The following is a 57671-nucleotide window of genomic DNA, read 5'->3' as shown; positions in this document are numbered from 1 at the left end:
GTTATCATTGCACCCTTATCACCAAGTTCACTATCTGCAAGCGCAAGCGGTTGCCCTGACGCAAGCGGATGTAAAAGCGGCTGATCACTAGCTGCCAGCACGCGCAAAATGGGTGTGTCGGCGATGGTAAAGGCTTCGATCAACACACGCACATGCCCGCCACAGCATTGCCCCATATCGGGGCCAAGGGCGATATCCATAACACGCCGATGCCACGCAACCTGACTTACATGGATCATGTCGATATCACTGCGCGCCTGCTGCATCACTTCAAATTCCAGCGCACCGCCACCAATCGTATCCCAGATATTGTCGGCTGTGATCAACATATTGGCACCGACGGCACGTGGCGCCGACCCGCGCACCTGAATGACGCTGGCATGGATCACCACGCTCACATCTTTGAGCATTTCAAGGGCCATACCCAGCCAGCCTGTATGCTCCTGACCGGGACTTTGCCCCTTGTCATAAGGCTCAGACACAAGGCCCCCCAAGCGCTATCGACCGCATCAGCAAACGTTCGCTGGTTGCTGGCGCATCTAGCGCGGGATATTCGCCGCTTTCACCTGCCGATTGCAACGCATGCGATAGTGCCATCAAAACACTAATGCCCAGCATTAGTGGCGGCTCGCCAACAGCTTTCGATTTGTGAATTGTATCCTCGCTATTCTCGCCTTCGGCAAACAGGTCTACACGAAAATCAACCGGTCTGTCTGAACAGGCGGGTATCTTATAGGTTGATGGTGCATGCGTCATCAACCGCCCCTGATCGTTCCATACCAACTCCTCGGTTGTCAGCCAGCCAGCCCCCTGCACAAAGCCGCCTTCAATCTGGCCAATATCAAGCGCCGGATTTAATGATTTACCCACATCATGCAGAATGTCAGTACGCAAAATCCGGTTCTCGCCAGTCAGTAGATCAACAACAACCTCGCTACAGGCGGCACCATAGGCAAAATAATAAAATGGCCGCCCGGTTAGCGTTTGTTTATTCCAATGTATTTTTGGCGTTGCATAAAAGCCTGTTGCTGAGAGTGAAATGCGACCCATATAGCAACGATGCGCCGCCTCGGCAAAGCTGCAATACTGGTCACCGACCATCACCTTGCCATCAATAAAATGAACGTCTTTCGGATCGATTTGCGATTGTTCGGCCAGAAAATCCTGCATTCGCTCCTTGATCGCGTTGGCGGCGCGCATTGCTGCCATACCATTAAGGTCACTGCCAGATGACGCCGCAGTCGCCGATGTATTTGGCACTTTACCAGTTGTTGTTGCGGTGATTTTTACCGTTTCAAACGGAACCGAAAACGCATGCGCAACAATCTGGGCAACCTTTGTATAAAGCCCCTGCCCCATTTCGGTGCCACCATGATTGAGATGCACGGAACCATCATTATAGACATGTACCAAAGCGCCTGCTTGATTCAGAAAACTGCTATTGAAAGAAATACCAAATTTAACTGGCGTCAAAGCGATACCACGTTTTACATATCGATTAGCTTTGTTAAAAATCTCAACTGCTTTTCGACGCTTTACATAGTCGCTAGTCTTTACAAGCGTATCAACAATATCCTGAATGACACAATCTTCAACCGGCTGCCCATAGGGGGTCATACCATAATCTGATGCCTGTTTATGCGGATAGAAGTTCCGTTGCCGGACAACCAGCGGATCAAGCCCCAAATGATGGGCAATAGCATCAATAACACGTTCGATGCCAACCATGCCCTGAGGTCCTCCAAAACCGCGAAAGGCTGTATTCGATTGGGTATTGGTACGGCACCGATGCGATATAATCCGCATATTTTTGATATGATAGGCATTATCAGCGTGACACATGGCACGCGCGGCAATTGACTCTGACAAATCCCACGACATACCACAGCGCAATGCCTGCTCGAACACAACCCCGCGAATTTTGCCGTCATTATCAAACCCGACACTATAATCAATCCGGACATCATGCCGTTTGCCAGTTAGCATAAAATCGTCATCACGATCATAAACCGTTTTGGCTGACCGCCCTGTCAATTTTGCGGCAAGTGCTGCCGTGATAGCCGGTAAATTACCCTGACTTTCCTTGCCACCAAAAGCACCGCCCATCCGCCGCGTTTCAACAGTGACGGCATGGTTGGCCAGCCCCAATGATGTGGCAACCTTATGCTGGATTTCGCTTGGATGCTGCGTGGAACAATGTAGCGTCATATCACCATCTTCACCCGGTATTGCCAGCGCGGCTTGGCCTTCAAGATAGAAATGCTCCTGCCCACCAATGACGATACGTCCATCAAGATGATGGGGCGCGGCAGCAATCGCCCCATCGGCATCACCAGTTGAAATAGTGGCTGCTGACCCTAAAAAGGCGCCAGCCTGCATCGCTTCGTCTATAGTCAAAATGGCAGGCAAGACTTCATATTTGATTTTGGCAAGATCAATCGCGGCGCGCGCCGAGGCCATATCAACCGCCGCAACGGCAAACACCGACTGGCCGACATAGGACACAACATCATCTGCAAAAATAGGATCATCACCAGCAACCGGACTACAGTCATTTACGCCAGGCACATTCTGCGCTGACATGACGGTGACAACCCCCGCGGCGCTGGCAACAGCGGATAAATCCATACTTATGATGCGGGCATGCGCATGTGGGCTTTGTGCAATCAGAACTTCCAATGTGCCCTGCGGCACTGGCAAATCGTCCGTGTAATGGGCACATCCGGAAACATGCTTATGCGCACTGTCATGCCGCACAGCTTTATGAATTGTTGTTTTGGTTCTTTTATCATCAAAGCGTGTCATCTAGTCAGCTAACAGCGCGGAAACGCCGCTCCCTGCAAGTTCGACATGCGACTGTCCGGTGATTTCAAGCCCGTATTTCAGCACTAGATTGCGTGCCGCCTGCATCCGGTAATCAGCACTACCCCGCATATCACTAAGCGGCGCAAAGTCATCGCCCAGTGTGGCGGCGGCGGCAACAAAGCTGGACTCGTTGAACGAACCACCTATCAAAACCGCTTCTGCCGCTTTGGCACGCAACGGTGTTCCAGCCATGCCGCCAAACGCAATCACAGCATCTGTGATCGTACCATTCTTTACCGTAACATTTGCCGCCATCATCACGGCTGAAATATCCTGATCAAACCGCTTAGACAGCTTGTAGCATCGTAAATATGGCGCTTTTATCTTTGGCACTATAATGGCCGAAACAAACTCATCCGATTTACGGTTCTGCGTACCATAGCTGATGAAAAAATCTTCAAGCTTTATAACACGGGTCTTGATACCCCGCTGTAGCTCTATCGTACTCCCAAGTGCCATTAAAAGTGGCGGCATATCTCCAATAGGTGACCCATTCGCAATATTACCACAAACCGTACCCGAACTTCGCACCTGTAAAGATCCAAAACGACGTAATAACGTTTTGGCAGCTGGCCATCTTTTGCCAAGCGTGTCCATGGCTGTCTGATGCGTAACAGCCGGTCGTATGACCAGGTCGGTTTTATTATCTTCAATAACATCAAATCCATCAACACGGCCTGTCCAAAGCATCCGTGATAGCTGGCGATGCTGTTTGGTTACCCATAGGCCTATATCGGTGGCACCCGAAACAATCGTCGCGCTAGAATTCTCTGCATAGATATTGGAAAAGTCAGTTTGTTTCAGCGGCGCGGCGAATGCTTTTTTCCCGTCTGAAATTTCGATCATTTCAGTATGCTGGATAGTCTTTAAGAGTGTTTTTTCTGCCTTTTGGCGTTGGGTTTCCCATATTGGCTTATGCATGCCTGCTAAAGACAAACCTGCATCGACAATGGGACGATAGCCAGTACAACGACATAGATTTCCTGCCAGCGTGTCATCAATCTGATTCGCCGCAAGCCCGGTACGGTTACACCAGGCTGCATACAACGATATAACAAATCCAGGCGTGCAAAACCCACATTGTGACCCGTGAAAATCGACTATTGCCTGCTGGCACGGATGCAATTCACCATCTGGCCCACTGATGCCCTCTACGGTTGTTACGGCACTCCCTTCAAGCATGCCCATGAACAGAATACACGCATTCACCGGCCGCCATGTAATCCGGCCTTTGCTATCGGGCCTTGCCACAACAACAGTACAGGCACCACAGTCGCCTTCGGCACATCCTTCCTTTGATCCTGTCAGCCTTCTTTCGCGACGTAGCCATGTCAATAACGTCATGTCGCCAGCAATGCCCGTTACCGTCTGTATGTCACCATTCAAAATAAAGGTTAGATAGTTACGCACGCAATCTCCATTAGCTACCGCGATAAGTGGAATAACCGTAAGCCGATAATAATAATGGGACGTGATAATGCTGATCATCACGATCTATACCAAAGGCAATGACAATATCATCTAGGAACGGAAATTCTGGCAAATCATCACCCATTTCACGCAAATATGATGCCGCATGAAAAACCAGTTTATAACGGCCACGCTCCAGTGCAGCATCTTCAAGAAGTGGCGCATCACATCGACCATCCGCATTTGTAACGACCGTCTTCAGAACCGTCTGCGTTCCACCGGTAATACGAATGAGGTCAATTTCAAGATTTGCAGCAGGTTTGCCACGTGCAGTATCTAGGACATGGGTGGTCAATCGACCCATTGTAATCTCCTGACAAATAGTGATGATTTGTACGAATTAGAATGACAATTTTTCATTGATTTAGCAAATTAATCTATACAATGGATGGTGATCATAAAATGTGGCGTCATGAAAGTATTTTGAACCGATGAACAAACTTGCCTTGCACAAATTATCTGACGGTCAATTACTTGCCTCTCTTGGCGGTATTTACGAACATTCAGCATGGGTTGCCGAAACCCTGTTGGCTAACGGCATCACCGAAGCAGATAATGACCCCAATCATCTGGCACAACGCATGAAGACGATTGTTGATGCAGCCAGTGACGATGCCAAATTAACATTGCTTCGCGCACATCCCGAACTGGCTGGCAAACTCGCAATAGCAGGCAACCTCACCGCTGAATCAACAGCTGAACAAGCAGGTGCTGGCCTTGATAAATGTTCGGTAGAGGAATTTGAACAATTCACCAGCCTAAACACCGATTATACAGCCAAATTTGGGCATCCCTTCATCATCGCCGTTCGCGGCCTGTCGCGTGGTGAAATTCTAGCGGCCTTTCATCAGCGTATCGGAAATGACCCAGCAACCGAATTTACGACCGCCCTTAACGAAGTTCATAAAATTGCTCAGCTTCGACTTTTTGCGTTGGCAACCTGACTGGACAGATTGAAATGAAAATTACAGAGCAGGACATAATACATAAATTCAGAGCTATTTGTGGGGAAACGCATGTCGAAACTGGCAATGATATTGATCCAAAATATCAGCGCGACTGGCTAGACATATACCCATCCACCCCATTTGTGGTTGTACGCCCTGATAGTACTGAAAAAGTTGCAGCCTTGATGAAAATATGCGCCGCAACCAAAACCGTGGTGATTCCGCTTGGCGGCAATTCAGGCTTAACGGGCGCGACTCAGGCACATCCAGATCAAAAAGCCGTGATTATGTCGCTGGAACGAATGAATGTAATCCGCGAAGTGAATGGTGATGGCCGTTATATGATTGCCGAGTCCGGTTGCATTGTTGAAAACTTACATAAGGCTGCCGATCAGGTTGGCTGGATGTTTCCATTGGTTTTTGGCGCAAAAGGCACCGCACATATTGGGGGTGCATTGGGGACAAATGCAGGGGGACTAAATGTCGTGCGCTATGGCAATGCCCGTGCACTATGTCTTGGCTTGGAGGTTGTCACGGCCTCCGGCGACATCATGAATTTACTGCCCGCCTTGAAAAAGGACAATACAGGCTATGATCTGGTCAATCTGATGATTGGGTCTGAAGGCACCCTAGGCATTATCACCGCGGCAACATTAACCTTGGTGCCAAAGCCAACCGCCTATGCAACAGCCATGGTAGTTGTGCCAGATATAGATGCCGCGCTAAAGCTTATGAATCTTATACAACAACAAACAGGGGGACGGTTAGAAGCATATGAATTGATGGACAAGGTGATTTATGATTTATGCGTCAAAAACCTTGATCATGTGACCGCACCTTTTAACTATAGTCCGGAATTGAGTATCCTGATGGAAATTGCCGCTGGCAGTCCAGAAGATGTAGAGGTTCAGCCGGATGGAAAGATGAATCTTGCTATCCAGCTCGAAACCATTCTGGCAACAGCCTTTGAACAAGGGCTTGCCGATGATGCCATTATCGCCAGTTCCGAAACCCAGCGCCAAAATCTATGGGCAATGCGCGAAGGTGCGCTCAATGCCATGCAAACACATGGCAACTGGGTGATGAGCGATGTCAGCTTTCAGGTTGCTGATTTGCCTGGTGCCATTGCCGACCTAAAAGCTGCGTTCGCGGCGGTCGCGCCAGGCCCATTCTGTGTTGCCTTTGGCCATATGGGTGATGGCAATCTTCATGCTTTTGCCCGCCCCTATGATGAAGATCCCAAAAACCATCCAGAAGAAGTTGCGGCGATCAAAGCGGCTTTGCGCGATACAGTTGTGAAATGGCGTGGGTCAATCAGCGCCGAACATGGTATCGGTCAGGACAAGCAAGCCGAAATGAAAAAACTTAAAGACCCAATTGCCTATGCAATGATGCAATCAATCAAGACAGCGCTTGATCCTGATAACATTCTCAACCCGGGGAAAGTTCTGCTATAGGCATGATACATAGTCATACCAACAGCAGAACAATTACAGTTTGTTATCGCTATTTGGTGTCACTGCCAGAATGGAAGTTAAAGACAGCGCCTTCTTTGATACCGCTTGGCCAGCGCGCGGTGACAGTTTTCAGCTTGGTGTAAAAACGAACACCTTCCATACCGTGAACAGCATGGTCACCAAACATAGATGCTTTCCAGCCACCAAAGCTATGATAGGCAACAGGGACCGGAATTGGCACATTCACGCCCACCATCCCAATATTAACATTGGCCGCAAAATCACGCGCAGCATCACCATCTCGGGTGAAAATAGCCGTGCCATTGCCATATTCATGATCAATCACCAGCTGGCGCGCATCCTCATAGGTTTTGGGGCGAAGAACTGACAGCACTGGTCCAAAAATCTCGTCACGATAGACCGACATATCCGGCGTTACCCTGTCAATCAAAGTGCCGCCAACAAAATATCCGTTTTCATAGCCTTGCAAGGATAAACCCCGACCATCAACAACGATTTCGGCACCTGCCGCTTCGCCTTGGCCAATATAATCTTCAACGCGTTTTTGCGACTCGGGGGTGATAACGGGGCCCATTTCAACACCAGGTTCATCATACTGACCAATTTTCAACGCACGTACTTTTGGTGCCAGCTGTGCAACAAACCTATCAGCAGTATCATCACCAACCGCCAGCACTGCTGAAATAGCCATGCAACGTTCACCCGCAGATCCATAGGCCGCCCCCATTGCAGCGTCCACAGCCTGATCCATATCGGCATCCGGCATAATCACCATGTGATTTTTTGCACCACAAAGAGCCTGCACCCGTTTGCCATTGTTGCATCCACGGCCATAAATATATTTGCCAATCGCTGTCGAACCAACAAAACTGATTGCCCCCACATCCGGATGATCAAGCAAAGCATCAACCGCTTCCTTGTCACCATTAACGACATTCAGGCAACCATCGGGGAGCCCTGCTTCGGTCAATAGACGTGCAAGCAAAAGTGGTGCCGCAGGATCGCGTTCGGATGGCTTTAGAATGAACGTATTACCACAAGCCAAAGCCATAGGGAACATCCACATTGGCACCATTGCCGGAAAATTAAACGGGGTAATACCCGCAACAACGCCAACCGGTTGACGCTGTGAATAGCTATCCACATTACCAGCTACCTGAGCTGAATAATCACCTTTCAGCAAATGGGGAATGCCACAGGCAAACTCAACAACTTCTATACCACGGGCGACTTCACCCTTGGCATCATCAAGCGTTTTACCGTGTTGCATTGAAATCGCCGTGGCAATTTCAGTGTGATGGCTTTTCAGCAAATCGCGAAAATTAAACATGACTTGTGCGCGCTTGGCAGGGGGCGTCGCTACCCATCCCGATAGTGCCGCTTTGGCCGAGGCAACAGCCTGATTCACTTCGTCTATACTAGCCAAAGGTACAGATCCAATAACCGCACCTGTTGCTGGGTTGTAAACATCTTGTTGTCTGCCGCTGGTTCCAGCAACTGCTGATCCGCTAATATAATGTGTATCTGTCATGATAAATCCGAACATGGCACTTATCGCGGTGCCGTTATAATGTTAATGATACCTATATCTTGCACAACCTAAATGCTGGTGCAATTCCGAACTGTAAATTTATTGATCTTATCGCTATGATCTTCGGTCAGTTTCTATATAACCGAATCATGGAATTATGGGTTTTATTAGCTATTTTGGCGGCAGCTACTCAAGCTTTGCGTACAGCTGTTCAAAAGAAAATGACGCCACAGCTTGGTAGTTATGGCGCAAGCTATATTCGTTTTTCCTATTCCTTTCCCTTTGCTTGGTTGATTGTGCTTGCTTATATGGCGCTGGTCAATGTTGGCATGCCCAGCCTGTCTCCAATGTTCTGGTTCTGGATCACCGTCGCCGCAGTAACGCAGATCGCCTTTACGATTCTGCTTATCATGCTGTTCTCGCATCGCTCTTTTGCTGCCGCTGTTGCCTTTTCCAAGACCGAAGTTTTGCAAGCGGCGTTGTTTGAAGCCATTATTCTTGGCGTTATTGCCAACCTGCAAACTGCTTTTGCCATCGCGCTTGGCGTTGTTGCTACGATCATGCTGTCACTTGCAAAAGCAAGCCTAGCAAGCCGTTCGGTTATGAGCACAATTTTCTCGAAACAGACTGGGTTTGGTCTTGGTGCTGGTGCTTTTCTTGGCTTCTGCACCGTTGCCTATGGCGCGGCCATCAAACATATACCGACTGATGACGTGATGCTGAATGCCGGATTAGCCGCCGCCATTGCCGTCACGATCCAAACTGTGGGCTTTGGCGCTTGGCTATATGCTATAAAACGCCATGAACTGATTGCTAGTCTTGTGCATTGGCGGGATGGCGCAATGGCGGGTTTTTGGGGCACGCTTTGTAGCCTGTTCTGGTTTGCCGCCTTTGCCATGCATGCTGTTGCCCCAGTCCGCGCTGTTGGGCAAATCGAACTTCTTATGAGCATTGGTTTTTCTTTCTTCTATTTCAAAGAAAAGATTAACCTGACTGAGCTTATCGCTATGGCGTTGCTGGCCATATCGATCATTTTGGTTTTGCTGGCCTAGCAACCCAAAGTCAATCTTGTAATTTTGCCACAGCCTGCTTTGCCATCTGCACAACAAGATGTGCCCTGAATTCGGCATTGGCATGCATGTCGGATAGCAACAAATCCGGATCTATTGACATAGCATCAAGCGCATCAGGGGCAAAATTTTCTGCCAACACAGCCTCAATCTCATCGGCCCTAAATACACCGTCCTGTCCAGCACCTGTTACAGCTACCTGCACATTCCCATCATGCCGCCTAGCAACACAAACACCCGCCAGCGCATAGCGCGATGCTGGATTGGGACATTTCACATAAGCACATTTCTGATCAATCGGAATATGTATTGCAGTGATAATTTCGTTGGTATCAAGTGCTGTTTCAAACATACCAACAAAGAAGTCTTTGGCCGCGAATATTTGCTGGTCGGTATGAATGCGCGCATTGGTAGCTAATAACGCCGCTGGATAACATGCTGCTGGATCATTATTGGCGACTGATCCCCCTACGGTACCGCGATTGCGCACATGCGGATCACCGATCTGTCCGGCCAGTGCTGCCACCCCGGGCAAATGCGTATGCACCAGTTCACTATCCGCCACAGCGGCATGCGTTGCCATCGCGCCAATTTGCAAATTGTTATCGCATAGCATAATGGTTTTGAAATCATCAACACCATCAAGATCAACAAGCATATCTGGCGCGGCTAAACGTTGTTTCAGCGTGGGAACAAGGGTCATGCCGCCTGCCAGTAATTTACCATCGTCTGCAGCCGCCAGTAGTTCACGCGCAGCATCACAACTTTTGGCTTTCTTGTAGGTCAGATCATACATAATCTGCCTCATCCGCTATTTCATCAGCACCCATCACGCGTGCTGCCTGCTGTATTGATTTGATGATATTGTTATAGCCGGTACAGCGGCAAATATTCCCTTCAAGAGCAGTGCTAATTTCATCTATATCTGTGGTCAGATTTTGCGCCAAAAAATCAACAGCGGTCATAATCATACCTGGTGTGCAATAGCCACATTGCAAACCATGATTGTCAATAAAAGCCTGTTGCACGGGATGCAATTTGTCACCGGCAGCCAGACCCTCAATCGTCGTGATTTGGGCACCATCTGCCTGCACCGCCAGCATGGTACATGCCTTTACCGCCATGTCATTAAAATGGATCACGCAGGCGCCGCACTGGCTTGTATCGCACCCAACATGCGTACCTGTCAGTTTCAGACTTTCGCGCAAAAAGACACCAAGTAACATCGTATCTTCAACATCCGCTGTTACCGGCGTCTCGTTCACAACAAGATTAACGACAGTCATTATTATGGCCTTTCATATCAGATACCATCGACCGAGCTTCATTTTGCCTGTTCATCCAACCCTCTGATCTATGGAAATATCCTTGCGCCAATTCGAGTCAAGGTCAATATTGCCAATCGGCATATATGGTATTTGTTACATAGATGACGTGGCATTTATATAATAGCTGCTGTTCGCCGTGTATCAGAGGGCGTTTCGCCAAAACTGGCCCGATAGCATGACGCGAATCCAGCCTGACTTGCAAATCCACTGGCTGTAGCTATTTCCACGATTGGTAAATGACTCTCGACAAGCTGGCGCCTTGCCGCATTCAAGCGAAGCGCAAGATAATAGCGTTTTGGCGATGCCCCCAGAACCGACGTAAACAACATATGCAGACGCCGCGTTGACATACCAGCCTGCGATGCCAGACACGAAATCGAAAGCGGTGTTTCAAGATTATTTTCCATATGCCGAAGTACAGTTGCAAGCCGCCGATCACCAGCGCGCATAAAACCTGGCATAGGAGATGCTGATACGTTATCAACATCACCTGCTGGCGTATAAATAAACTGCCGCGATACCGACATGGCAAACGCAAAACCCTGACGTGCTCGAATCAACTCAAGCATCATATCCAGAGTGGGTAACGATCCAGCTACTGTTATCCGATTTCCATCAATCACATGACGCTGACTCACAACTTCGAGAAGCGGATATCGGGCGGCTAGCGCATCAGCGTCTTCCCAATGCGCCGCGACCTTACGGTCATTCAACAATCCAGCCTCAGCCATCAGCCAGACACCGTTTTCGATACCAATAATGGCATCACGAAAGCGTCGTGCCTGTGATAGAGATTTCAACAGATTATCCGACAATGCTGTCAGCGGCATATAGCTAGCCACAACAAAAAGTGGAGCGACACGCGCTACCGGATCGAAAGCACTATCTGCTGGTATCGGTATCTTGCTGGTCGTCATGATCGGCGTGCCGTCATCTGTTGAAATATGCCAGCTATATAGTTCACGACCCGCCATCCGATTGGCCACACGCAACGGCTCAATTACCGAGGTAAGCTGAACAAGGTTACATTGCCGCAACAACAGCACTTCGATTTCTAACGACGCAGAGCTAAGCGAAAACATAATTTTTGTTCCGATTTATATAAATTTGTTTCTGATTTACATAAACCCAAACGACTAAAGTCTGGCAAGATTTATTTGGCAAGCCAAATGCAATCCAACATTTGGGGCACATAATGATAATGCCAGCCACCATGAAATAAACGGGGAAACATGTCATGCCATTACAAATGAATAGAGACGCCTTTATAACCTGTGCAGTAACCGGATCCGGAGACACAACCGGCAAATCAGATAAGGTGCCAATCACGCCTGCCGAAATTGCCACCGCTGCAATTGATGCGGCCAAGGCTGGTGCCGCCATTGTCCATTGCCATGTACGCAATCCCGAAACAGGCGCGCCATCACGCGACACTAAGCTGTTTCGTGAAGTGACTGATCGTATCCGTGACGCTGACATCGACGTCGTCCTGAACCTAACCGCGGGTATGGGCGGTGATCTGGTGCTTGGTGGCGTCGAGACGCCCTTGCCGCCATCTAATGACGGTACCGATATGGCAGGGGCTACCGAGCGTATGCGCCACATCGCTGAATGCCGGCCTGAAATCTGCACACTTGATTGTGGCACAATGAATTTTGGGCATGGTGATTACATTATGACCAATAGCCCTGTGATGCTTCGTGAAATGGCAAGCCAGATGAAAGCGCTTGGCGTTAAACCTGAAATTGAGGCTTTTGATACCGGCCATTTATGGTTTGCCAAACAGCTTGTCGAAGATGGTTTCATTGATGCACCAGCACTCGTTCAGCTATGTATGGGGATCCCTTGGGGGGCGCCTGACGATATGAACACGCTGATGGCAATGGTGAATAACATTCCACAGGACTGGATATTTTCTGCCTTTTCAATTGGCCGCAATGCAATGGCTTATCCCGCAGCAGCTTTGTTAACAGGCGGTAATATCCGCGTTGGGTTGGAAGATAGTATTTATCTATCGCGCGGCGTCTTTGCGACCAATACCCAGCTTGTTGAGAATGCCGTGAATGTTGCCACCAACATGGGTGCGTCAATCATCGGTCCTGATGCGGTGCGCGAACGTCTCAACCTAACCAAACAGGCGCCTCAATCATAAGCCATTACCTGCTAGGGAAAGATTGTTATGTCCAAAGATAAACTGCAAAAAGCCGCTGTCATTGGCGGGGGTGTCATTGGTGGGGGATGGGTTGCACGGCTAGTCCAGAATGGCGTTGATACTGTCATTTTTGACCATGATCCCGAAGCGCCCCGAAAAATAGATACGATTATGTTGAATGCCGACCATGCTGTGCCGCGTCTGACTATGGCGCCCCTTGGCACAAGGGGAAGCCTACGTTTTGCCAGCACGCTTGCCGAAGCTGTCATCAATGCCGAATTCATTGTTGAGGCGGTACCCGAAAGACTGGACACAAAACAGGCCGTCTATGCCGATATCGAAGCCCATACTAGTGATGATGTGATTATTGCTTCGTCAACATCAGGCATCATGCCCACAGATTTGCAAGCCAAAATGCGCGTTCCAGGGCGGCTGATTGTCGGACATCCATTTAATCCGGTTTATCTGTTGCCGCTTGTCGAAATTGTAGCTGGCGACCAGACCGCTACCACCAGCATTAATCGCGCCAGTGATATTTATACATCAATTGGCATGCATCCTTTACATGTGCGTAAAGAAATTCCAGCCTTTATCGCTGATCGCTTTTTAGAAGCTGTCTGGCGCGAAGCTCTGTGGTTGATTAATGACGGGGTCGCAACAACCGACGAGATTGATGATGCCATTCGCTATGGTTTTGGATTGCGCTGGGCGCAGATGGGGCTGTTTGAAACCTATCGTGTGGCAGGCGGCGAAGCAGGTATGAAGCACTTTATGGCACAATTTGGCCCCTGCCTTAAATGGCCATGGACAAAGCTGATGGATGTTCCGGAATTGACCGACGAACTTGTCGAAACAATTTCGAAACAATCAGACGCGCAATCTGGTTCCCATTCGATTCGCGAACTGGAACGGATTCGTGACAACAATCTGGTTTCAATATTACAAGCACTAAAAGCCAATAACTGGGGGGCAGGGCAAACAATTGCCTCTTGGGAAGCTAGGCTTTTTGCCGCAGATGATGCCAAAACACCAACTGACATTGATGTCAGTCAACCAATCCGTACACTTGAGCGACAAATACCTGATAGCTGGACTGATTATAATGGCCATATGAATGAAGCCCGCTATCTGGACTGTTTTTCACAAGCTTCAGATACGCTACTACGTATGATCGGCGTAACTCCGGAGTATGTTGAAGCTGGCGGCAGTTATTTTACCGTCGAAACCCATATCAGACATCTTGATGAAGTCACCGCACAAGAGCACATTCATGCAACAACACAGGTAATACATGGCGAAGGCAAGAAACTACATCTGTTTCACAGCCTGATGCATGAAGATGGCCGACTATTAGCAACTGGCGAACATCTGTTTTTGCATGTCGATATGAACAGCCGTGCATCTAGCCTGCCTGAACCATCGGTAGCTGAAGCACTAGCAAAAATCGCGGCGGCGCATGCCAAGCTTCCGCTGCCGAACGGCAGTGGCCGCGCAATCAAGAGCACCTAGCCAGAAACCTATTCATCTACGCACAAATTAGAAAGGTCTGATAAATGCAGTTTGGTTTGACCGAAGAACAGAATCTGATCGTCAGTACTGTTCGGCAATTTGTCGAGCAGGAAATCTATCCACGTGAAAATGAAGTCGAAAAACTAGGCTATGTCCCCTTGGAAATAGGTCAGGAAATCATGGCCAAGGTCAAGGATATGGGCTTTTATGCCAGCAATTTTCCAGAGTCGGTTGGCGGTGGCGGCCTTGGGCATCTGGATTTTGCCCTTTTGGAACGTGAGCTTGGTCGTGGATCAATGGCATTGACCCATTTCTTTGGCCGTCCTCAAAATATTCTGATGGCATGTAAAGGTGAACAGATTGAGCGTTATTTATTGCCAGCTGTGCGTGGTGAACGGATGGATGCACTCGCCATGACCGAACCTGATGCTGGTTCCGATGTTCGCGGGATGAATTGTACTGCCAAGCGCGATAGCGGCAAGGATAGTGACTGGGTTATCAATGGAACCAAACATTTTATTTCTGGCGGTGATCATGCTGACTTTTTTATCGTCTTTGTGGCTACCGGCGTTGATGACACACCGCATGGTCCAAAAAAACGTATCACCTGTTTTTTGGTTGACCGCGGACATCCGGGGTTTGAGGTTTCACCCGGTTACGACTCGGTATCGCACCGCGGCTATCACAATGTCATTCTGAAGTTTGACGAATGCCGGCTGAGCAATGCCCATGTGCTTGGCACTGTTGATGGTGGTTTTGAAGTTATGAATACCTGGCTTTATGCAACGCGAATTACCGTGGCAACTATGGCGGTTGGCCGCGCACGCCGCGCTTTTGATTATGCGTTGAACTACTCCACCGAGCGCAAACAATTTGGCAAACAAATTGGCAAATTTCAGGGCGTGAGCTTCAAGCTTGCTGATATGATTACCGAAATAGATGCAGCTGACTGGTTAACCTTGTCAGCAGCGTGGCGGCTTGATCAGGGTTTGCCAGCCAATCGTGAAATTGCCTCGGCAAAATTATATGCATCCGAAATGCTGGCGCGCGTGACTGATGAGGCGATTCAGATTTATGGCGGTATGGGCTTGATGGACGATTTGCCATTGGCACGGTTCTGGCGCGATGCCCGCGTTGAGCGCATATGGGATGGTACATCCGAGATTCAACGCCACATCATCAGCCGTGATCTGTTACGTCCTTTAGGCGGCTAAGGCCATGACCGATCTATCCCGCCTATTCAGACCAAAAACAATTGCTATATTCGGTGGTCGCTGGGCAGAAAATGTGATCGCCCAATGTCTGAAAATGGGCTTTGATGGTGATATATGGCCCGTGCATCCAACGCGCGAAACAATGGGCGGATTGCCCTGTTTCAAAGATGTCGATGCCCTGCCCGATGCGCCGGATGCTGCCTTTTTGGGCATTAACCGACATGCCATTATTGAAGTGGCCGCCGCTTTGGCCGCACGTAACTGTGGTGGGGCTATCTGCTTTGCATCGGGCTTTGCCGAAACTGGTGATGCAAATCTACAAGCTGAGCTCATAGCGGCGGCTGGCACGATGCCTATATTGGGGCCAAACTGCTATGGCTTTATCAATTATCTTGATGGGGTGCCATTATGGCCAGATCAGCATGGCGGTGCGGCCTGTGAAACTGGTGTTGCCCTTATCAGCCAGTCATCAAATATTGCGATCAACCTAACGATGCAGGCGCGTGGACTGCCACTTGCCTATGTTGCATGCGTTGGCAATCAGGCACAAACTAGCCTCATTGATATGGCTAACGCTTTGTTTGCTGATGATCGGGTCACTGCCGCAGGGCTCTATATTGAAGGTATCGATGATGCCCCAGCCTTTGCCCGAATGGCCGCAGCCGCACGTCAGAACGGCAAATATATTGTAGCCATAAAATCAGGCAAAACCGAAGCCTCCCAGATCGCTGCCCAAACCCATACCGCGGCGATTGCTGGTGATGCTAGTTGCTCATCTGCCTTTCTGGCGCAATGCGGAGTGTACGAAGTTGATACCCTAGAGGACATGCTGGAACTCCTTAAAATTTTACATCTGTTTGGCCCGCTTAATGGCAATCGCATCACTGCCATGTGCTGTTCTGGCGGCGAAGTGGGACTGATTGGCGATATGTCTGCAAAACATGATCTTGTGTGGCCAAACATCCCCGAAGATAACGCCACATATCTTGCCAAACAGCTTGGTGCATTGGTCACTATCGCAAACCCACTCGATTACCATACCTTTATCTGGGGGGATGAGGCGGCGATGGCCAATGTCTTTGCTGCGATGATGGGAGGCTGGACTGATATATCTGTTCTGGTCATTGATTTTCCGCGCAATGACCGATGCAGTGACGAAACATGGCTTCCGGCAGTGAATGCACTATGCGAAGCGGTGCGGCGCACAGGCACCAAGGCGGCAATGTTGGCCACTCTACCCGAAGGCATTTCGGAACAATGGGCATGGACATCAATCAAAGCTGGCATAGCCCCGCTTTGCGGTCTGTCAGCCGGACTTAATGCGCTGGAAAAAGCTTCTAACATGCCAGCAACCTTTTTGAAGGGCTGGCAACCCTGTCCAGCAACAACTATATCCGACGCCCCCCGTTTGCTTGATGAAGCTGACGCCAAGACCTTATTAAGTGAGGCTGGCATCACCTGTCCAATAGGTGTTCGTGCCACCACCGCCGATGACGTGACTTCAAACGCCAGAAATTTGCGCGTACCGTTGGCATTAAAAGGTTTGGGGCATCTACATAAAAGCGAAGCAGGGTTAATCCAGCTTGGACTGGATCACAATATGCTCAAACAAGCCGCTTTTGCGATGCAGAGCTGTGATGGGTTTCTGATCGAAGAAATGGTCGAAGTATCCGTAGCCGAACTTCTGGTAGGTTTGTCCCGTGATCCACAATATGGCATCAGCCTGACACTTGGCGTAGGTGGCATATATGCCGAATTATTGGCAGACACGCGTACTGGCATCCTGCCCCTTGATCGTGACTTCATAGAACAGATGCTGTCCGAGCTTCATCTGGCTCCCCTGCTTAACGGCTATCGCGGCCAACCACATGCTGATATTGACGCTGCCCTTGATGAAATCATGGCGCTATGCAGGTTAATTCAGGAAGATACACGGATCACCGAAATTGAAATCAACCCTCTGATACTTGGCGCCACAGGGCAAGGCGCGACAGCCGTTGACGCGCTAATCTGGTATCAGGATAATTCAGACATATAACCAAGAGGAAAAACCCATGGAAGATATAATACGCACCAAAACCGAAGGTGGCATTTTTGAAGTGACGCTAGATCGCCCAAAGGCCAATGCGATTGATCTTGAAACATCTCGTATCATGGGCGAAACATTCCAACATTTTCGTGATAATGAACATTTACGAGTCTGTATCGTGCGCACGGCTGGTGAGCGTTTCTTTTCGGCTGGTTGGGATTTGAAAGCTGCCGCAAACGGCGACTCGGTCACGGCTAATTATGGTGTGGGCGGATTTGCCGGACTGCAGGAATTACGCGATCTGAATAAACCAGTCATTGCTGCGGTTGAGGGCATGTGTGTTGGTGGCGGGTTTGAGTTAGCCTTATCCTGTGATCTTATACTGGCAACAGGTGCGTCACAATTTGCGCTTCCCGAAATAAAAGCTGGCACCCTAGCAGATGCCGCCACAATCAAATTGCCAAAACGTATTCCCTATCACATAGCCATGGACATGCTGTTAACGGGGCGCTGGATGGATTGTTCTGAGGCGCATCGCTGGGGTCTTGTGACCGAAATGTTTGATGCTGGCGCGGCACTCTATGAAAGGGCGTGGGAACTGGCGCGGCATTTGGAAGCGGGTCCCCCGCTGGTATTTGCTGCGATTAAGGAAGTTGCGCGTGAGGCCGAGGCGATGAAGTTTCAGGACATCTTAAACCGAATAACGAAAATGCAGCTTCCGACCGTTGATAAACTATATAATTCCGCAGATGGTCTTGAAGGATTTAAAGCCTTTGCTGAAAAACGCGATCCAGTTTGGAAAGGTCACTAGCTAGTGTTACTAGCCAGTTTTTTAATATTAGTTATCAACTTTAGTAATAAAACAAGGTAACCAAGATATTATGATGTGGCACTTAAATCAGTAAGCATTTGATTAATATTTAGTATTTTTATTCTACGCTTCAAAATATTGTTTTCAGAAGCCCCATTTTTCTTGCAAAACTTGACCTAATACTTACCAATGGGTTTGCAGTTCATAATAATCAGATTTGCTAAGGGGCAAGGTAATGTCGGATAATGTATTAATTACGCGCAACAAGCATATTCTTGAGATCACGCTTAACAAGCCCAAAGTGAATGCCATTGATCATGCCATGAGCAAGGAACTCGCTGACGCCTTTGTAGAATTTGAAAAGGATGATGATCTTCGTGTCGCAATTCTAACAGCCAACGGTGAAAAGATTTTTTCAGCTGGATGGGATCTAAAAGCCCTCGACAAAGGTGATGCCCAGCTAGACGAGTGGTGGAATGATGGTGATTACGGCTATGGCGGATTTGCTGGCCTCACCGAAAACTGGTCAATGAACAAGCCAGTTATTGCCGCGCTAAATGGTCTGGTCATTGGTGGCGGATTTGAAATCGCCATGGCGTGCGATCTGATGATAGCTGCTGACCATGTCGAGTTTGCCTTACCAGAAATGCCCCTTGGCATCATCCCTGATTCTGGTGCCATTCAACGCCTGCCTCGAAGAATACCTCATAACATCGCTCTGGAAATGCTACTTCTGGGTCGACGCATGAAAGCAAATGAAGCAGCACATTATGGCCTTGTTAATAAGGTAGTATTAGCCGAAAAGCTACTCGAGAGCGCGCGTGAATGGGCTGACCAGATCGCTTGGTTTGCACCACTTGCTGTTCAATCAATCAAGGAAGTACTTAGGCATATCGATAGTCAGCCGCTTGAAACCGCCTTTGAAACCATGCGCACCAGCGACCTACCAACCTACCGAGCAATGTTAAAATCAGAAGATGCCGAAGAAGGTGTTCGCGCTTTTGTTGAAAAACGCGACCCTGTTTTCAAAGGCAAATAGGTGCGTAATGACCCAGTGGAATTTTCCTAATATCCGTAAAATCAAAACCGTAGCCAGTCTGGGTGGTGGCCCGATTGGCGGTGGCTGGAGTGCGCATTTTCTCGCACAAGGCTATGACGTGCGAGCCTATCTATATTCAATGGATGAAGAAACCAGTTTCCGTGCAATTGTTGAAACTGCATGGGTTAGCTTGCAGGATCTTGGCCTAGCCAAAGGTGCATCTTTGGACCGCTTATTCATTTCCAGCAATCTGGAGGACGTTGTTCAGACCGCCGAGTTTATTCAAGAAAGTGGACCCGAGCGCCTGGATATCAAGCAGGCACTATACAAGCAACTTGGTGATATTGTTGCACCCCATATTATCATAGCATCCAGCACATCAGGATTGATGATGAGCGATATTCACGCCGAATGTGCAACGCCAAAACGTACACTTGTTGGCCATCCATTTAATCCACCATATTTATTGCCGCTTGTCGAGCTAGTTGGGGGTGATAGCACTTGCGCCGATGCCATCGAATGGGCGGATGCTTTTTACCGACATGCTGGCAAGGAACCCCTCATTCTTAAGAAGGAGATTCCGGGCTTTGTAGCAACCCGCCTGCAAGAAGCGTTATGGCGCGAAGCACTGCACATGGTTGCCAATGGCGAAGCAACCCCAGAAGATATTGATCGTGCATTAATGTATGGGCCTGCACCGCGGATGGTTGTCCAGGGTCAATGTATGGCATTCCATGTGGCCTGCGGTGAAGGTGGCATGGCTACCAATCTTGATCAATTTGGCCCAGCCTTGAAATTGCCTTGGACACGACTTGCGGCACCCGAACTTAATAAGGAATTGCGCGATGCCATGGTAGATGGCTGTAATGAACTAGCAGCCGGACGGCATTTTACCGAAATGGCAGCTGAACGAGATCGCCGGATTGTGGCCGTGCTGAAGGCAGTGCGCTAACGACCACCTAATATCTAATTGAATGTTCCTGAAAGGATGACCTAGATGAACTTTGAAACCATTTTAACCTGCGCAGTGACTGGTGCTGGTGATACCTTATCGAAGAACCCACATGTCCCCGTCACTCCAAAAGAAATTGCTGACGCAGCCATTGATGCCGCAAAAGCTGGTGCTGCGATTGCTCATCTGCATGTGCGCGACACGGAGAGCGGTAAGGGATCACGCGACATCAATCTGTTCCGCGAAGTTGTTGATCGTATTCGCTCAAGCAATACCGATGTGATCATCAATCTGACATCGGGCATGGGTGGTGACTGGGTTCCAAGCGATGCTGATCCGTCAATGCCCGGAGTCGGCACCGATATGATTGGACCCGAGGAAAGGTTGGCGCATGTCACCGATCTATTACCCGAAATATGCAGCCTTGATTGTGGCACAATGAATTTTGGTAATGGCAACGAGATCTATATTTCAACGCCCCCATATTTACGCCACATGGCGGCAACGGCACAAAAACTTGGCGTTAAACCTGAATTGGAAGTGTTTGAACTTGGCCATATCCGTTTTGCCAAGCAGATGATTGCTGAGGGCATTGTCGATGAACCACCCATGTTCCAGATTTGTTTGGGCATTCCGTGGGGTGCCGACCAATCGGTTGATACAATGAAAGTCATGAAAGATGAGTTGCCGGCGAATGCAAGTTGGGCTTCGTTTGGCATTTCGCGCATGCAGATGCCAATGGCCGCTGCCGCTGTCGCTATGGGCGGCAATGTGCGTGTTGGACTAGAAGACAATATCTATCTTGATCGCGGCGTACCTGCGACCAATGGCCAACTTGTAGAGCGGGCAGTTAAAATGATTGAATGTATGGGTTCTAAATTACTGACACCAGTTGAAGCCCGCGCCAAACTTGGTCTTCGCGGCGGTTGATGAAGGAGAGTTCTAGATGTCAAATATGTTATCGCATGAACAGACTATGTTACAGGACACTGTCCGCCGATTCATGGAAGAAGAAATGTTCCCGCATGAGGATCAGATTGACCGTGATGGCCATGTCCCAATCGAACTTGGCCGCCAGATCGAAGCACGATCCAAAGAGCTTGGCCTGTTTGCATCGAACCTGCCCGAAGAGGTTGGCGGCGGCGGCCTTGATTACACAAGTATGGGGTTGATTGAGCGTGAATTCGGTAAAACCAGTCACGCACTGCATTCATGGGTGGCACGACCAACGGAGATTCTTCTAGCGTCCGAGGGTGATCAGCGCGAAAATTATCTCATGCCATGCGTTTCAGGTGAAAAGCGTGAGCTTTTTGCCCTTAGCGAACCTGAAGCTGGCTCCGATATCATGTCAATGAAAAGCAACGCCCGTAGTGACGGCGATGACTGGATCCTGAACGGATCAAAACATTTTATTTCTGGGCCTGTGATGCCCGATTTCGCTATTGTTTTTGCCGCGACCGGTCATGATGAAACTGAACGCGGGTCACGTCAGCGTATCACTGCCTTTCTAGTAGATGTTGGGATGCCCGGTTTCGATATCGACATCGGTTATAATTGCGCCAGCTATCGTGGCTATCTGAATTTCCGCCTCGATTTCAATGACGTCCGTCTTAGCAAAGCTCACATCCTTGGTGAAGAGGGGCGCGGTCTTGAGCTGTCTGGCAAATGGCTAGGCATGGGACGTATCTGGGTAGGTGCAACATGTTGCGGTAAAGCCGAACGGCTATTCACTCTGGCCAGCCAATGGGCAGCCGAACGTAAACAATTTGGCCAGCCTATCGGCAAATTTCAGGGTACTGGATTCAAACTTGCTGACATGGCCGTCGAACTGCGCGCCGCTGACTTACTGGTCAACGATGCGATTGCCAAGGCCAATGATGGCGTAATGAGCGATGCTGATGCAGCCATGGTAAAATTATTCTGCTCTGAAATGCTGAACCATGTCGCTGATAGTACAATGCAGATTTATGGTGGCATGGGTCTGATGGAAGAATTACCGATTCACCGCCTGTGGCGCGATTCGCGACTGGAACGGATCTGGGATGGCACATCAGAAATCCAGCGACATATAATCACCCGCTCGATCCTGCGACCGCTTGGAGCATGACGCATAACCGGATAAAAAACCTGGAGCGACTTTTAAACCCGCGGCATGTGGCCATCATCGGTGGCCGTGATGCCGAAGTGGTAATTAAAGAATGTAGGCGCAGTGGTTATGATGGCCCCATATGGCCAGTGAATCCAAATCGGGAACAGATTGGTGGTTTACGATGTTTCAAGCATATACAGGATTTACCCGCGCCGCCTGATGCTGTTTTTTTAGCCGTGCCACGTAAGGCAGCAATCGAATGTATTGGTGATCTCCGGGATAGGGGTGCTGGTGGTGTGGTGTGCTATACGGCCGGTTTTGGTGAAACTGGTGACGCTGGTGCAAAGGCTGAAAAATCCCTGATTGAAGCCGCCGGTGATCTGGCATTGGTAGGGCCCAATTGCTATGGCGTCATAAACTATCATCGTGGCCTCGCCTTATGGCCCTTTGCACATGGTGGACATCATCCAGGATTTGGCGCCGCCATTGTCACCCAGAGCGGGATGTTTTCGTCCGACCTGACGATGAGTCAGCGGTCCCTCCCGCTTAGCTATATGGTCTCAGCTGGCAATCAGTCAGTGTTGCGATTGGAAGATTTTGTCAATGCTTTTATAGAGCAGGACCATGTTCGGGCTATCGGCTTGCACATTGAAGGCTTGCCCGATCCTGCAGGATTCGAGAAAGTGGCTTTACGGGCGCTGGCCTGTGATATTCCAATTGTTGCGCTGAAAACAGGAAGTTCGCAAATTGGCTCACAGTTAACCATCAGTCACACAGGCTCGATGTCCGGCACCGACAAGACCTATTCGGCTTTTTTTGACCGACTTGGTATTATCCGGGCTCATGATCCGTCACACTTTCTCGAAACTCTCAAATTCCTCTGCGTTGCTGGCAAACCAAGCGGTAGGCGTCTTGCCGGATTCACATGCTCTGGCGGCGGTGCAACAATGCTTGCCGACTATGCCGAACCACTTGGTCTGAGTTTTCCGCAACCATCCACTACTACAAAAACGGCATTGAGCGCACTACTTCCACATACAGCCACAGTCTCGAACCCGTTGGACTACACTACGCCAATCTGGGGAATTACCGAAAAGACCCATCCCGTCTTTGTGGCCACACTAGCCGACGGGTATGACGCTGCCGTAATCGTTCAGGACTATCCAGCAGCTGGTCTTGATGAAAGCAAACCTTACTACCAAAGTGATGCCGACAGTTTTATTAAAGCAACCTCGGCCGCTGGCATCCCGTCAGCTATCTGCAGTACCATTCACGAAAACCTTGATCTCGAAACACGCAATTATCTGATCACACATAATGTTGCCCCAATGCAGGGGATCAACGAATGTCTACATGCCGTTGCTGCAGCGACTAATTATCGCGAACGGCGTGATGAAATCATGCAGCATCCGGCTGTTGAGCTCTATCCCACCATGCCAGCCCCGCATAAAACATACATGCTGAACGAACTTGCAGGAAAGCAGAAACTAGCTAATAGTTGCGTTGATATTCCCGCACATGAGCATATTCACACTGGTGATAAGTTAGAAAAGACAGCACTTTCCTTTCCGCTGGCCTTGAAATTTCTAAGTCCAGACCTTGCCCACAAAACCGAAGCCGGTGCCGTTCAGCTTGGTATCGGGGACATCGAAAGCCTTCAAATCTCAGTTGCAAACATGCAGTCCCATATCGGGCATACCAACCCTTTCATTAAGCAGGACGGCTTTTTGATCGAGGAAATGGTCAGTGATGTAATTGCCGAATTGATGGTCAGCGTCCGACGCGATCCACAATTTGGTTTAGTTCTGATGCTATCTAGCGGTGGAATAATGGCTGAATTATTTGATGATGCAACCACCCTTATTCTGCCAGCAGGTCGGGTCAGCATGATGCGCGCATTGGCCTCCCTTCGGATTTCAAAGTTGATTGAAGGTTATCGTGGCAAGGGGTCTGTTGATAAGGACAAGCTACTGGACTGCCTCGAACAGATCGTATCAGTTATCGCCGACGATCCAGCCATAGTTGAAATTGAGATCAATCCGATAATGTTAACTGCCAACAAAATAGTCGCAGTTGATGCGGTTGTAACATGTCGAGAGATTTAGCTCATTACAAAGGGGTTAGCCATCGATTCGGTGGACATGTTCAGCCAGACAGTTTTTGGTCTGGTATAATCATAAATCGCTTGCATACCACTTTCACGCCCGTAGCCTGATTCCTTAAAGCCACCAAATTCGGCAATCGGCGAAACCACCCGATACGTGTTCACCCAAACAATGCCAGCCCGCAATGCATTGGCCATGCGCAATGAACGAGCACCGTCGGCAGTAAACACGCCGGCGGCCAGACCGTATTTGGTGTCATTGGCATAGGCCAGAACTTCTTCCTCTTCACGGAAACGAAGCACACTTAAAACAGGACCAAATAATTCAGTATCAACAATAGTCATATCCTGACGATGACATTCAATGATTGTCGGTTCGAAATAAAGTCCTGTAGTCGGATTGGTAGGGCGCTTGCCACCAACAAGTAAACGGCCTCCTTCGGCGACTGCCAATTTTACCTGTTCCTCGATATGGGTAATCTGCGCCATGGTTGCCAGCGGTCCCATCTGGGTGGCATCGTCCAATGGATCGCCAATCCTTATCTGATTGGCCTGTGCTACCAACTTTTCCAGAAATTCATTGGCGATGTCGTCATGCAGATACAATCGCGATCCAGCAACACAGCTTTGCCCGCTTGCGCCGAAAATTCCCGCAATCGATCCGTTAACTGCACTGTCGATATTGGCATCGTCAAAAACGATAAAAGGCGATTTGCCACCTAGTTCAAGGGATACTTGCGCAAAGTTCTCTGCGGCATTGCGTGCCACATGACGCGCCGCATTGGTACCACCGGTAAAGCTTATGCGCTGAACAAGTGGATGCGAGGTTAGAGCACGACCACAGGGGTCAGAATGTCCAGTCACAATATTGATAACCCCTGGAGGAAACCCAGCTGCCTCGACAATTTTTCCAAATTCAAGCATAGCAGCTGAAGCATATTCAGACGCCTTTAGTACCACCGTATTGCCAGCTGCCAGAGCTGGGCCAATCTTCACCGCAACCAAAAATAGCTGTGAATTCCATGGCACAATCGCTGCAACAACACCAAGAGGCTCACGCAATGTCAGAGTCATCATATCCGGCTTGTCGATGGGCAAAGTGGCACCTTGAACCTTGTCAGCACATCCGGCGTAGAATTGAAAGAATTCGGCAATATATTTTGCCTGCCACTTGGTTTCCTTCAGCATTTTGCCGGTATCGATAGTTTCGATACGCCCAAGATGCTCGGATTGATCGGCAAGCAGTTCAGCAAGACGGCGCAGATATTTACCCCGTGCAGTTGGCGTTAGACCAGCCCATTCACCATTGGTGAACGCGCGATGTGCAGCCTCTACCGCACTATTAATGTCATATTCTGTCGCCTCAGGAAGCTTGCACCACGGCATTTCTGTGGTTGGGTTAATACTGTCAAAGGTCCTGCCATCACTGGCATCAACCCATGCGCCATCAATAAACATCTTATAGGATACTAGGCCTGTCAAATTCACCTCCCCGCATTACATCTAGAAAAACCCCTTCAATAAAATACTAATCCCAAATTACTGGTCTGGACAAACATCAAAATGGGTATGCCGGATGGTCAAGAGTTAGACTTTAAAATTAGATAACGATGTCGGCGCATTATCAATGACTAAACTTTAAGCGCCTCAATTGTTTCCAGAAGCGTAGCATTAACCTTGCGGGGGCCTTTATCAAGACGGTTATTATGTCGCCGTACACCTGGTAGTCGAACTCCATCCATCGTGTTGAGCTTTTCAACAAATCCTTCGACATGTTCTGGCCAGTCAGGTCCTGCGATGATATCTGGCGACATGGCAAGGATCATTTCACCGCCACGAGCAGGCCCACCATCTCCATTATCATTTTCTTTGGCTTCAAAGCTGAATTGTTCGCCTGTCAGGCCAGCTGCCAGCAATTCGACCATCATTGAAATCGCTGATCCTTTATAGCCGCCAAACGGCAATAACACGCCCTTTGCAATTGCAGCCGGATCAGTCGTCGGGTTACCATCAGCGTCAAGCCCAGTTCCTATTGGCACCGAGCGGCCGTCGCGTGCGGCGATCTGAATATCACCCATCGCCATCGATGCCGTAGCCATATCATATACAATCGGCGTTGCCCCCGGACGCGGCCAAGCAAAGGAAATCGGATTTGTGCCAAACAAAGCGGTTGTTGATCCGGCGGGCGCCACCGCGGGCATATAGGCGGTACAGGCGATGCCAACCAATCCACGGTCAGCCAGATATTCGGTTTCAGGCCATAATGAAGCAAAATGGTGAACACCAATCAGTGATAGAGCACCGATGCCAACCTCTTTCGCAGCGTCAGCCAAAATCGGCAAACCGGCAGCCTGGGCTATGGGGGCAAAACAGCCATGTCCATCAACTTGAATAACCGCCGGTGTTATTTTATTGACTGTCGGTTTTGCCTTACCATTAACCTTTCCACTTCGAAGTGCTTTAACGTAACCCGGCACACGGAACAGACCATGTGAATGCGACCCGTCACGTTCGGCACGTGTCATGATATCCGCAAGCGCAGCAGCATTTGCGGCATCACAACCATTCTCTGTCATGACATCTTCAATGAGCTTATAAATCGCATCCAATTCAAGTAATAAAGTGCTCACTTGTAACGTGTCCCCGTTTCTTCACGGCGTGGACGAGCCATGGCCAGAATCGCATCTTGCATGGTTATTTTACCGATAACCTTGCCAGCACTATTAACAACTGCACCACTATCAGTTTTCAACTCACTCATCGTTGTCAACGCATCTTCAAGCAAAGCTGTCGACTGAAATTTGGGACCTGATACACGTCCTGCTTTTGTCATCAAGGTGGATACTTTGATAACTCGGCCACGATTTATATCCTTTATGAAATCGGCAATATAGTCATCAGCTGGCTCCATAATAATGTTCTGAGGGTCGCCATCCTGAATAACAGCTCCATCACGTAGAATTGATATTTGATCGCCAATCCTTAGAGCTTCATCTAGATCGTGTGTAATAAATACGATGGTTTTATGCAGTTCCTTCTGAAGATCAAGAAGAATACTTTGCATGTCGTTGCGAATAAGTGGATCAAGCGCTGAGAATGCTTCATCCATAAGCAATATCTCAGCATCAGTTGCTAAGGCCCGAGCCAACCCAACACGTTGTTGCATTCCACCCGAAAGCTGAGCAGGAAAATGTTTTTCAAAACCACCCAAACCAACACGTTCCAACCAACGCTGGCTTCGCTCCACTGCTTCTTTCTCTTCTACGCCCTGAACTGTTAAACCATAAGCAGCATTCTGGGCAACATTTCGGTGTGGTAGGAGAGCAAATTTTTGAAAAACCATTGATGCTTTAAAACGACGGAAATGCATCAAATCGTTTGATGACATTTGCATAACATCCTCACCATCAACGAGCACATGGCCATCAGTAGGTTCAATGAGGCGATTAATATGTCGAATCAAAGTTGATTTGCCTGAGCCTGATAGTCCCATTATGACGTGAATACGCTTTTCAGGAATATCAATGTTAATGTCTGACAAACCAAGAACATGCTGATGCTCGTCCAGCAGTTCTTGCTTAGACACACCTTGTCTGACAAGTGGCATAGCTTTATCAGGCCTTTTTCCAAAAACCTTATACAAATTTTTGATTTTGATTTTAATATCAGCCATGGTCATGTCCCCCTCGGTGCTGCTGCAACCGCTTTCCATATTTTTGTGAGACCCGGTCAAAAATAATGGCAAGACCTACGATTGCTAACCCATTCATAAAACCAAGGGCAAGGTATTGATTTTGAATTGCTTGCAAAACAGGTATGCCCAGTCCGCGTACGCCAATCATTGAAGCAATAACTACCATCGCCAAAGCCATCATAATGGTCTGATTAATACCAGCAAATATGTTTGGAAGCGCAAGAGGTATCTGGACTCCAAAAAGTTTTTGTCTGTCATTTGCGCCAAAAGCGTTTGCAGCCTCTAAAACATCTTTGTCAACTAGTCGAATTCCAAGATTCGTAAGTCGAACCATAGGAGGCATCGCGTAAACACACACCGCAATGAGCCCAGGCACTTTACCAATGCCTAGCAGCATCAACACTGGCAACAAATAAACAAAAATAGGTATGGTTTGCATAACATCTAGTATTGGAGTGATTACCGACTGAACTCTATCAGATTTCGCCATCCAAATCCCCAGGGGCATTCCTATGGCTACACATAAAAGTGTGGCGACTGAAATGAGGGCAATTGTCGACATTGTGTCTTCCCACATTCCAAAATATCCAATCAGTATAAAGCTGATCATAGATCCAACAGCTAGCTTCCAACTTCTCGAACCAAGGTAGGCAAGTCCACCCACAATGAGCAAAATAAAAGGCCACGGCGTGGCCACTAGTAATTTCTCAAGCCAAATCAAAAACCATAAAAGGGGATCAAAAAAACCTTCAATGGCTTCACCGTTAGCTCTGGAAAACTCACGAAAGGTACCATCAATAGACAGTTTAAAGTCCCTCAAGTCTCGGCGAGACATGTCCGGAAAATCAGTGAAAAATTCAAGCATTTTTTCCCCCAAATAAAATGAGCGCAGCCGAAAGTTTGGCTACGCTCACAAAATTAATAGCTTAGAGTGATTTTTTCACTTTTGCTGCAACGTCTGCTGACACCCACTTGGTCCAGATGTCCTGATGCTGGTCCAAGAACTCAAGCGCAGCGTCTGGGCCTGTAGCCTGATTTTCTTCCATATAAACCAGCATGCCGTTCATGATAGGCCCAGGGTAGATACGACTGCTGAAATATGTCATCACATCAGGCATTGACTTGATTTCAGGTGTAACAACCGTCTGAACAACAGATTCTGTCCAAGCAGATGGCTTTGGATCAGCACATTTTTCTGGCCCCAAAGCAATACAGCTGTTCCAGTGGTCATGCCCAACAAACGGAACGCCAAAATCCATCAGCTGCATCTCGTATTTGCCGACTGGTGCCGTTGGAGACCAGTAGTAACCCAACCAGTTTTGATCACGCTGAGCTGCTTTTGCCATTGAAGCATCTAGGCCAGCTTGTGACCCTGGATCAACCAGCACCCAACCTTTTTTCTCCATCTCAAATGCTTTAAACAGTTGTTGGTTAGACAGTTGGCAACCCCAACCTGCTGGGCAACCAATAAATGCTCCTTTTGAGGGATCTTCTTTGTCAGGGAATAAGTCTGGACGCTCCAAAATGTCCAAAACTGTTTTGAATTCTGGGTTACGCTTAAGTGTACCTGGCGTTACCCACCAACCCTCACCAAGTTCAGTGATTGGGCCTTTAATTGCTGAGTGCAACCTGCCCTCTGACATGGCTTTTTCAAGCTCAACAGAAACCGCATTTGTCCACAACTCTGCAGCAACATGGGGTTGGCCTTTTTCATTCATTGTCGCAAATGTGGCTGTTGTAGCGCCAGGGATTAGCTCAATTTTACAGCCAAAACCCTCTTCCAAAATGATTTTGTCAACATTAGCCATCAATGTAGCTGAGGGCCAATTCATATCTGACATTTGGAATTCACCGCAAGCTGCATTTGCCTGCCCATTCATACCAAACGCCACACCAGCAACTACAGCTGCTGAAATCAGTATTTTTTTCATCGGATTACTCTCCTTGAAATTAATTTGTTTTCTTTTAACCAACCATAAATGGGACATTCCCAAATACGACATTAACTATTCTTACAACCTTAAGAGGCGATAACCACCCCTAATAACCTAGAATCGACATTTTTTATTAAATTTGATAAGTTGCAACAAGAGTAAAGCTTTTCTCGACCAAAGGGAACACCTACCTCTTACACAATTATATATTAACCATACGCCCTTCATATTGTGAAAATTTATTTTAGAATGAGAAAAGGGACGAGAGTTTAATTGCGATATTCAGGTTCTTCCTCATCAAGAATGGCACGTATCGCCGTCAGATGTGCCTCTACGTCACCATCATAATTTTCCCATTGCGATGCCGTCTTTTCGGCCACATCGTCGGAAATATACGCTAATGGCAGGCCAGATGACAATGCGGTGATATATGTGCGACACCCGCGTTCGTAATGATAAGCAAGGTCAAATGCCAGTGATGGCGTCTCGGCCACCGTCATCAAACCATGGCTTCCCATCATCATAATGCGCCTGTTGCCAAGCAAGGTTGATAGTCGCTCTGCTTCATCATCAAGCCCCATACCGTCAAACCCCATATCGATTGCAACTCTGTCGTGATAACGGCATGTCGTCTGGTCAATTGCTGGCAAGGATGGATCTTTTAAAGCGCTAAGAGCCGTTGCATAATGCGTATGCAGATGCACGATACAACGTGCCTGCGGGTTATTGCGATGCATCGCGCCGTGGATTGCCCATGCTGTTGGATCAATATTGTCACCTTGTTCCTTGGCTGACTTGCCTGTGTCAAGTAACAGCAGATCGCTAGCTTTCATTTTCGAAAAATGCACACCATAGGGATTCATCAAGAATTGCTGGCCATCATCTGAGACAGCATAAGAAAAGTGATTAGCAATACCTTCATGCATGTTTTCACGCGCGGTCCAACGGAAAATCGCAGCTAGATCACAGCGCGCTTCATCAAGATCAACAGCTATTTTTGACATCAGCTTACCTCCCCGCCTGTTTCGCAATCTTTAACTGGCGTATGTTTCACATAGTGTCAGGGTGCCGTTAAAATCCGCATTTTGTCCAGCCCAATATTGATCTGTCAGGCATGCACCAGAATTGACATTTGATGCATAATCGGCAAAGGCTGATGTCAGAGAATTTGTTGACTCAAAATTTTGCTGCCAGAACACAGGGCACAACGCCATAAATACCAACAGAATGACATTTAAGAAGGTCACAGAGCTATGCAGAGATGCCAGTCCATAATCGCAGGTAGCCCCGTTGCCAGTGGCGAATCGCCAATCGAGAAACGATATCCGGCAACTGGTGAAATTATCGCCCATATAGAACCCGCCACAAATCAAATGCTGGATCAGGCGGTTGCCGCCGCAACAGCCGCGCAAAAATCATGGGCGCGAATCGACCGTGCCGAACGAGGGCGGATACTGCACAAGGCAGCCAATTTGATGCGTGAAGCTAATGATGAGCTCGCACGCCTTGAGGTAAAGGATGTTGGCAAGTTATTCAGCGAAGCGGTATCAGCCGATGTGCCAAGCGGCCCCGACGCGCTTGATTATTTCGCGTCCCTAACGGCAACCATGACAGGCGATCATTTTAGCTGGGAAGATGCCATCGGATATTCTGAGCGTATCCCGCTTGGGGTTTGCGCTGGTATTGGCGCATGGAACTATCCGGTACAGATTGCATGCTGGAAAGCCGCGCCAGCGCTGGCAACAGGAAATGCCTTTATCCTAAAACCGTCAGAAGAAACCCCCCTCAGCGGTCAACGCATCGCCGAACTGTTCCACGAAGCGGGACTGCCTGATGGCCTTTTTCAGGTTATCCATGGGGACTACCGGATTGGTCAGGCCATTTGTGAACATCCTGGCATTGCCAAGATTTCCCTCACAGGTGGTGTGGAAACAGGCAAGCTGATTATGGCACAAAGCGCATCATCCTTAAAAAAGGTCACCTTGGAGCTTGGTGGTAAGTCACCTCTTATCGTGTTTGATGATTGTGACTTTGATCTGGCAGTTCAAACCGCGCTTGATGCCAATTTCTATACCGCCGGCGAGGTTTGTTCGAATGGCACCCGCGTTTTCGTCCAAGACTCGATTGCTGATGACTTTGTCGCCGCAATGGTTGAAAAGGCCAGTGCCATGCGCGTTGGCGATCCAATGGCTACCGATGTCCAGATGGGTGCCCTGATTTCTGAAAAACATCTGGCGCGCGTTCTTGATTATGTTGAAATTGGGCGTAACGAGGGCGCCACCATTGCCACAGGAGGTAACCGCGTGCAACCGCAAGGGTTTGAAAACGGTTATTTCATGGAGCCAACAATTTTGACAAACTGCACAGACGATATGCGCGTTGTCCGTGAAGAAATATTTGGTCCGGTTATGTCAGTTCTCACCTTCAAAACTGAAGATGAAGCTATCACCCGTGCCAATGATACTAAATTTGGTCTTGGCGCTGGCCTTATGACAAAGGATCTGGCACGCGCGCATCGTGTTGCTGGCCAGCTTGAGTCAGGCAATGTCTGGGTGAACACTTTTAATATTTTGCCACCGGGACTGTCTTTTGGCGGCGCCAAGAATTCTGGTTTTGGGCGGGAAAACAGCATTTATGCCATTGAGGCCTATACCGAAGTAAGATCAACCTATATTCAACTATAAATCATGCAAATAGATTTGGCGGTTTAGTCGGCGCGTAATGTGAAGCCAACATCCCCTGTAACTTGGCTGACTGAGTTGCCGCATCAAATTCTGCGCGCAAACGGCGCTGGGCTTTTGCGACCATTGCTGGCACATCAGCCATTGATGCAAAGCGTCTTAGCGCAGTTACCAAGGAGTCGCTGTCATTTTCTAGTGCCAGAATGCCACTCACATTATCGTTGATAATTTCGGGAATGCCCGCATGATTCGAAGCAATCACAGGGCATCCAGCACGTATAGCTTCGAGTATCACCGTCGGCAGACCTTCACAGTCTCCATTCGGCGCTTGGTGACTTGGCACAACGACAGCACTACATGACCGCATCCGTAGCGCCAGTTGTTCGGGTGTCTGCCAACCCAGAAATGATATATTGGGAATCCCGATTGCCATCTCACGAAGATGGTCTGCATCTGGACCAGTGCCTGCAATATCAAGACCTTTTACAATACCGGTTTCACCACTTTGGTGAAGCGCACGCATCGCTGTCAGCAGAACATTGACGCCCTTTTTACCTACCAGCCGGCCAATGAACAATAACCGGCCCTCTCTTGGTGTCGGGGGTTGCATATCTGCGAGATCAATTCCGATATAATGGGTTACCAGCTTATGTTTGGGAAAGCCCTGTGCCTCCAGCCGTTTTGCCACAAAATCTGACACGCATAAAAATCCGTTAGCATATGCTTGAAGTGCCGCCAGCCGCCTTTGATATATAGTCGGCAAAAACCGTTTGCGCTCATGTGTAAATTTGGTTGCATCACCACCATGATAGGTCACATAAAGTGGAATATTTAACCGCTGTGCAACTGGCAAAGCCAACGCCCCCCCACGGCCAAAATGCGCATGAAGAACCTGCGGCCTGAGAGCCTCCAATGATTTATATGACAGTGAAAATCCAGTTTGCTTGAAAATCGACGCGCCTAACATTGTGCGCGCTGTCAGATGCTTTGCACCCTCCAACTCATCGGCACGCCAACCAATTTTATTTGCTAGATAGACAGGATTTAACCGATCAAAACTCATATAATGCGATTTAATAAACCCTTCAGAAGGTAACAAAAGCTTATCCCTGAAAACAAGGCAGGTTTTACCCCCAACATTTTTTTTTACATCAATTGGCATTATCGATCTCTGGCAAAGGCAAAGCAGTGGTATATTTTATTTCTTCCATCGCAAAGGATGAGCTGACATCGGTGAGTTCAACATTTGCAATCAATGTCCGGTAAAACCGATCGTAGGCCTTCATATCGGGCACCACAACCCTAAGCAGATAATCAACCTCGCCACTCATCCTGTAAAACTCCACAACTTCAGGCATGTCCGCAACCATATCAGCAAAATTTTTGAGCCAGTCAGCATTATGTTTGTCGGTGCGCACGGCCACAAAGACCGACATGCCAACACCCATTTTCTGTGGATCCAGCAAGGCAACACGTTTGCGGATCAGGCCAACTTCCTCCATGCGCTGTATTCGGCGCCAGCACGGTGTCACCGACAAGCCAACCTTGCGCGCAATATCGGCAACGGGCTGAGCAGCGTTTTCTTGAAGTTCGGCAAGAATTTTTCTGTCTGTTTTATCCATGATGAGAATTCCATTAGTTTTGAGCAAAATTGGCGCCAAGAACGTAACCAAAACGCAAAAAGATTGCTTTTTTCTAACACAAATCTACAAAACATGGAAAAAATATCTAAAAATATAGCAAAATGGGTTTTTGACTATTCAGTTCGTTTCATATTTACGCGCTTGCAATCATCAGACGCAGTCGGCAATATCTCGCTTCATGGCAGACACGCAATCAGACAACATCATTAAAACAGACCTATCTTGCATACCACAGCCTGCAATTGTGACCAGCAATCACTGGCATGATTATGCGCTTATTGATAGCGGTAATCAGCGCAAGTTAGAACGATTTGGGAAATACCGTTTTATTCGCCCTGAACCCCAAGCCATGTGGTCACCGCGGCTTGATGAAAGCGAATGGAAAGCCGATGGCACCTTTATCGCCAGCCATAGCGAGGCTGACAGTGGTGAAGGTGGTGGCTGGAAATTACAAAATGATCTCCCGTCAGAGTGGCTAGTTACCTATCAGAATTTGCGCTTTTTTGCGCGGCCAACGCCGTTTCGTCATCTTGGCTTTTTCCCGGAACAGGCCGCGCATTGGAACTGGTGTGCTGATGCCATCAAACAGCGTATTTCACGCCAGCCCGATACGCCGCCACGTATATTGAACCTGTTTGCCTATTCGGGTGTTGCAAGTTTGCATGCCGCCGCCGCCGGTGCAGATGTTACCCATCTTGACGCCAGTAAAAAAGCCGTGGCTCAAGCTTTTGAAAATCGCGACGCGTCGGACTTGCAAAATGCACCTATCCGCTTCATCACTGATGATGCGATGCGTTTTGTCGAACGTGAAATCAGACGGGGACGCCGCTATGATGGAATTATTATGGACCCCCCAAAATATGGCCGCGGCCCCAAAGGTGAATTCTGGCGCATTGAAGAAGATATGCCAGCTTTGCTAAAGGCATGCAGGAATTTGCTGTCCGACAACCCACTGTTCATGGTGCTGACTATTTATGCTATTCGCGCATCATCACTGGTCGCACATTATGCTATGGCTGAGGCCGTAAACGGCCTTGGCGGGACTATTACTTCAGGCGAACTGGCAGTGCAGGAAGAGACCCTCAAAGGGCAGCTTGCACCACGGGTGGTCTCGCAGGCGAATTTTGCGCGCTGGCGCGCTAGCTGATAGATGGCTTAGCGTTTGTGGCGCAACGCCTCATATAATGTAATGCCTGTTGCCACTGCCAGATTCAACGAGTCCGATCGACCCAGCATGGGCAGACGTATCAACTGCGTGCAAGCTTGCATCAACGTCGGCGGCAAACCTGCTTGCTCATTGCCCATTAAAATCATTAAAGCGCCTCTATAATCAGCTTCACGATAATCGATCGATGCTGGCAAAGCAGTGCCAATAATCTGCCCTTGATTGCCTATCCAGCGCTGGGTGAATTCAAGAAAATCTGATTGATTACATTGCGCAATCTCAACATTAAATATTGCCCCCATGGATGCGCGAACCGCTTCAACCGAATAGGGGTCTGTGCAGTCGTCGATCAGAATGATGCCTTTGGCACCTACCGCATCTGCACTGCGCATGATCGTTCCCAGATTGCCTGGATCACGAACCCGATCAAGGGCAATCCATGGCCGCGACAGATCAGGGTAAATACTATCTAAATCAACCCATTTCTGGCGAAAAGCTCCAAGAAGCATTTGTGGATTATCTTTCCGGCTGATTCGTTGCAAAAGCTTTTCCGACATCGGTAAAGCCCGCCCATCTTCATGATCAAGTGCATCCAGCAAACTGCGCACATGCGGCTCGTTTTCTCGGCCTCCCAGAAATGCCAGCCTGTGCATTTCCCAGCCAAGTGCCACAGCTTCATTGCATATGCGCGTTCCTTCAGCCAAAAACCAGCCTGACTGCCGCCGATATTTGCGTTCATGCAAGGCGCGCAGAAATTTTACTTCGGCATTAGCGGTGCTGGTAATCGATTCCGGTATATGGATAGAATGTGTCGATTTCATGTGTTGCTATGTAGCAAAATTATGATGCCGATACCATAGCCACTAAAGATTGAAAAATGTGCAGTCAAAGCAATATCACCCAGAAAAAGTCGATCTGACTTCTTAACTGCTAATTTTTACGTCAAAAATAGCCTTTATTTATACTTTTTTATTTGGTTTACGGTAAATACCCCATAGGGTGATGTTCATATAAGGGCTAAGTCCCGCCGCTTTGAAGGATACCATTGATGAGCGAACAAACCATAAGAACTCTTTTGCGAAATGACGATCAGAGCGCAGCGCAAAAGATTGGCTTTTTACTTTTAAATGACTTTTCAATGCTTGCTTTTTCAGCTGCAATTGAGCCTTTACGCCAAGCCAACCGCCAAAGCAACAAAGAGCTTTTCGACTGGGTTATCGCTAGTGTTGATGGAAATCCCAGCAAAGCTAGTAATGGTGTCATCATTTCATGTGATGGCGCGTCTGATATTCTGCAAAACTGCCGCATGGTATTCGTTTGTGCTGGTGTTAATGTGCGCGCCAACACTGACAAATCGGTACTGAATATGGTCCGCCGCCTTGACCGAAATGGCGCCGTAATTGGGGCCATTTGCACAGGCACCTATGTCATGGCCGCAGCAGGTTTGCTTGAGGGGCGACGCTGTACTATTCACTGGGAAAATATTGACGGTCTGGCCGAAGAGTTTCCCGAACTGGAAATTACCAATGACCTGTTCGAGGTTGATGGCACCAGAGTCACATGTTCGGGGGGAACAGCAGCCCTTGATATGATGCTTAATTTGATCACGCAAACGCATGGTTCGCAACTTGCTGCCGAAGTATCAGACCAATTCATACATGACCGGATACGCGAACCAACCGACCACCAGCGTATGGAGTTACGCTCACGAATTGGCGTCAGTCATCCAAAATTACTGGCCGTAGTCAAAACGATGGAAGACAATCTCGAAGAACCACTGGCACAAACATCAATTGCACGCATCACAAACCTGTCAACACGCCAACTTGAGCGTTTATTCAGAAAATACCTGAACACCACGCCAACGCGTTATTATCTGAATTTGCGGCTGGCGCGCGCCCGACATCTGTTACGCCAAACATCAATGTCGATTCTGTCAGTTGCGCTTGCCTGTGGGTTTGTTTCAGCGTCGCATTTTTCAAAATGCTACCGCGAATGCTATGGGCGAACACCACGTGCCGAACGCGCCCCAAACTAGGCATCATCCAAACCATAAAATCTCAATCACTAGGATGATGTTTAGCCTGCAGCCGCTTTAATCGCGCCTAACATGCTGGCAAGCCCGTTTTTACGCGTTGCCGATAGATGTGAATCAAGCCCTATCTCGGTTAGAAAATCGGCCTCTGTATCACGTATTTCACTAGCCTCACGACCAGAGTAAACCCGAAGCAAAAGTGCCACCAACCCCTGCACAATAGCGGCATCCGATTCAGCCATAAAAACAATCCTGTTATCTGCCTGCCGTTCGGTAGCAAAATAGACAACTGACTGACAGCCCCGAAGCCGGTGATCGTCATCTCGATATTGCGCTGGAAAATCCCCTAATTTACGACCTTGATCGATCAGTAATTGATAGCGATCCTCCCAATCATCAAAGAATGAGAACTCTTCGACGATGGCTTGGGCTTCTTGCTTGGCTGTATTGACCGACATAACACGTTTCCATTTAATTTAGGCTTGCTATTACCTAACCGATATTGCGTCGCCGTGCCAGCAGATCAAGTAGGCGCGATGCCGCATCAATAGATTTTGTACCTGGCAGAAACACCGCCGCCACGCCAGCCTTGCGCAAGGCTGGAATATCACCGGGCGGAATCACGCCACCAACCACCAATTCGATATGTTGACCATCACCTTTATCAAGACGCTGTCGCAAAGCTGGCACATGGCTTAGATGGCTTGCCGCCAATGTTGAAATGCCAACGGCATCAACACCCACCTCAATTGCCATCTCATAGACTTCATCCGGACTTTGGAAAAGGGGGCCGATAGTGACATCAAACCCAATATCAGAAAAAGCCGATGCAATAACTTTCTGTCCGCGATCATGTCCATCCTGACCAAGCTTGGCGACCAAAATACGCGGTGGACGTCCAGTTGCTGTAACAAAGGCCTCAACCCGCTCGGATAATATTGTCAGATCCTCAGCCCCTTTCATCTGTTGATGCCAAACCCCTTTTACCGCTTTTATGTCAGCTTTATGACGACCAAATTCTGATGCCAGTGCTGATGACATTTCACCAACTGTTGCTCGGCATCGCGCCGCTTCAATGGCAAAGGGCATCAGATTATCGGATCCCGCTGCAGCATTTTTCAGCGCCGCTAATGATGCCTCAACTTTGGTTTCGTCACGTGTGCTTTTAAGCCTTTTCAACTGGGAAATCTGCTGGGCACGAACTACCGCATTGTCGATACGGCGCACTTGCACCTCTTCGTCAATTATATCTGGATCTCCATTGCCATCGGAAAACTGATATTTATTGACGCCAACAATCGTTTGCGCACCCGAATCTATCTTGGCTTGGGTAATCGTTGCCACCTCTTCAATGCGTAATTTTGGCAACCCGTCCTCAATCGCTTTGGCCATCCCACCCATGGCTTCAATCTCATCCATATGGCGGCGACATTTATCCGCCAGATCGCGTGTGAGGCTTTCAATTAGATAAGAGCCACCAAACGGGTCTATAACATGCGCCATATTTGCTTCATGTTGCAGGTGTAGCTGCGTGTTACGGGCGATTCTGGCTGCATAATCAGTCGGTAATCCCAGCGCCTCATCCAACGAATTGGTATGCAACGACTGTGTTTGTCCAGCCACAGCCGCCGCCGCCTCGATACAGGTACGCGGCACATTATTGAAAACATCCTGCGCGGCAAGCGACCACCCCGAAGTCTGGCAATGTGTCCGCAGCATCAAGGATTTAGGGTCTTTTGGCGCAAAATTCCGCTGCATGATTTCGGCCCACAACAGCCGCGCTGCCCGCAATTTGGCGATTTCCATATAAAAATTCATGCCGGTGGCAAAGAAAAAGGACAGACGCGGCACAAAAGCATCAACGTCAAGACCAGCCGCCACGCCCGCTCGCACATATTCCAACCCGTCAGCCAACGTATAGGCAAGCTCCAGATCAGCCGAGGCACCAGCTTCCTGCATATGGTATCCTGATACAGAAATGAAATTAAATTTAGGCATATGGTCAGCGCAATAGGCAAAAATATCAGAAATGATCCGCATTGATGGGGTAGGCGGGTAAATATAGGTATTACGCACCATAAATTCTTTCAGCACGTCATTCTGTATCGTGCCTGCCAGCGCTTCTGGCGAAACACCCTGTTCTTCTGCCGCAACGACAAACAAAGCCAGAATAGGCAAAACAGCACCATTCATCGTCATCGACACACTCATCCGGTCAAGCGGAATGTCGCGGAATAATAGATTCATATCCAGAATCGAATCGATCGCGACGCCTGCCATGCCTACATCGTCAGCGACAAGCGGATTGTCCGAATCATATCCGCGATGCGTTGGCAGATCGAACGCGACCGACAGCCCCATCTGGCCAGCCGCCAAATTCCGTCGATAAAAGGCGTTAGACTCCTCGGCTGTTGAAAACCCAGCATATTGGCGAATAGTCCAAGGCCGGATCGCATACATGGTTGGATAAACGCCGCGCAAATAGGGGGCAATACCTGGCTGTTGCCCCACTATTTCGGTCATTGGCGCATCCTGCGGCATCGCCATTGACTGAATGTTGATCGCTTCGACTGTGTTATATTGTCCGCGATAGTCAGACGTGGCACCGCCTAAGGATACAGCATCAGCAAGGCTTATTTTGGTAAAATCAGGAAAATCACGCATTAATCAGCCTTCCCTAACAAAATATCAAGCGCACCAATAAGCGATCTGGAACCAGTAATATCCGCCGCCGCAACATATGTAATTTCTGGTATATGATCGGAAATGGCCGCGCGCAGACCAGTAATGTCATCAAGCGAGCTATTGATATAAATTACCACATGGGGTTTAGCCGCGCGCAGATCGCGCTCGGTATCGTCGCCATAAACAAGCGTTATGACTGACAAACCACCTATTGCACATAACTGGTCAGTTTGTTTCTTGAGTAGCTGTAATGGCTTCTCCATATCACTAGCTGGCAAAAGACAAATGATACGCGGCTGCATCACTTCAGCCTTACGGCGAAATTCTTCGATGATTCGGGCGGGGCGAGCGATTATGATCTCATTAGCGCCCCATCCATCGCTGGCTATATTACCTATTGGTGTCATGTCAGGTTGCACAGTTACGCCCAACATCTTGGCCTTGTTCATAATGAGTGCCTTTTCGGCTTTTGTCTTGCCATCATTGGCAAAATTGGCAAACACATCATCTTTATAGCATGCCAATGCACCGCCCTGACGTTCCAACGTCTGAAATACCGACCATGCCGCTTTTGCCAGATCATCAGTGCGCGCTTCGATAAACCCGGAACCACCCGTTGGATCGATAGCCCGCGCGATACCTGACTCTTCGATCATCAATAGTTGTGTCATCCGTGCAAGACGACGACCACGGGCACTTTCACCAGTCAGAATATCATGTGCAAAACCCGACAATGCATCTGCATTCCCCAACGCACCTCCAAGCAAAGCCGTTGTCGAACGAAGCATATTCACATCTTGATCTAGCAGGCTGAACATACGTAATGATGGCGCCGCATGTAAGCGCAAACGGAAGTTATTGGGATCAAGGCCCAGCCCAGCCATTATACCTGCCCAGCCATGTCGAATTGCACGGCATTTGGCAAGACCTGCATATAGATCAGCTGGCAAGGCGATCGTAACTTCAATATGCGAGGCAATTGTTGCTGGTGCAATATTCGCAGCCATGGCATGACGTAAAATATCGGCAACTGACGACAGGATGATCGCCAGCTCATTAACCGCACTGACACCTTTATTATGCCAATGCCAGCCATTTACCGAAAAAATGGATGTTGGGGTATGCCGCATGGCACGCGTGGCAAGCGTAAAACCAGCCTCCATGATGACATCCGGATCAGCATTACCCTCTGCTACAAACGGGTCAAATCCCGCATGCAGATTGGCCTTGCTAAGGTCACCATTTATATGATCGATAAATTTTTCAACAAGTCGGTATGTATTGACGCCATTGTCAAAATGCACCCCTACCGCAGGCAGAATTACACCATCAAACAAACCATCAAAGTCAATTTCGTCATCCATATCAACGTGAAGCCAGAGCGACGTCGCACCTTGTTGGACGTCATCAAGCAAAAACCGGTTCATGGCTTTAACATCACCTAAGATATGCAGAGGCTGGCGTACATCCCATCCATGCGCCGTCCGCCGCGCAGGATCATGCGACAGACGGCGCACGCTTGTTGCCATATCGCCAGCAAGCTCAGCTGTACCGCCATCATAGAGTGCGTTGATAATCAGGCCATCTTCGTCGAAGCGCTGCAAGCTATCCAGCGTTCCGCCTCGAAGCATTTTTTCAACCGCGGCAATCCAGTTATCATGTGATGCCGGGGGAAAACGATTATCAATTGATGACATGATATGCCTTTGTCTCATATAGTTCGTGCAAAGCTAACAGCCACGATTGGCCAAATCAAGGATACCCATGACTTCGAGCCGTCATACCCCAAACAGTAATCTACGACGCCCCCCAATAGGGGATAACGCGAACATAGACCGCTGGATCATGGGTTTGCTCATTCTTATCACAGTAATCCGTAGCCTAGCGATCTTTGCCAGTCCGTTAGAACTTGGTGTTGATGAAGCGCAATATTGGGCGTGGAGCCAGACCCCGGATTTTGGTTACTTCACCAAACCCCCGCTTATTGCATGGGTCATAGGCGTGTCCCATGCCTTGTTTGGGCATGAAGTATGGGCGGTGCGTTTGCCAGCTCCCTGGCTTCATGTTTTGACCGCGGTCGTTTTATGGCGGGCGGCAAGCTGGATAGCTGGACCTGCTGCTGGACGATGGGCAGCCATTTTATGGATTGCCTTACCAATCATTTCGGTTGGCAGTTTTGTCATTTCGACCGATACACCGCTGTTACTTGCACTGAGCACAGCTTTGATGTTGATGATTGGTGTTCTGCAAAATCGGCTTGATCCGGTTCGTGGCATGTTCATCTGTGGGTTGGCTGTCGGTATTGGATTTCTGGCAAAATATGCAGCTTTGTATTTTCTGGCTGGTATCGTCTTATGGGCAACATGGGATCGATTTATAACAGCGCACAACGTCATCACTGTTCGGCATCTATTGCTATTTGGTCTTGGTATGATGATTGCCGCTAGCCCAAACATAATATGGAATCTGACCAATGATTTCACCACAGTGCGGCATCTTGGTGATAATGCCAATATTGCCAAACAAAGCTTCGACTTTGCCAAGACTGGCCGTTTTCTGCTTGGTCAGCTTGGGGTTGTTGGCCCTGTCACTTTCATTTTGATGTTGGGCATTCTTCGCCCGCCTTTTCATTCCAGCCTTAAAAGGCTTATGATCTGTCTTAGCTTGCCAATACTAGCGTTGATGACAATTCAAGCCTTTATCAGCGATGCCAACGCAAATTGGACTGTTGCCAGCTATCCGGCACTGATAGTCTGGCTGGCCTGCTGGATAGCCCAAACAAATCGCTGGCGCTGGGGGCTTTTGGCAAGCGGTATCAACGGTGCCATTGCGATTGTTATTATAAGTACCAGCATGTCTGGTAGCCTTGGTATTTTTACGCCCGCATCCGATCCCTTGCGCCGACTTCGTGGTTGGGAAGCGCTTGCCACCGATTTAAAAGCAGCATTAGACAGACATGATGCCCGTCTCATTGTCGCTGATCGACGTGCCACAGCCGCGCTGATGGGATGGCATTTCTACAATACTGATGTGACTATTGCCCTATATGACAGTGACGGTATTCCCGGCAATCATTATGAACGCAACCATGCTTTTGGTCCAATAAAGACAGCCAGCCGTAATCTTATTGCTGTTGATGGGCAGTCGCATGCACCTGCTTTACCACAGGTTGTTTGGCGCGCTAATGCGGCAATCTCGGAACATGTTATTTCTGCCAACCGCACCCGTAAGCTATTTTTATATGCAGGCACCCAGACGCCAAAATAACAAACTTAAAACGGGTTTTTGGTTTTCGTGATCCGCTCAAAAACCGCCAGTGTTTCGGGGCTGACATGATGCTCAACACCCTCAGCATCCTCTTCAGCAATATCAGCAGACACACCAATGGTAATAAGAAAATCACGCACGATGCGATGCCGATCCTTGCTACGCTTGGCCAAATTCTTGCCAGCTTCAGTCAGAAATATAGATCGATAAGGCTTGCTTTCAACAAGCTCGGCGCGTTGCAAACGCTGAATGATTGAATTCACAGTCGGGCTAGTGACACCAAAACGCGCGGCCAGATCAACTGTTCGTGCTTCACCAGTTTCCTTGATAAGCTCGGCAATCATTTCGACATAATCTTCGGCAACCTCACTTTGGTGCGCACGACGGATACGGTCAAATTTTGCAGCACTTGTCGCTACCTCGTTGTTGGCATCTTTATTTGTCATGGGTAACCACATCCTCCATGGCCGAAAATTAAAGCATTCCTCATAATTTAGCCACACCAAAATTTGTTGTAGCCTTTTATAATACACAAGATCGTAGATTGTTCAGCCAACGAGCTTGCGCCCGTTTCTCGGCTTATATAGGATGGCGACAGGTATAAACATATGCCTTCATATTGTCACTGACCTGCTATCAACCCATCGATGAAAGACTGTTATGGATAAGGCCACCCAAACCAAACTTGAAGCGGCAGCATTTCGCCGCCTTGTTGCCCATTTACAAGACCGAACCGATGTCCAGAATATCGATATGATGAATCTGACGGGCTTCTGCCGAAACTGTATGTCGCGCTGGTATCGCGAAGCAGCCGAAGCAGACGGAATAGCACTAAGTGATCCAGATGCCCGAAAAGCGATTTACGGAATGGATTATGCCGCTTGGAAAGCTGCTTACCAGACTGAAGCCAGCCCAGACCAACTGGCAAAAATGAAACAATCCCACGACCATGAAAAGAAGGACTGATCCATGTCAGCAGAACTATGTCTGTAATTGCAGGTGCCGGTGCAGGTGCCGAACAACTTACCCAATATATTGAGCGTATTGAACGTCTTGAAGAAGAAAAACGTGCGCTTATGGCTGACATCAAGGATGTTTATGCTGAATCCAAAGCCACTGGTTTTGAGCCAAAAATCATGCGACAGATCGTACGTATGCGGGCAATGGACCGTGACCTGCTTAGTGAACAAGATGCGCTTCTCGACACTTATCGTGACGCGCTAGGTTTACGCTAGCACAATAGGTAGTTTCTAAGATGGATAATTTTGGCGATCGCCTTGCCGAGGCTAACCGACAAACCCAAACACCGCTTTGCATGGGCATTGACCCGCATGTGTCGATGATACCTAAGCTGTTCGGCAATGCTGCCGCGGAAGCCGGAAGCGACGAGGCTTTGTCTGCCATAGCCAATTTCTGTGACGCTTGTGTCAAGATTGCAACGGGACGTGTGCCAGCTATCAAGCCCCAAGCAGCCTTTTTTGAAATGCAGGGACCAAAAGGTATGCAAATTTTGCAAGACCTTGGCCGAACAGCAATTGATGCTGGTCTGCTTGTGATTATGGATGCAAAGCGCGGTGATATTGGCAGCACATCAAGCGCATATGCGGCAGCATGGATGGGTCACGACGCTTTGTTTCCCTCAGATGCCTTGACCATAAATCCATGGCTTGGCATTGATACGCTAGAACCTTTCATCTCCAAAGCTGACACTACAAATAGCGGCTTATTCATTCTAAATCGGACAAGCAACCCCGGGGCAGGCGACCTACAGGATCGCTTGGTTGATGATAAGCCTCTTTATATGCATCTTGCCAAAATGCTAGCGCCAATTGCAGAAGCACGCGTTGGCACGTCCGGCTGGTCGGCAATTGGCATTGTTGCAGGGGCAACCTGGCCTGCCGAGGCAAATGCACTAAGATCAACTTTACCGAATAGTCCTTTTCTTGTGCCTGGCTTTGGTGCTCAGGGCGCTGGCCCTGAAAAGGCGCTGGCAGGTCTGCACCGTGACCTCGATCACTGGCAAGGCGGCTTGATTAATAGTACACGTGGCTTGATATTCCCCGAATCGGCACAAGACGTTTCATCTATTGACGCATGGAACTCCGCTATTTTGGCCAAAATCGATACGGATAAACTTGTCCTGAACAGCGTTTAATCCCTAAAAGAAACGTTTTCTTTACTTCGCTCACGCAAACGTGAACCAAACACCCCAAAAACATCAATTATGATGCTTGAATAAAGCCATTAAAAAGCCACAAAATATGGATGTTGTTTTATGTGGTCATAGAGCAGATTAATGTTCAAGATTGTGGGTGAAACCTATGGCAAAAGATACGAAGAAGACAAAGTCGTCCAAAAGTGACAGCACCAAAAACGGTGAAGCATTAGCACCTAGCGCACCAACTCGTGAAATTAAAGAGGGTGAACTGGTTTGGTACAATGAGCGCAAAGGCTATGGCTTCGTCAAAATTGATGACACTGAAATTTTCCTTCATAGATCGACACTTGATCGATTTGGCCTTATCCGGCTTTTGACTGGTGATCGGGTTAGTGTTTCCCTGACAGAAAACGAACATGGAAAAGTTATTCAAGATTTACTAACTGTTGAACGTCCTGTAAGTCCGGCACCGCCGATGGCTTCAGCACCTGCAGATGATGAAGTCCGGGCAGTGGTTAAGTTTTTTAATGATGTTCGTGGCTATGGATTTGTCACGGCTGAAAATATTGATGATGATGTTTTTGTCCATTCCCGTGTACTTAGCGATTGCGGCTTCCACTCGCTTCTTCAAGGACAGAAGCTACTTGTGAAGGTTGATGATTCTGGTCGCGGCCCCCAAGTTCAGGCTGTCAGGTTGCTCAACGAATAAAACTCTGTTACTTCGGCAAACAGTCAGCCATGCTGGCTTTTCACTGCCGGAGATGCATGATGCCCCAACATTCCAAGCTTAGTCCATGGATTGTCATCATGCTTGCTGGTTCAGCAATGGTCACAGTGACACTTGGAATCCGTCAAGTCTTTGGTCTTTTTGTCATTCCTGTTTCGACCGAACTTGGTGGCGGTTTACAATTTTTCTCACTTACCATTGCCTTTCAAAATCTTGTTTGGGGCATTTCCTCACCATTTTTTGGCGCTATTGCCGATAGATACGGAGCGTGGCGGGTTGCTGCATGTGGCGCGTTACTCTATGCGGCTGGTCTATTATTAATGGCATTATATGTAACCGATGCTGGCGTGTTCATTGGACAGGTTTTTATCGGCTTGGGCCTTGGCAGCGCTGGCATCTCGATTGCGGTAGGCGCTGTTGCGCGCGCCGCACCACCCGAAAAACGATCGTTGGCGCTTGGCCTTGTCACCAGTTTTGGTTCCTTTGGTCAGTTTGCACTCGTTCCCTTTACACAAGAACTAATGTCGAACTATGGATGGCAAACCGCACTCATCGTTTTGTCCGTTATCATGGCATCAATGGTTGCCGTGTCGCTTGGATTGCGTGCTGACAACCAATCAGGCGAAGCCAAACCAAGCGTTACTGACATTGCACATCTGACCGCTAGCAGCGCATTACGAAGTGCGGCTTCAAGCCGCGATTATATCTTGCTGACTATCGGCTTTTTTGTATGTGGCCTTCATCTGGTTTTCATCACCACACATTTACCCACCTACCTTGCTGATGCAGGCATCAGCCTTGACGTTGCTGGCTGGGCGCTAGCGCTGATCGGCTTGTTCAACATTGTGGGTGCCTTTATTTGCGGCTGGCTTGGTGGGGTCACGTCAAAGAAAAACGTACTGGCAACTATCTATCTATTGCGTGGCATTGCCATAGCTCTGTTTATCCTAACCCCAATCACTTCGTTTTCAGTTCTGGCCTTCGGTGCGGCTATGGGGCTTTTATGGCTTGGCACAATTCCGCTTACCAGTGGTCTGATCGTGGTTTTCTTTGGTCCTAAATATCTCAGTATGCTTTATGGTGTAGTGTTTTTCTCGCATCAAATTGGATCTTTTGTTGGCGCCTGGCTTGGCGGCATCTGGTACGATGTCTTTGGCAATTATGAAGCCATGTGGTGGCTCAATGTCGGCTTTGGTGTATTTGCCTTTATTATAAACTTGCTTATCCGCGAACCCAGATCAAGTGCGCCTGCTTTTAGCCACTAGCTAGCTTTGCTCGCCAAGCCATCGCTCAGCATCCAGCGCGGCCATGCATCCCATGCCTGCCGCGGTCACAGCTTGACGGTAGATTTTATCGACACAGTCACCAGCGGCAAAAATACCCTCAACAGATGTCCGCGTACCACCCTTTTCCGCAATGATATAACCTTCATCATCAAGTTCAACCACCCCTTTAAAGGCAGCTGTTGCCGGATCATGTCCGATAGCAACAAACATGCCGTGAACAGCAATATTTTTATCTGCCTCGCCAATTGTTGACCCCAGACGAACACCTGTTACACCGCCATCATCTCCTAAAACTTCGGCAATCTCGCGGTTCCATTCAACAGTGATATTTTCCTTTTTCAACAACCGGTCTTGCATGATCTGTTCTGCGCGCAAACTATCGCGACGATGCACCAAGGTCACCTTGTTGCAGATATTTGCCAGATACAAAGCTTCCTCAACAGCTGTATTGCCGCCTCCAACCACCGCCACATCACGGTCTTTGTAAAAGAAACCATCACATGTGGCACAGGCCGACACACCGCGACCGTTAAAGGTTTGTTCGGACTCAATGCCCAGCCAGCGTGCTTGTGCACCAGTTGCCAAAATTACCACATCAGCCGTCATTGATGCGCCTGAATCCAGATTGATGCGAAACGGACGTGCGCTTGCGTCAACCGCCGTGACAAGATCATAGATCACGCGCGCACCAACATTCTCAGCCTGCGCTTGCATCTCGGTCATCAACCATGGTCCCTGAATAACATCGGCAAAGCCCGGATAGTTCTCTACGTCAGTCGTAATCGTCATCTGCCCACCAGGCTGTAATCCAGCTATGATAACTGGTGAAAGATTAGCGCGCGCTGTATAGATTGCGGCACTAAGGCCTGCCGCGCCCGCGCCGATAATGACAACATGTTCATGGGTAGATGATGATACAGACATAGAACTTCTCTTTTCGACTGAAAATAAGAGTGATGATGAGCCCTGACGGGGTGTTATTTTCGGTTTTACATGCTAGCCTTGCTCAATGAATTATCCAAGATCAATTCGTCATTCTTATGGTGTTCTGGCACTGTTTTTTGTCCTTGTTATGACGGTAACAGGTTCAGCCAGCTTGCAAGCGCAATCAACCTCATCATCATTTGCCATTAATGGGGCAGATGTCATTTCGGGCTATCCGCTTGAGGGGCATCTAATCATTGCGCGGACAGCACCAGATTACAAAGTCACATTGGATGGCGCAGACGTTTCAGTCACCGATGATGGATTATTTGTCATTGGCTTTCACCGTGATTCTGATGATGACGTTGCCCTGAAAATTACCGACAAAAACGGTGTGGTTTTAACCACCATTCTTTCACCTGCTCAGCGTGACTATAATATCCAGCGCATTGACGGGCTAAAGCAATCGATGGTGACACCACCCAAAGCAGTTCTTGACCGGATCAAGGCTGATTCCAAAAAGGTGCGCGAGGCCCGCATCATGCCAGCACCGCTAGGGGATTTCTGGCGCGGGCTTGACTGGCCAGTGCTGGGGCGCATTTCTGGCGTATTTGGAAGTCAGCGCATTTTAAATGGGAAACCACGCGCCCCACATTATGGAATTGATATCGCCGCACCTGCTGGCACGCCCATTCATGCTCCTGCAAGCGGCACCATTACACTTGCATATGATTTATATTATTCTGGCCTGACGGTGATTTTGAATCATGGTCTAGGTGTTAATTCTACCTTTTTGCATCTACAAAATATGGCTGTGACGGTTGGTGACCAAATCGAACGTGGAGACCTTATCGGCACGCTTGGCTCTACTGGGCGCTCAACAGGTCCACATCTTGATTGGCGCCTTGACTGGCAGGGGCGACGGATTGATGCGCAACTAATAGCAGGCCCCATGCCAGCCATACCTAAGACATAGGATCAATGATGCGATCAAAGCCTGTCATTTTCATTTTTGGTCTTGGCTATGTTGGACGTCGGCTTGGGCATGTACTGGCAGATAGAGGGTGGCATATAAGGGGTACCACCCGTGATCCAGCCAAACTTTCAGGAGAAGCTGATGCTGGTTGGGATATCTTGCCTTTCAGCACTGATAACCCACTTGCCAATCCAATAGCGGCACTAAAAGATGTTGATGCCGTTCTGACAACTATTACCGCAATTGGCGGCACTGATCCCGTGCTGGATGCACATGGCGATGTGTTGTCACATCACAAGGGCTGGAGCGGTTATGTTTCCGCCACCTCGGTCTATCCTGATCAACCAGACGGTTTTTGCTTTGAAGACACACCAACCGCCCCCGCCACCGAACGCGGCAAGGCGCGCGTGATCGCCGAGCGACGCTGGCAGGATATGCTAAACACCGAACTATTTCGCGTTGCTGGAATTTATGGCCCCGGACGCAGCCCATTTGACGGACTACGTAATGGGACTGCCCGCATTATCACCCGTGAGGGTCAGCTATTTAACCGTATCCATCTAGACGATATTTGCCGAATCATTGTGGCCGCAGTCGAACAACCACGTCCCCGCCGCATTATTAATCTTGCTGACGAAAGACCCGCCCCACAAGGCGACGTTATACGATATGCCGCCAGCCTTATTGATGTTGCGCCGCCGACACCGCAAACCCTTGAAGAAGCGAATCTCAGCCCAATGGCGCAAAGCTTTTATGTCTCACGCCGCAAGGTCGGATCACGCGTCATAAAACCCGAACTGGGTCTAGAACTCTTGTATCCTGATTATGAAAGCGGCTTGCGCGCCATCCTGAGTGCAGAACAGAAAGGTGATGGCCAGACTATTTAGCCAATCACCGGATCAAGGCTATTATCCGTATAACGCTGTGCCATGCCTGCCAATGAGATTGGCTGAATACGTGCAGCGTTGCCTGCTGTACCAAACCGTTCAAAACGGTCAATACATAGGGCTTGCATTGCCTCCATCGCAGGTTTCAGCACTTTACGTGGATCAAATTCAGCACGGTTTTCGGTCGTTACCTTGCGCATCGCGCCCAGCATGGCTAGTCGGCAATCAGTGTCGATATTGACCTTGCGCACACCATGTTTGATGCCACGCTCAATTTCGGCCACTGGCACACCCCATGTTTGCGGCATTTCACCACCATGCGCATTAAAAATATCTTGCAATTCTTGCGGTACGCTTGAAGAGCCATGCATCACCAGATGAACATTAGGAAGCCGCCGGTTGATTTCTTCAACCACATTCATCGCCAGAATATCACCATCTGGTTTACGGGTGAACTTATAGGCACCATGGCTTGTTCCCATGGCAATGGCCAGCGCATCAACTTTGGTCTGAGCTACAAAATCTACAGCCTGTTCAGGATCGGTTAGGAGCTGATCTTCGGATAATTTACCCGTTGCGCCATGCCCATCTTCTTGATCGCCTTCACCTGTTTCCAGCGAACCAAGCACGCCAAGCTCACCTTCGACCGAAGCCCCGGCATAATGTGCCATGTCGGTAACGCGTCGGGTGATATCCAGATTATATTCATAGCTAGCTGGCGTCTTGCCATCAGCTTCTAACGATCCATCCATCATCACCGACGTGAAGCCATATTGAATAGCTGTCATGCATGTCGCTTCATTATTGCCATGATCCTGATGCATACAGACCGGAATATGCGGATACATTTCAGCCAGCGCCTTGACCATCGCTTGCAACATAATATCGCCAGCATAAGCGCGCGCGCCGCGACTTGCCTGAATGATCACAGGTGCATCAACTTTATCGGCAGCTTGCAGGATCGCCAAACCCTGTTCCATATTATTAATGTTGAAAGCTGGTACGCCGTAGCCATGTTCAGCAGCATCATCAAGAAGCTGTCGCAGGGAAATCAACATTGTATCTAATCTCCGATTAGGTGTAGCTGTTATGAATGATAGCCGATTATAACGTCAACTTCATTCATTGATCCAAAAATAAATGGAATTCGCTCATGTAAATTTTGAGGTTGTTTGTCCAGAATGGCATTTGTACCGTCAGTGGCCTTGCCACCTGCCTGTTCAACAAGCATCGCCACAGGATTTGCTTCATAAACCAGCCTGAGCCGGCCTTGTGCATAGCCATCACGCTGATCAGCTGGATACAGAAACACCCCGCCTCGGCGAAAAATACGCCATGCATCCGCAACAAGCGAACCCACCCAGCGCATATTATAGCTTTGTTGTAATCTACCCGCACGACCATCGAGACAATCATCAATATAGGATTTTACTGGTGCATGCCAATGCCAATGGTTTGAGGCGTTAATGCCAAATTCATGCGTATCAGCGGGAATGACTACCTGCCAATCCATATCACAGAAACAACCGTCATCATCCATCTGGAAGGCCATCACACCATCACCCAGTGTCAATAACAAGGTTGACTGTGGGCCATAAACAAAAAACCCAGCCGCAAGCTGGTTACGTCCGCTTTGTAAGGTACCGCCCGAAACCGGCATGATCGAAAAAATTGTGCCGATCGAAACATTCGTATCGATATTTGAAGAACCATCAAGCGGATCACTTGCGACAATCAGCGACCCTTGTTCGTGAAGCGGTATCGGCGCATCCTGTTCTTCGGACAGATAGATCGCCACCCCCGCATTGCGCAACTGCGCCGTAATCAGTTCATCAGCCAGAACATCAAGTGCCTTTTGATCGTCACCATCAGCATTTGCACTACCTTTAATGGCACCAAGATTAGCCGCCTTATCAGGTGTCCGGATCAGTCTGGAAATTGCCGCCGCCGCCGCCGCCAGCCCACTCACCGCACGGGCGACATCAGCATATATATCTGATTGTTCGGCATGCTGTTTTAAGACGGCATCAAGGTCCGGCATCAATCTCTCCTATTCAATAAAATACGCCCGACACCAATTAGTGCCGGGCGTATGATGTTCAATCTAGCCATCTAGCCTATTCACGATTTCCAAACAAACGCAGGATGAACAGGAACATATTGATAAAATCAAGATACAGCATCAAAGCACCAAAAATTGATTTTTTGCCTGATTCTTCAGCGCTGTCACCAGCCATATACATTGACTTGATGCGCTGGGTGTCCCATGCGGTCAAACCAGCAAAGATCAATACGCCTGCAACTGAAATCACAAATTCCAGCTGGGTTGATGCCATAAAAATATTCACCACGGATGCGATAATCAGGCCAAAAAGACCAATTACCATAAACGAACCCATTGCAGACAGGCTTCGTTTTGTTGAATATCCGTAAAGGCTAAGACCCGCAAAAGCACCAGCCGTAATAAAGAATGCCCGTGCCACACTTGCCCCTGTATAGACAAACAGGATGGACGCAAGCGACAGCCCCATCAAAGCGCCATAAATGTAGAACATGTTCCGCGCTTTGGTCGCCGACATTGCATTCATGCGCGCTGAAAGCCAGAAAACCATGCCAAGCGGTGCCAGCATAACCACCCATTTTAAAGGTGTGCCGTAAACCATTTGGCCAATTGCTGGAACGGTCATGACCGCCCATTTCATGGCAAAAGCAAAAAAGCCTGTCAGCAACAATGCTGTGGTCATGTGATTATACACGCCAAGCATGTAGCTACGCAGTCCGGTATCAATTTGCGCGGATTGTGCCGCGGCTGTATTCATAAATCTGTTGTCTTGCATTTTGTTACCCCCAAAATGGTCAGAGTGTGATTAGAAGATAGTCATCCGAACGGCTATTATCAAGATATTAAGCCGATGCTGATTCAGTTGTTTTTGGTTTCTTTTCACGCGGCGCGCGCTGGGACGCTGATTTCAACTGTCCACAAGCTGCAAGAATGTCACGGCCACGTGGTGTACGCACCGGCGATGCATAGCCAGCCTTTAAAACACGCTTGGCAAATGCCTCAATTCGGTCATCCTTGGAACAGACATATGGACTCCCTGGCCACGGGTTAAACGGGATCAGATTCAGCTTTGACGGTATGCCTTTTATAAGAGCCAGAAGCTGGCGGCAATCTTCATCACTATCATTAACACCGTCCAGCATAACATATTCCCACGTTATCCGGCGCGCATTCGAAAGCCCCGGATAATTACGACATGCTTCAATTAACGCGTCTAGCTTGTATTTGCGGTTGATTGGAACCAGCTCATCACGCAATTCGTCACGTGTTGCGTGCAGCGAGATTGCAAGATTTACACCCAGCTCTTCGCCAGCGCGTTTGATTTCGGGCACCACACCTGATGTTGATAGTGTGATTCGGCGCTTTGACACCGCGACACCTTCACCACTCATGATGATACGCATAGCTTCAGCAACATTTTCATAATTAAAAAGCGGTTCACCCATGCCCATCAATACAATATTTGTCAGCCGCCGCCCATCGCGTCCAGCTGGCCAGTCTGCCAATTCATCCATTGCCAGCATGACCTGACCACAGATTTCGTCAACTGTCAGATTGCGCACCAGCTTCTGAGTTCCCGTATGGCAAAAGCTACAGGTCAGCGTACAGCCAACCTGTGACGAAATGCACAAAGTACCGCGCGTCTTGTCCGGAATATAAACCGCTTCGGCTTCGTTACCATCCGGAAAGCGCAACAACCATTTTATTGTCCCGTCTTTTGAATTCAAACGTTGTGAAACTGCCGGACGATCCGCTTTATACATTGCAGATAATTGTTCACGAACAGGCTTGCCAAGATCAGACATTTCATCAAAATTTGTCAAACCATGCCGCCACACCCAGCGCCATATCTGCTTAGCGCGAAACTTCGGCAGGCCAATCGCGGTGATTTGTTCTTCAAGTGCCGCTTGTGAAAGCCCAAGCAGATTTATGCGTTGGTCGGCATCAGAAACAGGCGGCAAGGTCTGATCGGTCACTTGCAGGTCTTATCTATAATTGACTTTGTTTTGGTGAAACCAGACAGTAAATAAGTATCTGTAGTAACGGTTCCACGGCTTGACGTGCCAATGATTGACATTTTCGTACCCCGTTTCATTGCCGTAATCATCGCATCGTCATCTTCTTCGCTTTCGGCATAGGCACGATCTTCGATTGTGAACAGGGTAAATTTGCGATTGTCAATTTTGACCGTTACATCCGATTGTTTCTTATAATTGTAACCAGCAATGACCTGAACAACATTGCGCTCAGCCTTGCCTGGCCCATGCGAAACAAAAACGCGCGTTTCACCTCGGTTCGCTGGGTCATATTTACCAGCGCTTTTTTTCGGTGCGCTACTGATGAAACAAACACGAACACCATTATCATTATAGCGATAGGCACCCCAATCTTTTGAGACCAGCATTTCAATCGGCTCTGATGCTGCTATCGATGGTGTGACTCCAATTAGAAATATACCGATAAACGGCACCAGCCACAGCATCCTAAAAAATTGTTTAGTCCCTATATTCATCTTTTCCGATATCCCCGTAACCTTTGTTAGCATGGCTGACTATGTTAATTGGCGCATTACATAGTTCAATTATGGCCAAATTAGTGATCTTCAACAGGCAAACACCCGTATGTTAACACATAATTTACATCGTGTGTTTTACGGCAGGTAGCAGAGCGATGCAAAGATTTTCAGAACCAAACCTCTAAAAAGCCACAACTCAGTCTTTGATAACCAGCTATATGGCAAACTATTTCATAACCTACCGCTTGATAGCTTAGGGAATTCTGGCAAGCAACGCCTGTACAGATGGCATGATACGTCGGGTTATCTCCCGAATCCCTGACTCATTTGGATGCATCCCGTCACCAAGATTCATGTCCGGTACCATTGCAACGCCATCAAGAAAAAATGGGTAAAAAACAATATCACCGCGCGCCGCAAGACGCGTATAGGATTGATCAAATGCGTTGACATAATCAGTGCCAAAATTTCTAGGTGCCTGCATTCCCGCCAAAAGAACAGCTATATTTTCGGCCTGAAACCGATCAATAATCGCTTCCAGATTACGGTAAGTCGCTTCAGGATCAAGACCACGCAGCAGATCATTCCCCCCCAGCACGATGATTGCCGCATCAGGATTATCAGCTAATGACCAATCAAGCCGCGCCAAACCGCCTGCTGTTGTATCACCCGACACCCCTGCATTGATAACCGTTACAGCAACACCGTCTTGCAAAAGCGTCTGTTCCAACATCTCCGGAAAAGCCTTGCCTTGCGGCAAACCGTGACCCGCCACTAACGAGTCTCCCAATACCAAGATACGTGCCGGCGCTTGGTCTGCTAGTGCTGGTTGTTTCAGGCCAAAAACAAAGCTTGTGACTAGCACAAATGCAAACACCAGAACCGACTGGTAAAAAAAGCGTGGATAGTGATTGATAAAGCCCAAATTCAACACCATATCTCTAGTCTGATAAAAATAGATAGGCCGCTAAGCCTGTCTGCCATGTAATTGCTATGAGGAGATGGGGGTTCAAAGCGTGATTGTCCAGAGCTTCATGTAACGGCAGTTCAACGCACCGCTGTCACGATCCGGCACTCAAGCACAATCGAGCCCACTCACCGCGCCATAAAATTAATATCAATCATCAAATACCCAATTATTAAAGAACGCCCAAGGAAGTCATATGACCAATCTACAGGACAACAAAGCCACCATCAACACCAAGCCGGTGATTGACCTGGACAATGCACAACTTAGCTTTGGTGAAAAAGCCAAGCGGGTTGATGTTTTAAAAGGGATAACGTTGCGCATTGAAGCTGGTGAAACAGTCGGCGTCCTTGGGGCAAGTGGCGCTGGTAAAACAAGCCTTTTGATGGTCATGGCTGGATTGGAAAATGTTACTGACGGCACAATTGCGCTAGCTGATTATAATATAACAAATATGCCTGAAGATGCATTGGCTGCATTGCGTCGTGACAAGGTCGGCATAGTATTTCAGGCATTTCGTCTGATCGCGTCAATGACTGCCTTGCAGAATGTTTCGATTCCCCTTGAGCTGGCTGGCAACATCGATGCTACGGCACGCGCAAGCGCGGCCTTGGAATCAGTTGGTCTTGGTCACCGACTTCATCATCTGCCTGATCAAATGTCAGGGGGGGAACAGCAACGCGTGGCGATTGCCCGTGCGATTGCACCCAACCCACGCATCCTGTTAGCTGACGAACCTACTGGAAATCTGGATAGTACAACCAGTGAAAAAGTTATAAAAACTCTATTTGAAAGTGCCGCTAACGCAGGCGCCGCCTTGGTGTTGGTAACACATGACGCCAGCCTCGCAGCGCGATGTAGCCGGATCATTCAGATTGAAGATGGAAAGCTTGCTGCCGATAGCAAACAGAAAAATGCAGGCTGAAACCATGGCATCCAAAACAGAACATTCTATTGAAGATAGCTCAACAAGCTGGACGCTTGCCTGGAGATTTGCCCGCCGTGAAATGCGCGGTAGCTTGCGCCGATTTCGTGTGTTTTTGGGTGCTTTACTTCTAGGCGTCGCTGCCATCGGAACTGTTGGTTCGATTGCGGATGCCATGCGCAATGGCATTTCTAATAATGCGCGTGTTTTACTTGGTGGTGATATTGAGCTTAGTAGTCGGCACACGCCACCTGACGCCGACATTATATCTATGGCAGAAGAATATGGCACTATTTCGCATATCGTTCAGATGCGTGCGATGCTGCAAGGTGGCGATCGGCGAAAGCTTGTCGAACTAAAAGCGGTGGACGATAAATGGCCATTGATCGGCAACGCCGTAATTGAAGGCGCACCATCATTGAAAGTGGCATTGGCAGATGGTGGAATTGTAGCAGACCCATCCCTATTACGTTCACTTGGTCTGGCCATTGGCGATGAAGCACGCCTTGGCGACATGAATGTCCGTATCGCGGGAAATCTGATCACCGAACC

At 48.6% G+C, this 57671-nt stretch carries 54 protein-coding genes (1 of these 54 running past the window's edge); 26 read left to right on the top strand and 28 right to left on the bottom strand.

All coding sequences use genetic code 11. The features are described from left to right. The 4 genes in view from xdhC to uraH are tightly spaced (at most 10 nt apart) and all read right to left on the bottom strand, a layout consistent with a single transcriptional unit that may run on beyond the window. Positions 1 to 482: the start of a xanthine dehydrogenase accessory protein XdhC gene (gene xdhC, locus ABNT28_RS00270; RefSeq protein ID WP_348720811.1), read on the bottom strand. It extends 523 nt beyond the left edge of the window; 482 of the gene's 1005 nt are visible here — the first part of the coding sequence; the start codon lies at positions 480 to 482; the stop codon falls past the left edge of the window. Then, positions 475 to 2805, bottom strand: coding sequence for a xanthine dehydrogenase molybdopterin binding subunit (gene xdhB / locus ABNT28_RS00265; RefSeq protein ID WP_348720810.1), 2331 nt, complete (start codon positions 2803 to 2805; stop codon positions 475 to 477). Before xdhB ends, xdhC begins: the two co-directional genes overlap by 8 nt. Continuing rightward, complete coding sequence (gene xdhA / locus ABNT28_RS00260; protein WP_348720809.1) at positions 2806 to 4275, bottom strand: xanthine dehydrogenase small subunit; 1470 nt, start codon at positions 4273 to 4275, stop codon at positions 2806 to 2808. 10 nt (positions 4276 to 4285) lie between these two features. Then, positions 4286 to 4639: a hydroxyisourate hydrolase gene (uraH, locus tag ABNT28_RS00255; RefSeq protein WP_332923263.1), complete on the bottom strand. Its 354-nt coding sequence runs from the start codon at positions 4637 to 4639 to the stop codon at positions 4286 to 4288. A 127-nt stretch (positions 4640 to 4766) separates the two neighbouring features. Here uraH and uraD point away from each other — a divergent pair, with 127 nt between their 5' ends. Continuing rightward, positions 4767 to 5279, top strand: a complete 513-nt coding sequence (uraD, locus tag ABNT28_RS00250; protein WP_332923264.1) for a 2-oxo-4-hydroxy-4-carboxy-5-ureidoimidazoline decarboxylase — start codon at positions 4767 to 4769, stop codon at positions 5277 to 5279. A 14-nt stretch (positions 5280 to 5293) separates the two neighbouring features. Continuing rightward, positions 5294 to 6739 (top strand): FAD-binding oxidoreductase, encoded by a 1446-nt coding sequence (locus ABNT28_RS00245; RefSeq protein ID WP_332923265.1) that lies wholly within the window; start codon positions 5294 to 5296, stop codon positions 6737 to 6739. 49 nt (positions 6740 to 6788) lie between these two features. Here ABNT28_RS00245 and ABNT28_RS00240 read toward each other — a convergent pair whose 3' ends face one another. Then, a complete protein-coding gene (locus tag ABNT28_RS00240) occupies positions 6789 to 8291 on the bottom strand; it encodes a CoA-acylating methylmalonate-semialdehyde dehydrogenase (RefSeq protein ID WP_332923266.1) in 1503 nt (500 codons plus the stop codon). Between the two features lie 59 nt (positions 8292 to 8350). Between ABNT28_RS00240 and ABNT28_RS00235 the strand changes: the two genes are divergently transcribed. Next, positions 8351 to 9343 carry a DMT family transporter gene (locus ABNT28_RS00235; protein ID WP_332923267.1) on the top strand — a complete coding sequence of 331 codons (993 nt, stop codon included), beginning with the start codon at positions 8351 to 8353 and terminating at the stop codon, positions 9341 to 9343. A 10-nt stretch (positions 9344 to 9353) separates the two neighbouring features. On the opposite strand, the gene ABNT28_RS00230 is transcribed toward ABNT28_RS00235, so the two are convergent. From ABNT28_RS00230 to ABNT28_RS00220, 3 genes are all read right to left on the bottom strand, one after another. Beyond that, positions 9354 to 10157 carry a xanthine dehydrogenase family protein subunit M gene (locus tag ABNT28_RS00230; RefSeq protein WP_348720808.1) on the bottom strand — a complete coding sequence of 268 codons (804 nt, stop codon included), beginning with the start codon at positions 10155 to 10157 and terminating at the stop codon, positions 9354 to 9356. Then, positions 10150 to 10647, bottom strand: a complete 498-nt coding sequence (locus ABNT28_RS00225; RefSeq protein WP_332923269.1) for a (2Fe-2S)-binding protein — start codon at positions 10645 to 10647, stop codon at positions 10150 to 10152. Before ABNT28_RS00225 ends, ABNT28_RS00230 begins: the two co-directional genes overlap by 8 nt. Before the next feature lie 155 nt (positions 10648 to 10802). After that, a complete protein-coding gene (locus tag ABNT28_RS00220) occupies positions 10803 to 11771 on the bottom strand; it encodes a GlxA family transcriptional regulator (protein ID WP_332923270.1) in 969 nt (322 codons plus the stop codon). 155 nt (positions 11772 to 11926) lie between these two features. Between ABNT28_RS00220 and ABNT28_RS00215 the strand changes: the two genes are divergently transcribed. From ABNT28_RS00215 to ABNT28_RS00170, 10 genes are all read left to right on the top strand, one after another. After that, positions 11927 to 12841 (top strand): 3-keto-5-aminohexanoate cleavage protein, encoded by a 915-nt coding sequence (locus ABNT28_RS00215; protein WP_348720807.1) that lies wholly within the window; start codon positions 11927 to 11929, stop codon positions 12839 to 12841. A 27-nt stretch (positions 12842 to 12868) separates the two neighbouring features. Continuing rightward, entirely contained in the window at positions 12869 to 14350 is a 1482-nt protein-coding gene (locus ABNT28_RS00210) for a carnitine 3-dehydrogenase (protein WP_348720806.1), read from the top strand. A 44-nt stretch (positions 14351 to 14394) separates the two neighbouring features. Further along, entirely contained in the window at positions 14395 to 15564 is a 1170-nt protein-coding gene (locus ABNT28_RS00205; RefSeq protein ID WP_332923273.1) for an acyl-CoA dehydrogenase family protein, read from the top strand. Positions 15565 to 15568: 4 nt separating this feature from the next. Then, entirely contained in the window at positions 15569 to 17602 is a 2034-nt protein-coding gene (locus ABNT28_RS00200; protein WP_348720805.1) for an acetate--CoA ligase family protein, read from the top strand. Between the two features lie 16 nt (positions 17603 to 17618). Continuing rightward, positions 17619 to 18404, top strand: a complete 786-nt coding sequence (locus ABNT28_RS00195) for a carnitinyl-CoA dehydratase (protein WP_332923871.1) — start codon at positions 17619 to 17621, stop codon at positions 18402 to 18404. Between the two features lie 235 nt (positions 18405 to 18639). Next, on the top strand, positions 18640 to 19443 hold the full coding sequence (locus tag ABNT28_RS00190) for a carnitinyl-CoA dehydratase (RefSeq protein ID WP_332923872.1): 804 nt from the start codon (positions 18640 to 18642) through the stop codon (positions 19441 to 19443). A gap of 7 nt (positions 19444 to 19450) precedes the next feature. Further along, positions 19451 to 20395: a 3-hydroxyacyl-CoA dehydrogenase NAD-binding domain-containing protein gene (locus ABNT28_RS00185; RefSeq protein WP_332923873.1), complete on the top strand. Its 945-nt coding sequence runs from the start codon at positions 19451 to 19453 to the stop codon at positions 20393 to 20395. A gap of 45 nt (positions 20396 to 20440) precedes the next feature. After that, positions 20441 to 21325, top strand: a complete 885-nt coding sequence (locus ABNT28_RS00180) for a 3-keto-5-aminohexanoate cleavage protein (RefSeq protein ID WP_332923874.1) — start codon at positions 20441 to 20443, stop codon at positions 21323 to 21325. A gap of 16 nt (positions 21326 to 21341) precedes the next feature. Further along, positions 21342 to 22502, top strand: coding sequence for an acyl-CoA dehydrogenase family protein (locus ABNT28_RS00175; RefSeq protein ID WP_332923875.1), 1161 nt, complete (start codon positions 21342 to 21344; stop codon positions 22500 to 22502). Beyond that, positions 22499 to 24589, top strand: coding sequence for an acetate--CoA ligase family protein (locus tag ABNT28_RS00170; protein ID WP_332923876.1), 2091 nt, complete (start codon positions 22499 to 22501; stop codon positions 24587 to 24589). The genes ABNT28_RS00175 and ABNT28_RS00170 overlap by 4 nt, the downstream gene beginning before the upstream one ends. On the opposite strand, the gene ABNT28_RS00165 is transcribed toward ABNT28_RS00170, so the two are convergent. The 6 genes from ABNT28_RS00165 to ABNT28_RS00140 all read right to left on the bottom strand — a co-directional run bounded on the left by ABNT28_RS00165 (position 24586) and on the right by ABNT28_RS00140 (position 31220). Then, a complete protein-coding gene (locus ABNT28_RS00165) occupies positions 24586 to 26046 on the bottom strand; it encodes an aldehyde dehydrogenase (RefSeq protein WP_332923919.1) in 1461 nt (486 codons plus the stop codon). The genes ABNT28_RS00170 and ABNT28_RS00165 overlap by 4 nt on opposite strands. A 173-nt stretch (positions 26047 to 26219) precedes the next feature. Next, the gene (locus tag ABNT28_RS00160) at positions 26220 to 27218 is read right to left on the bottom strand and encodes an Ldh family oxidoreductase (RefSeq protein ID WP_332923877.1); all 999 of its coding nucleotides are present in this window, start codon (positions 27216 to 27218) and stop codon (positions 26220 to 26222) included. Then, positions 27215 to 28261 carry a betaine/proline/choline family ABC transporter ATP-binding protein gene (locus ABNT28_RS00155; RefSeq protein ID WP_332923878.1) on the bottom strand — a complete coding sequence of 349 codons (1047 nt, stop codon included), beginning with the start codon at positions 28259 to 28261 and terminating at the stop codon, positions 27215 to 27217. Before ABNT28_RS00155 ends, ABNT28_RS00160 begins: the two co-directional genes overlap by 4 nt. Beyond that, the gene (locus tag ABNT28_RS00150; RefSeq protein ID WP_332923879.1) at positions 28254 to 29147 is read right to left on the bottom strand and encodes a proline/glycine betaine ABC transporter permease; all 894 of its coding nucleotides are present in this window, start codon (positions 29145 to 29147) and stop codon (positions 28254 to 28256) included. The genes ABNT28_RS00155 and ABNT28_RS00150 overlap by 8 nt, the downstream gene beginning before the upstream one ends. A gap of 61 nt (positions 29148 to 29208) precedes the next feature. Continuing rightward, positions 29209 to 30213, bottom strand: coding sequence for a glycine betaine ABC transporter substrate-binding protein (locus ABNT28_RS00145; protein WP_332923880.1), 1005 nt, complete (start codon positions 30211 to 30213; stop codon positions 29209 to 29211). Between the two features lie 272 nt (positions 30214 to 30485). Next, positions 30486 to 31220, bottom strand: a complete 735-nt coding sequence (locus tag ABNT28_RS00140) for a class II aldolase/adducin family protein (RefSeq protein WP_332923881.1) — start codon at positions 31218 to 31220, stop codon at positions 30486 to 30488. Positions 31221 to 31469: 249 nt separating this feature from the next. Here ABNT28_RS00140 and betB point away from each other — a divergent pair, with 249 nt between their 5' ends. Then, a complete protein-coding gene (gene betB, locus ABNT28_RS00135) occupies positions 31470 to 32900 on the top strand; it encodes a betaine-aldehyde dehydrogenase (RefSeq protein WP_348720804.1) in 1431 nt (476 codons plus the stop codon). A 1-nt stretch (position 32901) separates the two neighbouring features. On the opposite strand, the gene ABNT28_RS00130 is transcribed toward betB, so the two are convergent. Beyond that, the gene (locus tag ABNT28_RS00130; RefSeq protein WP_332923883.1) at positions 32902 to 34059 is read right to left on the bottom strand and encodes a glycosyltransferase; all 1158 of its coding nucleotides are present in this window, start codon (positions 34057 to 34059) and stop codon (positions 32902 to 32904) included. After that, positions 34049 to 34519: an Lrp/AsnC family transcriptional regulator gene (locus ABNT28_RS00125; RefSeq protein WP_332923884.1), complete on the bottom strand. Its 471-nt coding sequence runs from the start codon at positions 34517 to 34519 to the stop codon at positions 34049 to 34051. Before ABNT28_RS00125 ends, ABNT28_RS00130 begins: the two co-directional genes overlap by 11 nt. Before the next feature lie 199 nt (positions 34520 to 34718). Between ABNT28_RS00125 and ABNT28_RS00120 the strand changes: the two genes are divergently transcribed. Next, positions 34719 to 35687: a class I SAM-dependent methyltransferase gene (locus ABNT28_RS00120; protein WP_332923885.1), complete on the top strand. Its 969-nt coding sequence runs from the start codon at positions 34719 to 34721 to the stop codon at positions 35685 to 35687. An 8-nt stretch (positions 35688 to 35695) separates the two neighbouring features. Here ABNT28_RS00120 and ABNT28_RS00115 read toward each other — a convergent pair whose 3' ends face one another. Then, a complete protein-coding gene (locus ABNT28_RS00115; RefSeq protein ID WP_332923886.1) occupies positions 35696 to 36526 on the bottom strand; it encodes an RNA methyltransferase in 831 nt (276 codons plus the stop codon). A 227-nt stretch (positions 36527 to 36753) separates the two neighbouring features. On the opposite strand from ABNT28_RS00115, the gene ABNT28_RS00110 reads away from it, so the two are divergent. Further along, positions 36754 to 37743: a GlxA family transcriptional regulator gene (locus ABNT28_RS00110; RefSeq protein ID WP_332923887.1), complete on the top strand. Its 990-nt coding sequence runs from the start codon at positions 36754 to 36756 to the stop codon at positions 37741 to 37743. A gap of 41 nt (positions 37744 to 37784) precedes the next feature. Here the strand turns inward: ABNT28_RS00110 and ABNT28_RS00105 are convergent, their stop codons facing one another. The 3 genes from ABNT28_RS00105 to ABNT28_RS00095 are packed head-to-tail and all read right to left on the bottom strand — an operon-like array spanning position 37785 to position 42122. After that, positions 37785 to 38198: a SufE family protein gene (locus tag ABNT28_RS00105; RefSeq protein ID WP_348720803.1), complete on the bottom strand. Its 414-nt coding sequence runs from the start codon at positions 38196 to 38198 to the stop codon at positions 37785 to 37787. A gap of 34 nt (positions 38199 to 38232) precedes the next feature. Further along, on the bottom strand, positions 38233 to 40404 hold the full coding sequence (scpA, locus tag ABNT28_RS00100; protein ID WP_332923889.1) for a methylmalonyl-CoA mutase: 2172 nt from the start codon (positions 40402 to 40404) through the stop codon (positions 38233 to 38235). Beyond that, positions 40404 to 42122 (bottom strand): methylmalonyl-CoA mutase family protein, encoded by a 1719-nt coding sequence (locus tag ABNT28_RS00095; protein ID WP_332923890.1) that lies wholly within the window; start codon positions 42120 to 42122, stop codon positions 40404 to 40406. The genes scpA and ABNT28_RS00095 overlap by 1 nt, the downstream gene beginning before the upstream one ends. Before the next feature lie 148 nt (positions 42123 to 42270). On the opposite strand from ABNT28_RS00095, the gene ABNT28_RS00090 reads away from it, so the two are divergent. After that, a complete protein-coding gene (locus ABNT28_RS00090; RefSeq protein WP_348720802.1) occupies positions 42271 to 43692 on the top strand; it encodes a glycosyltransferase family 39 protein in 1422 nt (473 codons plus the stop codon). A 5-nt stretch (positions 43693 to 43697) separates the two neighbouring features. Here the strand turns inward: ABNT28_RS00090 and mntR are convergent, their stop codons facing one another. Then, positions 43698 to 44138 (bottom strand): manganese-binding transcriptional regulator MntR, encoded by a 441-nt coding sequence (gene mntR / locus ABNT28_RS00085; RefSeq protein WP_332923892.1) that lies wholly within the window; start codon positions 44136 to 44138, stop codon positions 43698 to 43700. A gap of 214 nt (positions 44139 to 44352) precedes the next feature. Here mntR and ABNT28_RS00080 point away from each other — a divergent pair, with 214 nt between their 5' ends. The 5 genes from ABNT28_RS00080 to ABNT28_RS00060 all read left to right on the top strand — a co-directional run bounded on the left by ABNT28_RS00080 (position 44353) and on the right by ABNT28_RS00060 (position 47842). Further along, positions 44353 to 44658: a DUF1244 domain-containing protein gene (locus ABNT28_RS00080; RefSeq protein WP_332923893.1), complete on the top strand. Its 306-nt coding sequence runs from the start codon at positions 44353 to 44355 to the stop codon at positions 44656 to 44658. A gap of 17 nt (positions 44659 to 44675) precedes the next feature. Continuing rightward, the gene (locus tag ABNT28_RS00075; protein ID WP_332923894.1) at positions 44676 to 44927 is read left to right on the top strand and encodes a DUF2312 domain-containing protein; all 252 of its coding nucleotides are present in this window, start codon (positions 44676 to 44678) and stop codon (positions 44925 to 44927) included. A gap of 20 nt (positions 44928 to 44947) precedes the next feature. Next, positions 44948 to 45847: an orotidine-5'-phosphate decarboxylase gene (gene pyrF, locus ABNT28_RS00070; RefSeq protein WP_332923895.1), complete on the top strand. Its 900-nt coding sequence runs from the start codon at positions 44948 to 44950 to the stop codon at positions 45845 to 45847. A gap of 166 nt (positions 45848 to 46013) precedes the next feature. Next, a complete protein-coding gene (locus ABNT28_RS00065; RefSeq protein ID WP_332923896.1) occupies positions 46014 to 46559 on the top strand; it encodes a cold shock domain-containing protein in 546 nt (181 codons plus the stop codon). A 59-nt stretch (positions 46560 to 46618) separates the two neighbouring features. Next, positions 46619 to 47842: an MFS transporter gene (locus ABNT28_RS00060; protein ID WP_332923897.1), complete on the top strand. Its 1224-nt coding sequence runs from the start codon at positions 46619 to 46621 to the stop codon at positions 47840 to 47842. On the opposite strand, the gene trxB is transcribed toward ABNT28_RS00060, so the two are convergent. After that, a complete protein-coding gene (gene trxB, locus ABNT28_RS00055) occupies positions 47843 to 48787 on the bottom strand; it encodes a thioredoxin-disulfide reductase (RefSeq protein ID WP_348720801.1) in 945 nt (314 codons plus the stop codon). Positions 48788 to 48872: 85 nt separating this feature from the next. Between trxB and ABNT28_RS00050 the strand changes: the two genes are divergently transcribed. Together ABNT28_RS00050 and ABNT28_RS00045 are read left to right on the top strand one after the other, a co-directional pair. Further along, positions 48873 to 49763, top strand: coding sequence for a M23 family metallopeptidase (locus tag ABNT28_RS00050; RefSeq protein WP_332923899.1), 891 nt, complete (start codon positions 48873 to 48875; stop codon positions 49761 to 49763). 8 nt (positions 49764 to 49771) lie between these two features. Continuing rightward, positions 49772 to 50650: an SDR family NAD(P)-dependent oxidoreductase gene (locus ABNT28_RS00045; RefSeq protein ID WP_332923900.1), complete on the top strand. Its 879-nt coding sequence runs from the start codon at positions 49772 to 49774 to the stop codon at positions 50648 to 50650. Here the strand turns inward: ABNT28_RS00045 and fba are convergent. The 6 genes from fba to ABNT28_RS00015 all read right to left on the bottom strand — a co-directional run bounded on the left by fba (position 50647) and on the right by ABNT28_RS00015 (position 56164). Continuing rightward, entirely contained in the window at positions 50647 to 51708 is a 1062-nt protein-coding gene (gene fba / locus ABNT28_RS00040; protein WP_332923901.1) for a class II fructose-bisphosphate aldolase, read from the bottom strand. The two genes, ABNT28_RS00045 and fba, sit on opposite strands and share 4 nt — an antisense overlap. A gap of 29 nt (positions 51709 to 51737) precedes the next feature. Then, positions 51738 to 52691: a class 1 fructose-bisphosphatase gene (locus ABNT28_RS00035; RefSeq protein WP_332923902.1), complete on the bottom strand. Its 954-nt coding sequence runs from the start codon at positions 52689 to 52691 to the stop codon at positions 51738 to 51740. Positions 52692 to 52767: 76 nt separating this feature from the next. Beyond that, positions 52768 to 53487 (bottom strand): Bax inhibitor-1/YccA family protein, encoded by a 720-nt coding sequence (locus ABNT28_RS00030; RefSeq protein WP_332923903.1) that lies wholly within the window; start codon positions 53485 to 53487, stop codon positions 52768 to 52770. A gap of 67 nt (positions 53488 to 53554) precedes the next feature. Then, a complete protein-coding gene (gene rlmN / locus ABNT28_RS00025; RefSeq protein WP_332923904.1) occupies positions 53555 to 54688 on the bottom strand; it encodes a 23S rRNA (adenine(2503)-C(2))-methyltransferase RlmN in 1134 nt (377 codons plus the stop codon). Then, entirely contained in the window at positions 54685 to 55224 is a 540-nt protein-coding gene (locus ABNT28_RS00020; RefSeq protein ID WP_348720800.1) for an invasion associated locus B family protein, read from the bottom strand. Before ABNT28_RS00020 ends, rlmN begins: the two co-directional genes overlap by 4 nt. 256 nt (positions 55225 to 55480) lie before the next feature. Next, positions 55481 to 56164 (bottom strand): arylesterase, encoded by a 684-nt coding sequence (locus ABNT28_RS00015; protein WP_332923906.1) that lies wholly within the window; start codon positions 56162 to 56164, stop codon positions 55481 to 55483. 226 nt (positions 56165 to 56390) lie between these two features. On the opposite strand from ABNT28_RS00015, the gene ABNT28_RS00010 reads away from it, so the two are divergent. Together ABNT28_RS00010 and ABNT28_RS00005 are read left to right on the top strand one after the other, a co-directional pair. Further along, positions 56391 to 57119: an ABC transporter ATP-binding protein gene (locus ABNT28_RS00010; protein ID WP_348720798.1), complete on the top strand. Its 729-nt coding sequence runs from the start codon at positions 56391 to 56393 to the stop codon at positions 57117 to 57119. 4 nt (positions 57120 to 57123) lie between these two features. Next, positions 57124 to 57671 (top strand): ABC transporter permease (locus ABNT28_RS00005; RefSeq protein WP_348720797.1); only part of this gene is annotated, 548 nt, incomplete at its 3' end.

The sequence above is a fragment of the uncultured Candidatus Puniceispirillum sp. genome (assembly GCF_963979125.1).
GTDB lineage: Bacteria > Pseudomonadota > Alphaproteobacteria > Puniceispirillales > Puniceispirillaceae > Puniceispirillum.
The sequence above is the reverse complement of the archived record's forward strand: the minus strand, read 5'-3'. Positions and strand labels throughout refer to the sequence as shown.

Excerpts from the sequence above, each read along its gene's own strand:
- ABNT28_RS00240 (WP_332923266.1), bottom strand. The coding sequence starts at position 8,291 with ATGACAGATACACATTATATTAGCGGATCAGCAGTTGCTGGAACCAGC.
- xdhB (WP_348720810.1), bottom strand. The coding sequence starts at position 2,805 with ATGACACGCTTTGATGATAAAAGAACCAAAACAACAATTCATAAAGCT.
- ABNT28_RS00215 (WP_348720807.1), top strand. The coding sequence starts at position 11,927 with ATGCCATTACAAATGAATAGAGACGCCTTTATAACCTGTGCAGTAACC.
- ABNT28_RS00125 (WP_332923884.1), bottom strand. The coding sequence starts at position 34,519 with ATGGATAAAACAGACAGAAAAATTCTTGCCGAACTTCAAGAAAACGCT.
- ABNT28_RS00110 (WP_332923887.1), top strand. The coding sequence starts at position 36,754 with ATGAGCGAACAAACCATAAGAACTCTTTTGCGAAATGACGATCAGAGC.
- ABNT28_RS00060 (WP_332923897.1), top strand. The coding sequence starts at position 46,619 with ATGCCCCAACATTCCAAGCTTAGTCCATGGATTGTCATCATGCTTGCT.
- ABNT28_RS00170 (WP_332923876.1), top strand. The coding sequence starts at position 22,499 with ATGACGCATAACCGGATAAAAAACCTGGAGCGACTTTTAAACCCGCGG.
- fba (WP_332923901.1), bottom strand. The coding sequence starts at position 51,708 with ATGTTGATTTCCCTGCGACAGCTTCTTGATGATGCTGCTGAACATGGC.
- pyrF (WP_332923895.1), top strand. The coding sequence starts at position 44,948 with ATGGATAATTTTGGCGATCGCCTTGCCGAGGCTAACCGACAAACCCAA.
- uraH (WP_332923263.1), bottom strand. The coding sequence starts at position 4,639 with ATGGGTCGATTGACCACCCATGTCCTAGATACTGCACGTGGCAAACCT.
- ABNT28_RS00245 (WP_332923265.1), top strand. The coding sequence starts at position 5,294 with ATGAAAATTACAGAGCAGGACATAATACATAAATTCAGAGCTATTTGT.
- ABNT28_RS00220 (WP_332923270.1), bottom strand. The coding sequence starts at position 11,771 with ATGTTTTCGCTTAGCTCTGCGTCGTTAGAAATCGAAGTGCTGTTGTTG.
- ABNT28_RS00075 (WP_332923894.1), top strand. The coding sequence starts at position 44,676 with ATGTCTGTAATTGCAGGTGCCGGTGCAGGTGCCGAACAACTTACCCAA.
- ABNT28_RS00205 (WP_332923273.1), top strand. The coding sequence starts at position 14,395 with ATGCAGTTTGGTTTGACCGAAGAACAGAATCTGATCGTCAGTACTGTT.
- ABNT28_RS00140 (WP_332923881.1), bottom strand. The coding sequence starts at position 31,220 with ATGTCAAAAATAGCTGTTGATCTTGATGAAGCGCGCTGTGATCTAGCT.
- ABNT28_RS00225 (WP_332923269.1), bottom strand. The coding sequence starts at position 10,647 with ATGACTGTCGTTAATCTTGTTGTGAACGAGACGCCGGTAACAGCGGAT.
- ABNT28_RS00045 (WP_332923900.1), top strand. The coding sequence starts at position 49,772 with ATGCGATCAAAGCCTGTCATTTTCATTTTTGGTCTTGGCTATGTTGGA.
- ABNT28_RS00010 (WP_348720798.1), top strand. The coding sequence starts at position 56,391 with ATGACCAATCTACAGGACAACAAAGCCACCATCAACACCAAGCCGGTG.
- ABNT28_RS00165 (WP_332923919.1), bottom strand. The coding sequence starts at position 26,046 with ATGTTTATTGATGGCGCATGGGTTGATGCCAGTGATGGCAGGACCTTT.
- ABNT28_RS00095 (WP_332923890.1), bottom strand. The coding sequence starts at position 42,122 with ATGTCATCAATTGATAATCGTTTTCCCCCGGCATCACATGATAACTGG.
- ABNT28_RS00175 (WP_332923875.1), top strand. The coding sequence starts at position 21,342 with ATGTCAAATATGTTATCGCATGAACAGACTATGTTACAGGACACTGTC.
- ABNT28_RS00150 (WP_332923879.1), bottom strand. The coding sequence starts at position 29,147 with ATGCTTGAATTTTTCACTGATTTTCCGGACATGTCTCGCCGAGACTTG.
- ABNT28_RS00180 (WP_332923874.1), top strand. The coding sequence starts at position 20,441 with ATGAACTTTGAAACCATTTTAACCTGCGCAGTGACTGGTGCTGGTGAT.
- ABNT28_RS00230 (WP_348720808.1), bottom strand. The coding sequence starts at position 10,157 with ATGTATGATCTGACCTACAAGAAAGCCAAAAGTTGTGATGCTGCGCGT.
- ABNT28_RS00190 (WP_332923872.1), top strand. The coding sequence starts at position 18,640 with ATGTCGGATAATGTATTAATTACGCGCAACAAGCATATTCTTGAGATC.
- scpA (WP_332923889.1), bottom strand. The coding sequence starts at position 40,404 with ATGCGTGATTTTCCTGATTTTACCAAAATAAGCCTTGCTGATGCTGTA.
- ABNT28_RS00115 (WP_332923886.1), bottom strand. The coding sequence starts at position 36,526 with ATGAAATCGACACATTCTATCCATATACCGGAATCGATTACCAGCACC.
- ABNT28_RS00130 (WP_332923883.1), bottom strand. The coding sequence starts at position 34,059 with ATGCCAATTGATGTAAAAAAAAATGTTGGGGGTAAAACCTGCCTTGTT.
- mntR (WP_332923892.1), bottom strand. The coding sequence starts at position 44,138 with ATGACAAATAAAGATGCCAACAACGAGGTAGCGACAAGTGCTGCAAAA.
- ABNT28_RS00185 (WP_332923873.1), top strand. The coding sequence starts at position 19,451 with ATGACCCAGTGGAATTTTCCTAATATCCGTAAAATCAAAACCGTAGCC.
- ABNT28_RS00065 (WP_332923896.1), top strand. The coding sequence starts at position 46,014 with ATGGCAAAAGATACGAAGAAGACAAAGTCGTCCAAAAGTGACAGCACC.
- ABNT28_RS00200 (WP_348720805.1), top strand. The coding sequence starts at position 15,569 with ATGACCGATCTATCCCGCCTATTCAGACCAAAAACAATTGCTATATTC.
- ABNT28_RS00090 (WP_348720802.1), top strand. The coding sequence starts at position 42,271 with ATGGGTTTGCTCATTCTTATCACAGTAATCCGTAGCCTAGCGATCTTT.
- ABNT28_RS00210 (WP_348720806.1), top strand. The coding sequence starts at position 12,869 with ATGTCCAAAGATAAACTGCAAAAAGCCGCTGTCATTGGCGGGGGTGTC.
- ABNT28_RS00035 (WP_332923902.1), bottom strand. The coding sequence starts at position 52,691 with ATGCCGGACCTTGATGCCGTCTTAAAACAGCATGCCGAACAATCAGAT.
- ABNT28_RS00015 (WP_332923906.1), bottom strand. The coding sequence starts at position 56,164 with ATGGTGTTGAATTTGGGCTTTATCAATCACTATCCACGCTTTTTTTAC.
- betB (WP_348720804.1), top strand. The coding sequence starts at position 31,470 with ATGCAGAGATGCCAGTCCATAATCGCAGGTAGCCCCGTTGCCAGTGGC.
- ABNT28_RS00155 (WP_332923878.1), bottom strand. The coding sequence starts at position 28,261 with ATGGCTGATATTAAAATCAAAATCAAAAATTTGTATAAGGTTTTTGGA.
- ABNT28_RS00120 (WP_332923885.1), top strand. The coding sequence starts at position 34,719 with ATGGCAGACACGCAATCAGACAACATCATTAAAACAGACCTATCTTGC.
- ABNT28_RS00050 (WP_332923899.1), top strand. The coding sequence starts at position 48,873 with ATGAATTATCCAAGATCAATTCGTCATTCTTATGGTGTTCTGGCACTG.
- ABNT28_RS00020 (WP_348720800.1), bottom strand. The coding sequence starts at position 55,224 with ATGAATATAGGGACTAAACAATTTTTTAGGATGCTGTGGCTGGTGCCG.
- uraD (WP_332923264.1), top strand. The coding sequence starts at position 4,767 with ATGAACAAACTTGCCTTGCACAAATTATCTGACGGTCAATTACTTGCC.
- ABNT28_RS00145 (WP_332923880.1), bottom strand. The coding sequence starts at position 30,213 with ATGAAAAAAATACTGATTTCAGCAGCTGTAGTTGCTGGTGTGGCGTTT.
- ABNT28_RS00030 (WP_332923903.1), bottom strand. The coding sequence starts at position 53,487 with ATGCAAGACAACAGATTTATGAATACAGCCGCGGCACAATCCGCGCAA.
- trxB (WP_348720801.1), bottom strand. The coding sequence starts at position 48,787 with ATGTCTGTATCATCATCTACCCATGAACATGTTGTCATTATCGGCGCG.
- ABNT28_RS00105 (WP_348720803.1), bottom strand. The coding sequence starts at position 38,198 with ATGTCGGTCAATACAGCCAAGCAAGAAGCCCAAGCCATCGTCGAAGAG.
- ABNT28_RS00080 (WP_332923893.1), top strand. The coding sequence starts at position 44,353 with ATGGATAAGGCCACCCAAACCAAACTTGAAGCGGCAGCATTTCGCCGC.
- ABNT28_RS00195 (WP_332923871.1), top strand. The coding sequence starts at position 17,619 with ATGGAAGATATAATACGCACCAAAACCGAAGGTGGCATTTTTGAAGTG.